The sequence below is a fragment of the Nonlabens sp. MB-3u-79 genome (assembly GCF_002831625.1).
Lineage (GTDB): Bacteria > Bacteroidota > Bacteroidia > Flavobacteriales > Flavobacteriaceae > Nonlabens.
The window spans coordinates 115,343-173,013 of record NZ_CP025116.1; the positions used below are offsets into that span (position 1 = coordinate 115,343).

A 57,671-nucleotide genomic window follows, 5' to 3' on the forward strand; every position below is an offset into this window, starting at 1 on the left:
CTCTTTTGCAGATTCTTCATCCCAGCACCAGTATTCTTTGGGCATTATAGAAAAACCGTTTTTTGGAACTTTAGTCCAGCTGGCATATGCCATATGTACCTCGGTTTGTGGGCCATGTTGAAAATCTACGCTAGTAATACCCAATTGATTTGCAGCAAACATGCAAGACCACATACTATCAAAACCATAATAACTCACTGCTATAACTTTCTTTGTCTGAGTTTTTATTAAATATTGAGTATAAAAATCAGCATATACTCTAATCTTAGTAGACCAGAGATCTATTTTATTTTCAACTAGCTGATCAGCAACTTTATAAAGACCACATTCAATAAGAAATTGTTTTAATTGATCGAGCCCTTCCACATAGTGAGCTTGTTTGTTTTGGATCCTATTAAAAAAACATAGCAGTTTATATTTTTTATAATGGAAATCTAAATACGGAGTTACTTCCTCAACGGCACTTTGATGATAACAAGGCTCCAAACTCTTTTTTATTTCAAAAGTAAAGGAGTCGTTTTCTAATTCATTTGCGGAGATCATGCTATCAAAAAACCTATTGAAATAGGCGCCCTCGTGTTGCACCTTATGCATATTCAGACTCATAAATAGTAATGCTTTAGAAGTAGTACTTTTAAAGAATCGTTTATAATTTATATAAGACTTCCATAATTGCTTCAGACCATCCAATTTGGAAATACTTGTCTTCTCAGTATGCTGCTCTAGCACAGCCTTGAAACCCTCCTTTTTTAAAGAATGAATAAGCGCGTAGTACAATTTTACTCTTATATGTGGCCAGAAATAAATATCATTATAGACCCATTGATCTACCGGATATCTTTGCTCAATATCTAGAATAAACTTCTTGATTTCCTGAAAATTTGCAACTCCTTTTACCATTTAACCCTTTATATCTCCATGAATGGACAAGAGAATCACCCCTGACTGCTGTAGGTATTCATAAGAATACGCCCTGTTTCTGTAATGCAAAATAATCAGTTCCAGCAACCTATTATTGACCTCATCCATAGATAGTATTGGTTTTGATTTTTTCTTTATCAGACCTTTGGTAGCCTCTTTAAGATTTATGGATACTTTACTGATCCTTATAAGCACCGGACGATCTAGTGTATGTTCTACTAAACTGACGAATAAGCCTTCCACTTCTTGTCTGTAATTTTTAATGTGCCAGGTCTCCAAAGAATCCTTTAAAATAGTATACTCCTTAGGATCACAAAGCAAACCCCATTGGTGATTTAAATTGGCTTTAGTAGTGTTCCGCTTTCGCGAAAGCTCATAATATTCGTGATTCACCTTCTCTAAATGGCTGTGAAAGGCTTGCTTACTTTTAGGATTTCTATAGTTTTTTTCATGCCACTGATGTAAGAGCAGTAATTCTTCTTGATAAAGAACTGTTGCTACTCCTATGCGTTCTAGGCGATCAAACATATCGGCATCTTCGGCACCCCAATTGTGATAGAACTCATCAAAACCATTCAAATCTTGTAGCTTCTGGGTATTAAAAATAGCGCTACCTGTTAATCCCCCAATAAAATCTACTTCGTAGTCCTTGAACTCTTTGGAGACTTCAGCCTCGTCTTCTTTTAAAAAACCATAAGGAAAATTGTAAACAACATCTTCCCTCGCTAATTGCATGGCTTTTTTTATAAATTGAGGATGAACGATACAATCCATATCCAATACCATAAAATAAGTAGTTGTGCTACCCTTCAACACCATATTAATGGCACGTGTTTTATGAAAAAGCTGACCTTGGGTTGGACATAAAATCAAATGTACGGAAGTAAAAGAATTGATTAAAGATCCCAGATCTGACTGATATGACTCTGAACTACCATAATCAACAACGACCAGCTTAGTGGAATCACCTAATTGTGGGACAATAGAGGATAAACTGCGTCCTACCGTTTCTAAATTACGATTGCGATTAGGAATTACAATAGTGATGCTATCAGACATAAAAAAAACGTGTGGTACTATTTATAAAGTCGTAAGATAGGAAAGCTATTTCTATCATAATGATTTGAACGCGTGTGTGTGTGATTTTATTTAAATACTCCTATTTATATCTCAATGCCCTTTTCTCAACAAAGTGCCATGACAGATAACCCATAATTATCGACAGTATGATAGAAAAAATGATGAACTCAACTAGCTCAAATTTAAAATAAAATATTAAAATTTGTTGAATAGGAAATGCATAAATATAAATCCCATAAGATGGATCTCCATATTTACCAAAGCTTGAAACACCCTTAATAGCCGTAAAACCTAATCCCAGTATTACAATTGGGAATAGCACATGTTTGACGACACTATAAAAATTAAAATATAGGGAAGCTGCAAGCAAGATCACCCCTAACCACAGTATCCATTGCTTGTTCCAGTTTTTAAAATCAAGAACTGCCAAGAGCACCCCCGCAATAAAAAAGCCGCCTAGATTAAATAAGGGTAAACCTTGCATACCCAATAGTTTGGAACCCCCAAAACGATCTAGTCCGAATTGAAAAAACACCATCCAAATAAGAAACAACAAGCTAGCTATAATGATGATCTTAACGGGCTTCTTTCTTATCAATAAGAAAAGCATAACTAATAAATAGAGGCTAAATTCATAACGAATAGTCCATAAAGAGCCATTGATAGAATGATAAGGTAAATTAGCAAATACTCCATCTACCGTACCTTGAAAACCATAAAGAGATAAATTATTGGGAAGGTAAGTCCAATAACTTAAATTCTCCCCTAAAGGTACAGACCCGTTATATAAAATGGGAATGATTAAAATAGTCAAGAACAACACCACAAACAAAGCCGGGAAAAGTCTTAAAAATCGTTTCTTCAAATAATCCCAAATGCCAGAGCTGCGTACCAAACTTTTATAAATAAAATAACCGCTGATTACAAAAAAACCAGCTAGTCCTATATCTGAAAAACTGAGTTGGCCATTGGTATAATTCACCAACCATTCCTGATCAGCTATACCTAGTAGCGCAAAAGAATGCGAGATTAAAACGAACAAGGCAAATACAAACCTTAGAAAATCGAAGTTGTTATGATGTCTTTGAATCATTAAAACTTTTTAGGCTTGTTGCTCACAAAGGATAGCACGTAAAAAAAACGTTTCCACACATAATATATATCAGAGATTAAGTTCTTAAACGCGCGGTAAAAGCCCATAATTAAACCGTTGAAAGCTGACTTATAGTAAACATCTTGATGCCATAGTTGGTAATTCCCTATAAGGTCATTTTTAAATCTAAAGAACAACTGTTGTTTAGTGCGTTTGATCTCATAATTAAAAATAGCGGGTACCAAATCAATCTCGTAGCCGTGTTCTAAGACTCGTTTGGACCATTCCTTATCCTCAAAAGTAGCTACCTCCTCATTAAAGGGATGCTTTTCCCAAACCTTTTTATTAAAGGCAGATCCTGAAAATATCAATCCTGCTCTATTAGGATCTTCTTTTGAACTTAGTTTATTGATATAATTTTTATAATCATTTGAATTATGAAGGCACCGTACTCCTGCTAGATTTTTATTCTTCTCAAACGCCATTTTTATCAATTTGAAAAAATCATGACTGACTGGATAAGAATGAGCGCTAAAGATCACTACAATATCACAAGAGGCTTTTTGAGCAGCAAAGTTCGCACTGCCACCATAGCTAAACTTTTCAATACTTTCAAAGCGAGCTTTATAACTGGCTGTCACTTCCTCACTTTTATCTGTAGACAGGTTATCAATGACTACAATTTCAGCAATATCATCAGCATAGCGTTCTCTTAAGTTTTTGAGTAAAAAACCTAATGCCTTATCCTGATTTTTATTACGTATGACTACAGAAAGCTTCATGGTATTATTTTAAACTATTTCTTAATATGGCAATTGGTTTTAAAAAGATTTTTGAAAATTTCAAAAATTTATTGTTTTTTAAACGTATTTCTGAGGCGCGATGTGTGCGTATGTTGTAAAACATAACTGATACAAAATTATCGAAATCCTTAATATAAAGTTCCTTATGTTTCTTAATAATATATTCTTTATTATCCTCAAAGTGGTTTTTTATGGTATTCACCAGCATGGACTTTTTTGCCTTGCGATAAAAGAATAAAAATTCAGGAATGATTGCATAAGAACTACCTAGTTTAGTCGTAGAGATCCAAAACTCCCAATCTTCAAATCCGTTTTTCATCGCCTCATCATAGCCCCCTACCTCAGTCCATAACGATTTTCGATATAACGATGTAGCAACTAATTGATTTTGATAGAGTAGATTTATTACGTTGTTTCCTTTGGGTTTTAATTCATCTATGACATTAGAAATATTATTGATAAAAATCGCAGTATAACAAGAAACGATTCCTATACTTTCATTAGAATCCAGTATTGGAACTAACTTAGTTAGGTAATCTTCATGCAATAAATCATCCGCATCTAATGGCAAGATGTAGGTTCCAGTTGCCGTTTTAATTCCGCTATTACGAGCACTGGATAATCCGCCATTTTCTTTAAAAACATATTTAAATCTAACATCTTTTTTACACCACTTTTGTGCTACTCTTGCCGTATCATCTGGGCTGCCGTCATTTACAATGATACATTCCCAATTCTGATAGGTTTGATCTAAAACAGACGCCAAACTTACATCAAGAAAATGTGCCTGCTTATAGCAAGGAACAATAATTGAAACCATAGATTGCTTTATATTCATCTAGTTAACTCCATAGGTTTTTCACAAATCTAAGAGGTTTTAAGAGAAATGAGCCTAGACGGTAATCTTTACTTTTCTGCATATTTACAATCGAATTTCTTAATTTATTATTTTGATTGATCATTTGTAGGTATACCTTTTCCGAATTTACAAGGTATAAGTCTTGATGCTTTCTGTAGATCGCTTTTCTTAGTTCTACATCAAACTGAGCTACTGCTACTTGATCACGAGAAGTGTTTTTAATTCTATAATAAAACAACACCTCTGGAATAATATGCATTTTCCCATTATTCTTTAAAATAGAGATCCAAAACTCCCAATCTTCATAACCATTTTTAAAATTAGTATCATAACCACCTACCTTTTTCCAGCATGACCTTCTAAACATACCAGAAGCGATGCCATTATTTTTTACTAAAAAATTAGTAACGCCACCACCCAGAGGCTCAATAACATCTTCTATGAATTTGTTACTCCTATGCTTTTGATAAAAACAACAAACCGCCGCCGTTTCTTTGTCCTTTTGAAGAATTATTAATGCTTTTTCAATAAATGTAGGTTCAAAATGATCATCTGCGTCTAAACTTAGAATATGTCTAGTTTCGGCTAACTCAATAGCATTATTTCTGGCGATCGCAACACCTTGATTATTTTGAAACACCAGTTGAATCAAAGGATTATCTAGCGACTTAAGAATGTCTTTTGTCTCTTGCTGTGATCCATCATCAACTATGATGATTTTTTCTGGTAGCACAGTTTGATGTAACACAGAGTCTATCGCTTGTGTTATATAAAGTCCATCGTTATAACAAGGTATAATAACAGTTACATCGCTTTTTAGGCTATTTGACATGATAAAACATATATTTAAGATTCACCTTGGACTCTATTAAATGATTCAACTATTCTAATCCTTTACGCACATATTTTACCAACTGATAACCTTTACCTGTTAGGTAGGAAAGTGCCATAGCCATAGGATATAAAACACCTTTAATCCCGTTGTATTTTATTAATAAAGAGGTTGCGCCCGATATATTTTCTGGCCATTGTTTTATGGTTGCTAGTTTAAAAGACAACTGTATATAACATGACAGCAACCATTTCAATAAAGACTTAGGTGCTATATCCTTCAAATATAAAGCAGTAATATAATAAAGCTCTGCGTTCATTTTGTCTACAAAAAGTGAATCTTTGCGCGCTTTCACCACAAAACCATCATCGTGAATTCTCCTATGACTTAAAATTTCATTGATTAAATAACCATTTTGAGTAAGTAAAAGTAATTTAATATTGTATTGATACTCACTTGCTTGATCTCTAATACTACCAGCAAACTCTATCTGGTCTGCAAAGATTCTCTTTACTAATAAATCATTTGTAATCCATGCTGTTTTGAACGTAGCAAATAAAGTAGCACTAAGTTTTATATTATCTCTATCGATCTCATATGGCCGTTCTAAAAGGCCGGTAGTGTCAAAATTGATACAATCCCCTACTACAAAATCGTACCCTCCCTCTTCTAGATGCTTCATGCTTGTCTCTAAATGCTGTGGCAGCATGACATCATCACTATCAAAAAACTTAATATGCGAACCTTTAGAAAGTGAATAACCAAAATTCCTGGAATGATTAGCTCCTTTGGCAATATGCGCAGGCCTTTTTACATAGATAAACCGATCATCTGCTTTCTCAAAAGCAGCTGCTATTTCCTCTGTATGATCTGTAGATCCATCGTCTACTATAATGCATTCAAAGTCTGTATAGGTTTGATTTTGGATGGACTTTAGTGTCTCTTCAATATATGTTGCTCGATTGTAGGTAGCGATAATGATGGAAATCATAGGTTCTTTTTAATTGGACTTGAATATGTTTTTCAGTCGTTCTAGGAGGGTAATAATGGAATGACTGCATTTAAAGGAAGTGCTGTTTTTAATTCTTTGATTTTCCTTCTTTAACCTATTATTTTCTTTTATAAATTCTTTAAAAAAATAGGCGCTATGTTGCTCATAATCTTCTCGATATTTATAAAATAGTTGCATGCGTAATTCAAGGTCCTTGCGCTCTGCACGATCATTTCTGGAGGCATCTGTATCTGTGTAATTAAAAAGTACTTCTCTTACGACTCCGTAGGCATAACCCAGCTTTAAGATCCGGATATTTAAATCCCAATCCTCATACCCCAACTGCATTTCTTCATCATACAGCCCAGCTTCTATGATGGCTTTCTTTTTAAATAGCAAGCATGCAATAGCGCCATTACGTATCAAACAAGATTGGAAGCTTATTGGTTCAGGAATGTAAGGCAGTACCTTTTCACCCTTAACCACTCTCGTATAGCCACACATTACAGCTCCTAGATTCTCATTTTCAGAAAATTTAATAAGTGCTTTTTCCACAAAACTAGGCTCAAAAAAATCGTCCCCATCTAAGGTGAGTATATAAGTTCCTAATGCTTTTCTAATAGCATTGTTTCTCGCCACACCAACACCTTGATTCTCTTGATTGATGATAACCATCTGGTTGTGTTGTAACTGGTAGGCATTAAGCACCTCAAGAGAAGCATCAGTAGAGCCGTCATTGATCACAATAATTTGGTCTATGACTACGGTTTGTTGTAAGAGACTATCCATTGCTCTACCTATGGTAGATTGGGCATTATAACAGGGAATAATAGCAGATACAAGCATAAAACAAAATTAGCCTTTTTAATAGGTATACTTATTATAATTGTTCCGCTTTCGCGAAACTTCTCCCAAATTCACTTCGGGAAGCGAAATAAACACCCATCTATGGATTCGATCTACTCCATTTTATAAGGAACGTTTTTTTCTTAAAATGAAGGAAAGAAGGGAAATGAATTTATTCAATATCTTGAGTAATGTTTTATTAGTAGTGATCAGACCTATTTGTGGATGCACCAAATCATAAATAGCTGCTTTACTATTGTTCTCCTTTATTAATGCATCATAGTTAGAGTCATAAAGATCATAATGATCTAATAAAACTGTTTTGATCTCTTGTTTTCTTAGCTCCGTAAAATCTGCCGAAGTAGAAATACCACCTTCATAAAAATTAGAAATGGTAAGGTCTATTTTTTGATAAGAAACATGCTCCGCACAAATCACATTTAAGAAAAATGCCCAATCAGATACTATCTTTAAATCGGTGCGGTAATGGCCGTAAACATCAAAGAGTTCTTTTTTAATAAATGTCGCTGGATGACCTAAGGAAGTGTTTTTAAAAAAATTAAAATCCAACTCACTAGGGTAACGATGTATAAAGCTAGGTCTATCTTCTCCTATGATGTATAAATCGCCGTATACTATTGCTAAGCTTGTATTTAAATAAGGTTGCACCTTACTTAAAACATCATTGCTGTATAAGGTATCCCCACTATTCAAAAAAAGCAGGTAGTCTCCTGTTGCTTTTAGAATCCCTTTATTCATAGCGTCATACACCCCATGATCCGGTTCACTGGAGTAAAAACTGAAGTTGTTTTTATAGGACTCCATAAGTTCTTTACTAGCATCAGTACTGCCGCCATCTATAAGTATATGCTCATAGTTGGTCGCCGTTTGTTCTTGGACGCTTTTAATAGTGCGCTCGAGACCTTGGACGTCGTTGTAGTTGATGGTGATGATGGATATTCTCATAAGAATAGAATTGTCTATAACATCTCTCTTACAGAGGTAATAGCTTTAGTATTATGGGCTTTGTAGGTAGGGTATTTCAATATCTTTAATAAAACAGCATCTGTAAAATAAGTGCTGTTGAATGTTTTGATCTGAAAAATTGATGTAGCTTTTAATGCAAAATATGCTTATAATAGAAATTAAGTTTATTAAATTATACAATAATCTTCTTTTTGATTTTGGCATAATATAATCCTAAAATAGTATTTCTATAAAGGTATTCTTTTTTAAATTTAAAATGAAGATGCCAAAAAGAAGATCCACCTATCTTTCTAATAATTTCATACACTTCACTGACTCCTGCTTTCTGATTAACCATAGTAGCTTGATTATCGTGTAATCGAAAGGAGATTAATTTTTCTGTAAGAAAACCAACTTTTCCTGCTTTCATGGCTCTATACCAAAATTCAATATCTAATGCTTGCTTAAGCTCTTGATCAAACAATCCTACTTTTTTGAAAACCGACTTTCTAATAAGAGTTGTCGGAGGTTCTCCTATTTTATTATGAGGTTCAGATAGTAAATTTTCATCTCCTAACAATATCTTCCCTTTTACAACAGACTGATCTTTAACGGTTACAACAGACCAATATGAAATTAAATTACCAAATGACTGTACCCAATGCAAATGAGATTCTTTGTTATCGTCGTAAATTATATTCCTGTCAGAGGTAACTAGAACGATATCATTATCCTTATTTGCTAGGGCGACCATTTTTGAAACACAAGTAGGGTGTAACAAATCATCTTGAAATAAAAACTTAATAAACGTACCTTGAGAATTTTCGACACAATTATTCCAATTTGCTCCTATACCGCTAGGTTTGTGGTTCATTATGGTAACAGGAGACTGGCATCTCTTCTTAAATGCTTTAAGAATAATTAAAGTATCGTCCTGTGAATTATCATCACTAATGATGACCTCTATGTTATTGTAGTCTTGAGTTAAGACAGAATCTAATGCCTCTTGAAGAAAGGCGGCACCATTATAGGTAGGTATGCATATGGAAACTAGTGGTTGATTCATGAATGTACTTTATTTGTTTTTAAAAATTGAAACCTTTTTGATATTAATTTTAAATCTACCATAATAGTATTTTATTAAATCGATAGTTTCAAAGTTACTTTTAAAAACAGAAATTTTTTCCTGTTGAAAAATCAAGTCATTATTTAAGCTACTAAATCCTCCATCAGCATAATTTGAAATTGTCAAATCTGTATATTGTTTAGTAATAGACTTTTTGCAGAACCAGCGTATATTATGATCATAATCAGAATGAATTTTATATTTTAAATTAAAATTACCGATTTTATCAAAAACACTTTTGTGTAGAAATATAGCCTGGTGACATATATTTTTTGACATTAGCTTTTTAATCGTAAACTCTCCATCATAAAGACCATTAAATCGAGTACTAAAAACATTGCCGTAAATAACGTCTGTTTTTTGCTTACTTATCGCTTCAGCTACATTCTTTAAAACTTTATCGTCATAAAAAACATCATCGCTACCTAAAAAAAATAAGAACTTTCCTTGGGAGATTTTAACTGCTTTATTCATAGCGTCATAGATTCCAGCATCCTTTTTTCTGAAAATTTTTATTTGTGGATTGCCCTCAGCATACGTATGAGCTAATTCAAAAGTATTATCACTTGAAAGACCATCCATAATTATCACCTCATAATCATGAAAACTTTGTTCTAAAACACTATCCAGTGCTTTAGAAAGTAGTTTTTCAGCATTGTAAGTAGGAATAATTATCGTGAAAAATGGCTTCATGGTAAGTCAAAATTGATCTTTTTGCTCAATAAGTAAGAAGTTCTATTAATTGAACGCTACTTATTTCAAATAATTAGGTTTATTAAACTTCACAATATTAACGATTCTTAAAACCTTAATAAATATTCTTTGGGAATACTTCATATTTTTTAAATGTTTATCTATCGAAAATTTTACTTCCCTTAGATACTTTTCCTTATCACTAGACTTTTGACCTGGCCTAATTCTAAAAGCTGCTAATTGTTTTTTGGTACAATAGAGCGTTTCAAATTCAAAAAACCTTAACCATAGATCAAAATCAGCTGCTACTGAAAAACTTGAATCCAGTTTACTACCTGCTTTTTCCCATAAGCTTCTTGACCAAAATGTGGACTCTTGCTGAATAAAAGAGAAGTTTTTAATGTATCTAAATAAATAAAAATAATACTTGGAATACACTGGTGCTCTTTGAAAAATTAGCTCTCCATTCTCATTAATTACCGAAGGATAACCTTGAAGCCATTGGATTTTGTTTTGAAAGGCTTTAGCTACATAGAATAAAGAGTCCTCCCACAAAACATCATCACTATTGATCCAGCACATTATATCTCCTGAAGATTTGGAAAACCCTTTATTAAGTGCATCGTACATACCAGCATCCTTTTCACTGACCCAATAAGCAAGTTCTTTTTCATGTTTTTTTATAATGGCTAACGAATTATCAGTACTACCTCCATCCATGATGATATACTCAAGATTTGGATAATTTTGATTTAATACAGACGTGATAGTCTGTTCAATATAATCACCTTGATTGTAATTTGGTGTTACTACCGTTATTTTAGGGTATTCTTTCTCGTCAACCACTTTTTATATATACTTATTATATGAAAACTCTTTACTATCAACAGGTATGAAAAACGTGTCCATTTGCCAAAACGAATTATCATATTCTCTCAACATCAAATCCACCATTTCAATGGGTGCAAACCCTAGTTTCTCCATATAAGAACACATATCCCAAAAACGAAGACTGTCATGGGTTAATTTATAATTATAGGTTTCAATAATTACTAAGCTAGCATCCTTTATAGTGTTTTTTGCACCTTCTAATATTGGTGCTTCAAAACCATGAGTATCTAATTTAAGTAAATAAGGACCTTTTAAGTTACGCCTTTCTAATTCGCTATCAATAGATACAACAGGCACCTCGATACAGTTTTGCTCCAACTTAGTTTCTGAAGCTAATCCACCAAATGGATTTTCATTATCAAAAAAGATCTTCCCATCTCTTTTTCCTGCCGCTGCAAGTACGTAATCCCCTTTTGTGAATTCTCGTTTAAAGAGATCTAATCCATCTTTATGGATTGATTGCGCCTCAACTAAAAAGTAATTAGCATCAGGTAATGATTTCATACATGCTCTGGACCATCTTCCATCAGAAGCACCTACATCAATTACTGTAGAAACCTTCACGCCTCTTTTCATACAACGTTCTAAAGCACCCTGCATATTAAAAGCCCTATTTACCTCAATAGGCATAGATGGTCGCTCTTTTTTTGGTTGCTTTTTTTTGTGCAAAGAATAACCTAAAATACTGAAGGTTTTTTTTAAAATAATTTTGATCATGGCGATTTTTAATTAAATACAATTCATTAAGGCAACAATAAGTTATTTGTTTAATTTTATTTACGATTTATTATTTGCAACAGATTGTAAATAAATTGAGTAAGAAACATCTTTCAAGTTCAGAACGTAAGTCCTAATATTTTACCTCTTCTAAGATATGAACAACCTAACTTTATTTTTTAATAATTTAAACATACAAGGTTATTAAATTTGTTTAAAGTCTTATAAAAACTTTTCTAAGTAAACTGATCATATGATTTTATTTTAAAGAAAAGTTTTTAATTTTTTGATAAGTCCTGATAATCATAAACAAATCTGGATAGAACTTAAATCTAGAACCTAAAGCTAGCTGTATATATTCTTTCCACCTTGTATCTTTTTCATAAAAATATTTCACTCCTTTTTTAAAAATCTGAAAATCCTGCAAAATAGATGAACGAATACCCTCATTTCCTTTGACATAAACTATAAAGCGATCGTATAAATTTAAAATAGGCTGCGCCTTTGAATGTCCTTCAAATAATTTCTCCAAATAAGTATCTTCAAGCCTATTAGCTGTTATAAAATGATAGAATTTCAATTCCTTTAGATACCATAATTTATAATTCATCAATAAAATCCATTTGCACATTTCACTATCTCCTCCAGAGTTCAATTGTTCACCTTTTCTATCTGAAAGTAATGATCTGTACTTTACCTTTTCTAAGTTTAACAAAATCTCTTTTCTGATAACCAACCCTGCTCCCCATAGGTAACCTCTGGTTGAAACGTCACCGCTATGAATGCTTTGCTCCCCAACTGCATAACTAGTTTTCTTCATGTCCCACCACTCAGGCGCAGCACTTTCTAAAACACCAATAGATTGCCCTCCTAAACCACCCACCTCTGGATGCTCTTGCATAAAATCATAAGCTATTGACAAGTAATCTTCTTGCAACCAATTATCATCATCACAAAAAACCACTAGATCTCCTTTACTTCTGTTTACACCTTTTTTTCTTGCATGAGATAAACCAGGCGTTGGCTCTGATATTATATTTAAATTAGTAGTGATTTCTAATTGATCCCAAAACTGTCTAGCACTTATTACAGTTTCATCAGAACAATTATTATCTACTAAAACAATTTCGTGTTCAAACCTATGATCTGTCCTCTGGTTTGCTAGATGCTTCAATGTTTCAATTATCACATTTTGGCTGTTGTAACAGCAAACTATTATTGAAATATTAATCATTCGTTAAATATTAGGTCATATAATTCCTCTCCAGCATCTACACTATATCGCTTTAAAGTATATTCAAAAGCCTCTTCACCTACCTTCTTCCAATTATCTTTATTTTTCCAAGCTCTTTCCATTGCTATATCAATATTTTTTATTGAAGGTGAAGCTGCCAACCATCCAGTAACTCCATCAATTAAAACTTCAGATATACCTCCCACGTCATTGGCAATTGCCGCTCTACCACAAAGATGAGCTTCTACTAATGACAACGGTGTTCCCTCACTTATGGATGGTGATATCATAATATGATTTTCACTCCATATCTTTTCTACTGAATCACAGTAACCTTTTAGTTTTACTTTCTTTATTAAATCATATTTTATAATAAGGTTATTCAAATAGTTTCTATCCTTACCAGTTCCATAGAGTTTGCATTCCCAGTCTCTCAACTTCCATTTATCTTGACTTAAAACCTGCAATAATAAATCTTGCCCTTTATATTTACAATCTAATCTTGCGACCACCGCAAAACTAGGGGTTTCACTGACCGGATATTTGATAACCTTTTTTTCCTTTAATTTAACAGGATTATTAACTAAGTGAAAATTTGCGCCATTTGAACTTAATAGTTTTTTCGTCAATTCTAAAGAACGTTTAGAAACAAAACAGAATTTATTAATCCTACATAAATATTCATTAGCTTGATTTTTTAAGTTTTCATTTATTGTCTCATTGTCCGATAAATGCTGACTTATTAAACAGACTGATTTATTGAAATGCATTATTTGGCGGAAAATTGGAGAATTAAATGCTGAAAAGGTATCTCCTTGATTGATCAAAACCATGTCAGAGTACGATAACTTTAAATTTTTGATTTTTTGATCAAATGAAAATGATTTTTTTTGAAATATTTTTTGAAAAAAATTAAGTTTTGGCAAGCTACTATTAGGAAGAAAAAAAATACGAGCCCCTAATTTCTTTAAATAATTAACATTCTCATGATCTTCAGGCCACTTTTTAAGAAAAACGTAAACATTAACTTCACTTTTTAATGCATACACAGCAGTTTTAAACCATAACTCCTCACTCCCTCCCCATGGTAAACCTTCCATTAGTGAAATTACTACTAGTTTTTTTTTTTCTCCCATAACTATAAATTAAACATTTAAATTGGCAATATTTCATGTTAATACAACTTAATTTAAGCGATCGATTTTACTTAAAATAGATATCATTTTAATTCTTTCAAGTCTACTTATAAAATTCAATTTGATAAATAAATCTATTAATTTAACTTTTACTGTTACATAAATCAATCTATAGAAAGACAAACTTTTAAAGTCAAAAAAAAAGCGAAATCTTATTTATTTAATATTTGAAACTATAAACCTATATAAATCTTGAACATTACCTTTTGGTAAAAAGTCTTGTATAAATGCGGTCTTTTTAGAACGTAATTCATAAATATCTTCATGTGACATTTTCAACGCTTGATTTAAACTAATCACTAGTTGTTCTGAATTGAAACCAGGTAGAGCACAACCATAATCCACAAAAGGTAAAACAGGCTTACTACTAGCAAAATGCGCATGAATACATGGTAAGTCGAAAAATAAAGCTTCTGCTCCCGCTGTACTATCTTCTGTTATCAAAACGTTAGTTTTAGCAAACAATTCATAAATAGATTCTGATGAAAATTTTACACGATCTTCAAAGGGTAAAACCAATTTCTCGTAACTCTTTACATCATCCATTGGATGTAATTTCATCGTTAGAGTTAGCTCACGGTTAACTTCCATAAAGTTTAAAATCACATTTAATATGGAAATACCTTCAATGTGATTTCTTGTTGGTGAATAACATTTTATAGGCCTGTGTGGTCTAGTCAAAAATAATATAGTGTTTTTAATTCCTGAGGTTCTATTGATAAGTGAATTATCTATAAATATATTGCCTAAAACTTCTATTTTTTTAGGTGAAAAATTAGAATATATTTCGTAATGCTCCTTCCTTTTATTTCCCCAAACTCCTACATAATCAGCATAACAATCGTCTAGATAATATTGCTCACAATCCAAACCATGCTGATAAGTGAAGGTTGGAATTTCATGCTTTTTAGCAGCTAAAACATAATTAATAAACGGAGGATGATTATCTGAGTGGACATATAAAGCAGAGGGTTTGCTGTACAACAATTCTTTTTCAGCCAATGAAGTGATTTCAATAGCACCGAAAATCTGTAATCTCAACAAATCTATGTCCTCTTCAATTAAATTGACATCTAAAACTTTTAATGCTTTTAAAACCGATTCATGTAAAGTCTGAGACCACTCTTCATTATTATGATAATCAAAGCCTTTAACCACATCTTTTATTTTAAAGTCGTTGTTAATATACTTAGAAATTACCCTTACCTTTTTCTCTTTTCTTAATTCCTTGATTAATTCTAAAGTGTGTGCAGCAGGAAAAGGAATGAAGATTACTTTTTGTTTAAAGATTCTGCTTTTCGAATATTTGCCTTGAGATATAAATGGCTCGTAATACACTGGATAACTTTTGAACTCATCTTTATAAACAAGTTCTTCACCATAGTCAATTTTATATTTTATTCTTAATGAGCGACCTATTTTATCCCACAAATAAAACCGAATAATTTGACTATAATCGATACCATTATAGACTGGACAAAAATTAATTGCTTTGTGCCAATGACATGTAATATCATATGCATGTTTATTTAAATTCATCCAACCAATTTAGATTTTTTTCATAACCATGCATTATCAATGCATTACCTGCAATTTCATTAAAAAGTATAGCATCGTCTTTAGTGAAATAGTTCTTCCAATCACCAGTAACACCTTTTCTTACATGTGCGTTTACTTTTTGCTCACCCAATTCTCTTCCTTTTGACATTATTTTAAAACTACCTGCTCTTACACTATTGTCAATTATACTTTGATTAAAACGAACATTAAGAAAAGAGAAGCATTCTTTTAAGATCAAAGAAGGATTCTCCAACATGTTCTCATATCTTATTATTTTAATGTTATGATGAAGTTTTGCTTTTTCAATTATTTCTAATGTTTGTTTCCATTCATTCGCCCATTGGACAATTTCTTTATCTTGGAAAAAACGCCTCAAATCATTAGTATTATTGTTTAAAAATATATCTCGCCTTTGTTTTTCAAAATCAGATAAATCTTCAGAAATTTTTATTTTATTAAACCAATGAAATACTCCGCTGGTAATAACATCGCGACCATCTCTCAGTAAAAAAATTATTTTTGCTTTAGGAAAAAAATTATTGATTTGATCTAAAACAATATTTGAAGTATTTAAATATGGGGTTATTTTATCAATTGTTACTTTTTTACTACGGCTTTTTTTTTCCTCCTTAATCAAACCATTTATTAAGTTTTTTGTCAAACTTTGTTTTCTACTTTGATCAAGACCGTGATGTAGGAGCATACTATTTACATACTTATCCAGAGTTACTCTTAATCTAGGATTAGAGTTCCCTTCATCTAAAATGAAATCTGCATAATCTCCAAATAATCTACGCTCAATACAATTGACATCTTGATGTACGTTGAGCATTTTATTTAACCATGTTGTTCCGGAGCGTGGCGCAGCAATAATAAAATGATTATTCTTAATACTTTTGTTGTTAAAGAACATCTATCCTAGGAGTTTATTGAGTAATACTTTTAATTTCTTCTTTACACTATTGCGTTTCTCCTCCTTTGCTGGAAGAATTCTTTCTATAAATAACTTAGCCTTTTGATCAACTATAGATGGAGTTGAATAAGTAACTTTATTATACTTATTGGCTTTTTTACAAATCACACCCATTGCTGGGGTCAAAGCTGGAAGTCCTTCAGTATAAAAATCAATAACTTCAAGTCCGCATAGATTTAACAACAATTTTAAAGTAGTAGAGTCATAAGATAAAACATGGCCTAAATGAATTGCTCCTAGACCTTTTAAATTATCGCTCATAATATTAGGTACTTCAATGTATAAAACACTGCTTTCATGCATCATGCTTTTTAAGCTTTCTACAAATTCCTTTGGACTTAAGATATGCTCTAAAACATGAGTAGTCGTAATAATGTCAAACTTAATATTTGGACTTTGTTTTACGAACTCTTGGTATCCTCCTAAAAAAACTTCTCCCCTCAGTTGACCCTTAGCATAATTACCAAATCCATTACTCGGTTCTATTCCTTGAGTTTTTATAGATGGATAACTATCTTCTATCAACTTTAATAATGTTCCTTCCGCACAACCTACATCTAAAATATTATTAGCATGGTTTAAATAATCATTTAATACTTTATATACAAAATTAGCTCTAGGGATAAACGGACCGTTAGCAATATAGTGGCTTGTAGGTACATCAATGGACTCATAAAAATTTCTATAATGATTTTTATAAAAACCAACCATTTCTTGTTCTGTTGGTCTAGGGTTTATATGTATCAAACTACAATTCTTACAAATTACAGTTTGGACACCCATTTGATATCTATCATTATCGTATAATTTTTTAAGCCTATTTGAATCACATAAAGGACAAGTTACCTTTTCTTTATGCATACCTTTATAGAATGTATTTGCAAAATCCTTTACCACAATATTAAATTTAAATGTTTATTTACTAATTATCTTAACAGCCAATTGATTGCCTGATTTTTTATTGTGTGTTCTTTGAAAAGTAAAACCAATATATTCGAATTTTACCGAATGTTTTTCTACAAACTCATTCCATGCTTTAAACTCTCCATTTTTCCAATTGGGATAATTAAAAAATTCATCAAAAACAATTACCGTACCATTTAATATTTGTTTTTCCAAGTTGTCAAATATTACTTTTGCAGAAGAATACAAATCTGAATCAATGTGCAGCAAACTTATTGGTTTTGAATGTTTCTCTACAAAATGAGGTAAAGTTTCATCAAAATAGCCTTTTATCAATTCAACATTATCTTCAAATTTTATCTCATTTTCGTTTACATCGGAAAAACCACCTTTGTCCCTGAAAATCCATGGCTCAGTTAAACCTTCAAAAGAATCAAATCCAAAGACCTTATGTGTATTACTCAAACTTTTAGCTATATGATTCACAGTCTGTCCTTTATACACACCAAACTCCAAAACTAAACCATCACTTATTTCTATTTTACTAATTGATTCTGTTAATAGTGATAGCCTATCATCAAACATCAAATTTAAAGTTACGTTATCTTGAATCCATAAACTAGTTTCTCTTTTAGCTAGTTGTTGAAGACCTTCTTTCAAATTGAAATTTCTTTCTTCCAAGACTTCCACTATAGCTCTTTTTACTATTTCCCTTATAACAGAACTGATTTTTGATTTAATTTTTTTCAAGATTATTCTATTTTAAATTAATTAAATATCCCATTTTCCATGGATTAGGCACGGTGCATGCGAATAGTATGGGTTTCCAACTACATTAATAACTTTTGCTGATCTTATTATATGTAGAATTTCCCCCTCTTTATTTCTTGCATTTAAATCATGTATAGCTACATGTACGGTATAAGCACCTTTATTTAAATGCAAATTATCTACTTTTAATTTTATAGTTGTTTTAAGGCAACAATTAATTGATACATTATCATTTGCCGAACTTATTTGAGCTACTGGCTTCTGTTCAACATCAAAAAAAGTAATTCTAACTGAAATTTTCGATATGACTGGCTGTACATCAAGTTCTATATTAAAAGATATTGGATCATTAAAATGAATATCAATTTCTTCTTTGCCATCATTATTAATGTCAAAATTTAATATTTTTGCCTTACCGCTTCCTATTTCAGTTTTATCAGTTTTCCCGACAATTTTATAATATCCCTCTATTGCAGGACCAAGATTATCTTTTTCATGAACACTGATGCTTCCGCCATTTAATAAAATTAGATCAGTACAAATTCTCGAAATTTGAGGCATCGAATGCGAAACAATAATAACCGCACATTTATTAATTAATTTTTCCAATACATTGAAGCATTTAGCTCTAAAACCAGCATCCCCAACAGCCAATACCTCGTCAATAATCAGTATATCAGGCTCCATTTGAGCCGCCACCGCAAATCCTAAGCGTACTTTCATACCAGAGCTGTAGTTGCGAACCGGCATGTCTATAAATTCTCTGATCTCAGCAAAATCAATGATCTCTTCTACTTTAGCATCAATCTCTTCTCGTGTAAAACCTAGAACGGCTCCATTGTTATAAATATTTTCTCTACCCGTCATCACTCCATTAAAACCGGCACCCAACTCAATTAACGCTCCTACTCGACCACGCATGGTGACTTTACCATGGTCGGGATTGATGAGTCCATTTAATATTTTAAGCAAAGTAGATTTACCAGCACCATTGTGCCCTATCAATCCCAGACATTCCCCTCTTCTTAACTCAAAATTGATGTCTTTTAAGGCCCAAAACTCATCAGACCTTAGATCATCACTGGTATCCTTACCACGTAAGTTGGCGACCAGGTCATACATCCCATATTTCAAGCTCTTCTTTAAGCTTTTACAAAACTTTTTAGAAAGTCCTTCTACCTTTACGAGTACTTCTTGATTTTCTTCCATATTATGCGCTAAAACGTTCTACAATCACAGGAATAGAAACTCTGTATATCAACAATGCCAATAAAAGTAGAGGGATGATAAACAGTGTAATACCTATAAAATAATTTAAAAAAGATAGTTCCAGCCCCAACAGCACATTGCGGTTGATCAATAAAAGAGGTGTTAATGGGTTCCATTCCATTAAGGTTTTTAATATACCCTCTTTAGGAATCGTATATACCACTGGAGTGACATACATCACAAAACGCAATGCCAAAGCAATAAATTTAGAAACATCATTAAACAACATCCCCAAAGGAGTGATTAATAAACCTAGGGTCATTCCAGCCATTATTAATATAAAAAAGGTGAGTGGAAAAAACAGCATGTTCCAACTCAAAGAGACACTAAAAAAAATAAAGAAAAATACGAGTAACAAAATTTTAAAAGAACTGTTGTACAAAAGCTTATAAAAACCAGAAATAATAAGGGCTTCTTTAGGGAAATTGATCTTACTCATAATACCCATAGATCCTCTAGTGATCATCATAGGCATATTAATCGCATCAGTCAGCGTCGACCACATCAAGGTGCCCGAAAACACAAATAAGGCATAAGGCACTCCTGTATCATCCAAAGCAACGGCTCCAGAATTATTGATAAAGATCCATACTAAAGCGGTACTCAAAGGAGTCACAAAGGCCCAAAAAATGCCCAAAAGAGATTCTCTATATTGAGATTTAATGTCTCTGCTAGCCAACTGCTTTGCGAGAAACCTAGACGTATAGATATCTTTTAAAGAACCTTTAAGAATCTGGGTGAGGTTTAAGGAATTACCTCTTTGGTATACCTTGGTTTCTAAAGCCATAATACTGGTGATTTTATCTTTATATAGCTGCTTTCATACATAAAAAAAGCAACAGAATTGAACTGGTGTTTATACATCATTTTTTAGGGGAACTTTGTATAAAGCTTCCTGCGACTAAATTTAAATAATAGGGTGATAATAAGCTCAAACACATAATCATAAATCTATAGTTTTAAAAGGACAGACCGCCAGTAAGTCTTTTTGCAGCTGGGCAATATGCGCCGTTTGAGGCAATGAGTTGGTATGTTTTTTAGCTATAGCAACACCTTCTTCTAAAGAAACTGAGCTATGCATTGGTTCTGGTAAATAGGTGTCTAATCCTACTGATAAAAAATAATCATGGTATTTCACTCCGTCGCCAAATATACGATCTGAAAATTGAACCTGTATAGCAGGAATAGCATAAGCATGCGCTACAATGATCCCATGTAAAGACGAGGATAAAATAGATTCACAAGAAAGGATCTCATTGGTCGTCTTTTCTACATCATTGGTATTGAAATCGATGATCTTTATATGGGAGTGGCCTTGATAGCATTCTTTGACTTGCTTTAAATCGTTGATATGCGGTATGATGCCTAAAGCATAGCTTTTCTCTATTTGTGGATGGTAGTACAGGGGCAATAAGAGTGCTGGATCTCCATAAACTTCTGGACATTCATGACCTAGTTCTAAGAGCCGCTTTCGCGAAAGCGGCCCTCTTACGGCTAGAAAGGTGGCTGCAGCTACCTGCTCCTTTTTATCATTGATGCCGCTGCCCCATACGATGCAATAGGTATTGATATGAGCGAGCACACTTCCTATGGTCACATAAAGCGGCTGGAAATAATTGAGGACATTAAATTTAGGCGCTTTTACCCATACTGCTTTTTTACCAGATAGCTGTTCTACCAGGTACTTACCCAATAAATCGCCATAGTTCTCTCGAGGTTTTTTTTGAATAAAAATCTCGCTCCACCAGTACAAACGTATTTTTTTACCCATTGAACTTATCTCTAAAAACTTTTCCAATAGGATATAATAGGTCCTATTAATTTACAATTTGATCTTATAAAGCCATTCTTGTGTATTGACCTCATCATTATTTGTAACTCGAGCATATGCCCACGCTCTACATTTAGGCAAAAGCCTATTACAATCTGTCCAGCTTCCTTCTTTAAAAGTCAAATCAGGAGCAAGGCTTTACCGCTTTGGGCCCTTATTTTAGTGATCCTATTCTTTTGATTAATTTTTTAATTTTCTTTAAAATACCGGCTTTTCGCTTCTCGTCTTCATGATAGCCATTCCCATAGGCGCCGTAGCCATAGCCGTAACCATAGCCGTAACCGTATTTACCCCGATCTTTAAAGTAGTTGAACACAAAACTCAGGTTTTTGATCTCTCCACGTTGGTATTTTTCATTCACCACATCCAGCATTCCTCTTTTGGTATAACCTTGACGTACCAAATACAGAGTCGCATCGGCGTATTTAGCTATCTCCAAAGCATCTGCTACCAGACCCAAAGGTGGAGTGTCTAGAATGATGTAATCGTAGTCTTTTTTAAACTGTTCAATCATTTTTCCAGCCCGCCTCGACATGATCAATTCGCTCGGATTGGGCGGTACCGGACCCGAAAGCACAATGTCTAAATGTTCCATACTTGTAGGAAGTACAATATCCTTAAGGCTGCAATCATTCACTAAATAATTAGAGACGCCCAGATCGTTTTTCACTTCAAAATCATCAAATATTTTGGGCTTTCTTAAATCCAGTCCGATCAACAAAGTACGTTTCCCACTTAAAGCAAAAACCGTAGCCAAGTTGATGCTGGTAAAGGTTTTCCCCTCTCCACTCACACTACTGGTCACCATAATGGTACGCGATCCATCAAGCGACTCTTGATTGTAAATAAAATGCAAACTGGAACGTATGCCTCTAAAGGATTCGGCAATAGTGGACTTGGGCTTGTCTTTTACAATAAGGTTGGTAGGATGGTTCGTTTGACCCACCACCCCTATGGTGGGTATGGGAGATAATTTTTCTATATCCTTGGGAGAGTGAATAAAATTATCCAGAATAGTCAGTACAAATGCCAGTGCGATAGGAATGGCCAAAGCTACGAGCATAGCAATTAAGTAATTGATATTGGAATCGCGTCGGGTACCACCAACACCAGTATCTTTAGCTTCATCAATCACATAAACATCAGACACGTTAGCTGCTTTTACCAATTCTGCTTCTGCCCGTTTGGACATGTACACATTATAGGCGTTGTTATCCAGGTCAAACTGCCGCTGTATCCTTAAAAACTCCTGCTCTTCTTTAGGTAATTTTTTAATTTGGGCCTCCACCTCGCTTATCTGAGTATACAATAAATTCAATTCTCTATTGAGCAGGCTTTTGGAGCTTTTGATATTTTCATAAATCACCTCCTTGATCGCGTTGATATCCCGATCAATTTCTCTAAAAACAGGGGCGTCTGCACGCATGGCAAACTCTCTTTTTTTACGTTCTTCAGAAAGAGCAATCAATCGCGCCACTGCACCCGAAATACTCCCTTCATCTATTCCTACTACCGATGGGGCTTGAATGACGGTGTAATCAGTTTTATTTTTAAGATAGGTCTTTAAATTATCGTAGTAATTTATTTTATTTTGAATGCCGCGTTCTTGGATTTCAAATTCGGTCAAGCGCTGGTTGAAATCAGAATTTTGAGTCAAAGCATCCAGCAACTGGGACTTGTCTTTAAAATCTTCCAGCTTTTGTTCTGAGTTTTTTAAGGCTTTTTCCTGTAAGACCAAGGAGCTATCGATGTACCTGATCGTACTGACGGCAAACTTGTTTTTACGCTCCAACTCCCCACGCTCTAGTATGATAGAGCTGCTATTGATGTAATCGATCAATCGTTGTTTATTTCCACCAGTCAAACTTAAAAGCAAAATAGAAGAGCCTTCTGGAGATGGTCTGATCGCAATGTTTTTATAGCGGTTGACGGTACCCCAATAATTTCCAAAATTAAACAACCACTCTCCACCGGTAGCAATAGTTGCCCCGCGTTTTTCTACCACTGCATTTAAAAAGGGCAATTGTATAGAATCTCCAAATTGAAACTGCTGTTTCCAAGTGCCTTGTGGCACCGCTAGGCTTTGGTTTCTTTTTTGTCCATAATGATAGCCAGAAGCCTTAGGACTCGGAAACTCAGTGGAAAGCTCAAAGCGTTCTTGATCCAATACTTTGATCCGCATGTACCTACCGTAAAGCTGGGCTTTACTGGAGTCTGCATATACAAAAAAAGGGGTTTGCTTATAGGCGTCTGTATTGTAATAATCACCTTCTTTAATATAATTGATATAATACTGCAACTCGTCCACTACTTGCTCTGCATGTGTCCGGGACTTGAATTGTACAATAGCCGTGGTGACTTTATCGGTAGTTCCTCCCCAATTAAAAGTCAGACTGGTATTGCTGGTAAATAAGGGATTGGAATTGTCCTTGATGCTGATTAAAGAACTGGCGCTGTACACCGTTTGTATGAACTGATTCTTATAATAGGCGTAGCCAAAGGCGATACCAATACATAAAAGGAACAACCACCAAAAATTAAGCAGTTTTAATACAAACTGTCGGATATCAAATATTCCAGCTAAGGAATTGACTTCTTTTTCTTCTTCTTCCATTTTATAAACGTGTAAAGAATAATAATGTGGTGACTAATGTGGTAAATACCGATATGACAGTCGTAAAGGAAGCCAAGCCGGTGGTCCCTGTCCCCAAAGCTTTTTGTGGCAATGGACTTACGACGATCATGTCATTGGGTTGTATGTAATAATAAGGCGAGTAAACCACGTCTATAGTGGTCAAATCCAGTTCATGGGTACGCACACCATCTGGGTACTGCCGTACTATTTTAACAGCCGTTAAATCCCCAGTAATCGGCACGCCGCCACCGTCTGCGATAGCCTCTACAATGCTTACTTGGTCTCTATAAATAGTTTTTTGTCCGGTACCCCCTACTTCTCCTACCATGGTATATCGCAGTCCATCTAGTTTTACGGTAACAAATAGGTTGGCATTTTCTTTAAAATACTCCTTGACCAGCCTTTTTTCTATCAATTCTCGCAGTTCTTCTACCGTCATTCCTAAAGCTTTTATTTTGCCTAATTGAGGTATGCGTATGTCTCCATGTTGGTCTAAGGAATATCCTGTAAAGTAGAGCCCTCCAGCTTGTCCACCACCACCTTCACCTGCTATATTAAACATCTGGACCAAGTCTGGATCTAAAGGTGCTTTTATTTGAATAGAAAGCACGTCATTGATTTGCAATCGATAAGGTGGTTGCATCTTTCTGATGGTGATTAAGGAATCATTTAAAGTAGTTTTGGACTCCTGTAAATAAGTGATTTTACGAGTAGGTACACAGGAACTAGCAAGCAACAATAAAAAAATTACGAACAGGCCTAACAGCTTTCTCATGTATTAAAAATAAAATAAGCTGCAATATAGAATTATTGCCGCAAATTACAGGCATGCTTTGAATTGAAAAGTAAAAAATTAATCAGCAAAGAAGTAGGGTTTCATTTTCCACTTCTTATAGGCATAGAGTGACCAACAAAACGAGAGGAATTTATGAAGAGGCAACCTGGGCTATGATTCCCTGTACTGAGTCTATCGAAATGCAGAATTAAAAGAAGACAACACTAGAAATCCAATTCCAAGAAAATCGAATTTTATATTCAAAAAATCACATCCTTCAAAACACAACGATTCAAAAACTCAGTAACTAAAAGCCTTACCTAAACGATCATCCCCGCAGCTACGGTTTCATGGGTTTGCTCATCGACGAGAATCACACTTCCTGTCATTCTATTTTCTCTATACGGGTCTATCATCAGCACCTTACTGGTTTTAAGAGTCACCCGTCCTATCTCATTCATTTGAAATTCCTCTGGGGTATCCATACGTTTGAGGCTTTTAATATCAATTTTATAGACCTTCTCCTTGATCATACAAACCTGTTCGTTGTTGGAGTGCATGATTTTATACTTTTTACGTGGCATGGATGGTTGATCATTTAACCAGCACATCATGATATCAAATTCTTGTGACAGCTCCGGCACATTATTAGAACGCACCAGCATGTCTCCTCTTGCTACATCAATATCGTCTGCCAAAGTGATCGCCACAGACATAGGGGCAAAAGCTTCTTCTACTTCTTGATCCCCCAAGTGAATGCTGGCTACTTTTGAAGTAAAGCCAGAAGGGAGTGCGGTGATCTGGTCCCCTTTTCTAACCACACCACTGCTCAAGCGGCCGGCATAACCTCGGTAATCTTCAAATCCTTTTAATTGTGGTCGGATCACTGTTTGTACTGGGAAGCGAAAATCCAATTTATTTAAATCACTACTAATATGTAAAGTTTCTAGCGTGTACAACAAGGGTGCTCCTTGGAACCATTTCATGTTTTCAGAGCGGTGGACCACATTATCCCCATCTAACGCACTCATAGGAATAAACGTAATATCTCTGGTCAACATTTTTGAAGCGAATTCTTCAAAATCTCTTATGATTTGGTTGTACACCTGCTCGTCATAATCTACCAAATCCATTTTATTCACACATACAATAATATGAGGGATGTTTAATAAACTAGCGATAAAAGCATGTCTTCTGGTTTGCTCGATCACTCCGTGTCGGGCATCTATAAGAATCAAGGCTACATTTGCCGTAGAAGCTCCAGTCACCATATTCCTGGTGTACTGAATATGCCCAGGAGTATCAGCTATGATAAACTTTCTTTTAGGAGTGGTAAAGTATCGGTAGGCCACATCTATAGTAATGCCTTGTTCTCTTTCGTCTCTCAGTCCATCAGTAAACATAGCGAGGTCTATAGATTCCAGCCCTTTTTGCTTGCTGCTGTTTTCTACAGCGTTGATCTGGTCTTGAAAAATAGATTTGGAATCGTACAGCAGCCTACCTATCAAGGTGCTCTTTCCATCATCTACACTTCCTGCGGTCGTAAATCTTAATAATTGGTTGTTATCTATATTCATGGTATGCGCTCTTAAAAATAACCTTGTTTCTTTCTGTCTTCCATCGCGGTCTCTGATCTTTTATCGTCACTGCGGTTCCCTCTTTCGGTTTGCTTTAAAGCAGATACTTCTAGAATAATTTTTTCAATAGTATCTGCATCAGACTCCATACCGCCGGTAATCGTGATATCCCCTAAGGTTCTAAATCTTATTTTCTTAGTCACCACTTCGCTAGAGTTTACCCCAGTTAAATATTCAGAATTTGGGATCCAAGCTTCGTTTAACCAAACCACCTCTCGCTCATGGGCCAAATACAAACTAGGAATAGCAATCTGCTCTCTTTGAATGTAATTCCAAACATCCATTTCTGTCCAGTTACTGATAGGGAAGGCTCTAAAATGTTCTCCTTGGTAATGATTTCCGTTGAGGATGTTCCAAAGTTCTGGTCGTTGGTTTTTAGGATCCCACTGACCGAAATCATCTCTATGGGAAAAGAAACGTTCTTTGGCTCTGGCCTTTTCTTCATCTCTTCTCGCACCACCTATAGCACAATCCACCCCATGAGCTTCTATAGCATCTAGTAATGTGGTGGTTTGCAACGCGTTTCTAGTGGCATTTTTTCCTTTCTCTTCTTGTACGCGACCTGCATCAATAGATTCTTGAACGCTGGCTATGATCATCTCCACATTCTTTTCTTTAGCAACCGCATCTCTAAAAGCGATGGTTTCAGGGAAATTATGACCTGTATCAACATGCATCAACTTAAAAGGAATCCGCGCTGGATAAAAAGCTTTTTGTGCCAAATGTGTCAACACAATACTGTCCTTTCCACCGCTGAATAGGATGACTGGTTTTTCAAATTGTGCCCAGACCTCTCGAATCACATAAATAGCTTCTGACTCTAATTCTTGTAAATAATCTAAGTAAAACTTATTCATATTTTTATTTTTAAACGCACTTCTTTTTCGATCATCGCAACTGCTTGATCTATACTTAATTCAGAAGTAGCGATGTGTAATAAGGGATTTTTTGGTGCTTCATAAGGAGCGTTGATTCCCGTGAAGTCTTTTATAATTCCCGCTCTTGCCTTTTGGTACAGACCTTTTACATCCCGCTCTTCACAAACGGATAAAGGGGTGTCTATAAAAATTTCAACAAAATGATCTGCTCCTACTATTTGTTTTACTTGTTCTCTTTGAGCTTGCAACGGAGATACAAATGCGGCCAAAACAACCAGTCCTGACTCCATCATTATTTTAGCTACTTCTGCCACTCGTCTTAAATTTTCTTGACGGTCTTCGGTACTAAAACCCAAACCGCTGTTCAATCCAGTTCGCAGGTTGTCCCCATCTAAGGTTGTGGTATGAAAACCACCGGCATTGAGTTGGATTTCCAAGGCTTTTGCAATGGTAGATTTACCAGACCCAGAAAGCCCCGTCAACCAAACCACCAAAGGCAAATGACCTTTTAAGCGGGTGCGCTGCTTTTGAAGCTCTTCGTAATCGTAAGCAAAAATATTATTCTCCATCTTTTAGGTTTCTATCTTTGATTCCAAAATCACTCTTATACCAAAAACGTTCGTGGAAGTAATATAGCAACATTTTAATAAATGACTCTGCAATAGCTACTCCAGAGGCCTTCGTAATAGCTTCAGGATCTTCCCTAAAGAATACATAAGCCAAAATAAAAGTGGTCACACTAGCGATAACACGCCAGGTAATGGTTTTTGCAATATGTCGTTTTTTGGATACTTCCATATTAGTTGACTATAAAAAAGGGGTTGTACAAATCTTCTTTGTTGTACTGCAAAGGTAATTGGGTCTTAGCATCTAAAACCTGCAATCCTACAGCTTCACATAGGGCTTGCCCTGCGGCCGTGTCCCACTCCATGGTCGGACCAAAACGCGGGTAGACCTCACAAACTCCCGAAGCGACCAGGCAAAACTTTAAAGAGCTGCCTACACTTTCAATGACCACTTCCCGTTCGGTTTCTTTTTTAAGATTTTCAATAAAGCCAAGCGTGGCCTCATTCATATGGGATTTACTTCCCACAACCTTAAGCTCTTCTTCGCTTTTATGCGGTAGTAACTGCTCTGATTTTTCAAGCAGTACTTCCATTTCAGGCAATTCATTTTTGTAATCGTATCTGTAAGCTGCCGTCATCGTACTATTGGTAAAATACAGCACTCCAGTAACCGGCACGTAAATAATGCCCAATTGCAACTTTGCATCAGTCAGTAGCGCGATATTTACGGTAAACTCTCCATTTCTATTGATAAATTCTTTGGTGCCGTCCAGCGGGTCAATGATCCAGCATTCTTCCCAGTTTTTACGGGCTGAATAGGCTACATTTTTAATCTCCTCACTGATGATGGGTATTCCGGTAAGCCCGAGCTGCTCCATTAAAATTGCGTTAGCCGCGAGATCTGCTTGGGTAAGTGGGGACTCATCGGCCTTTGCCATCGTCTCTATATGTTCCTGATGATAGACTTCTAAAATAGCATCTCCAGCCGTAATTGCTGCTTGTATGCTGTGATGCAATAGATCTTGATGAACCATAGTTAAAAATATTATGGACGTAAAAATACCAAAGATTTAACCGACACCTGCCAACTTCTGATCGTTTTTTGGTCGGGATGGGTTGATCTTGTTCTCGCTTTCGCGAAAGCGAAATAACTAAACAAACAAATCCGATAAAACCAGCCCCTACCCGATAAAATTGGAAAGGACTATTTGAACACCAGCATCTCAAGGAATAACCAAATTTTGTGGGATTAACATACTGATCTAACTGCTTAAGGCCGTAATATTGCAATCTCTAATTAAGTAGTATACAAATGAATTACATCACCGTAGAAAACGTTACCAGAGCCTTTGCAGATAAAGTGCTTTTTAAAGACCTTTCCATTGGAATCAATCAAGGACAAAAGATAGGTTTTGTAGCAAAAAACGGATATGGAAAATCGTCGCTGCTCAACATCATCACCCGTGCAGAACAGCCGGACAGTGGTAATGTATCGTATCGGACAGATTTAAGAATGGCCTTCTTATCTCAAGAACCTGATCTGAATCCCAACATGACTATAGAAGAAGTGATTCTTGATAGTGATGTACCTACCATGAAAATTATCGCCGATTATGAGCACTCCATGGCAAACCCAGACGATGCTGACATGATGCAAAAAGCACTGGATGCGATGGATGCGGCAAATGCTTGGGACTTTGAAACCAAATACCGACAAATCCTCTCCAAATTACGTCTAGATGACCTGACCCAAAAAGTAGGTAACCTCAGTGGTGGACAGAAGAAACGTATCGCTATGGCAATGGCATTGCTGTCAGACCCGCAGTTGTTGATCATGGATGAGCCTACCAACCACCTGGATCTAGAAATGATCGAGTGGTTAGAAGCTTATTTTAAACAAGAAGACTACACCATTCTTATGGTGACTCACGACCGTTATTTCTTAGATCGGGTGTGTAATGAAATTATAGAACTGGACCAAGGGCAACTGTACACCTACAAAGGGAATTATTCTTACTATGTAGAGAAAAAACAGGAACGCCTTGAAGTAGAACAAACCAATCAAGAAAAAGCACAACAACTCTTTAAAAAGGAGCTGACCTGGATGCGTCGCCAGCCAAAAGCTAGACGTACCAAATCCAAGTCTCGAATAGAAGATTTCAATCAAATTAAGGAAGCAGCCAGCAACAGACGTAAAGATCATCAAGTAGAACTAGAAATCAATATGGAACGCTTGGGAACTAAGGTGGTGGAACTGCATAATATCAGCAAATCCTTTGGCGATAAGCATTTGATTAAAGACTTTTCTTATAACTTCTTGCGTGGAGAACGTCTGGGAATTATCGGTAAAAATGGAACTGGAAAATCGACTTTCTTGAACATGATCACCGGTGCCTTAGAAGCAGATGCTGGTAAAGTAGTGATAGGAGAAACCGTAAAAATCGGTTACTACACGCAAGACGGAATGGAAACCAAACCTGGGCAAAAAGTCATCGATGTGGTCAAACAATACGGTGAATACATACCCTTGAACAAAGGAAAGATCATCAGTGCCAGCCAACTCTTGGAACGTTTTCTTTTTGACAACAAGAAGAAACACGACTTTGTAGAGAAACTGAGTGGTGGTGAGAAAAAGAGGTTGTATTTATGTACGGTTCTTATTCAAAATCCCAACTTCTTGATACTGGATGAACCTACTAACGACCTGGATATTCCTACCTTGAACGTACTGGAGAATTTCTTAATGGATTTCCCTGGTTGTATCATAGTAGTAAGTCACGACCGTTATTTTATGGATAAGATCGTCGATCATTTATTTGTCTTTAATCAGTCGGGGAACATTACGGACTTCCCTGGAAACTACAGTGATTTTAGAGCTTATGTAGGAAATACAGACCTGGCTTTAGACAAAGACACCGAAGAAGCAGCAGCAGTGGCTGCAGCAGCTGTTCCAAAAGCCATCGCAGCACCAAAACCTGAACCTACTTCTGGACCTACTAGAGAGCAACAAAAAATGCTTTCAAGAACGGAAAACAAGATCAAGCAACTAGAAGAGCAAAAGAAAAAGCTTCAAGACAGCTTTTTAGACCCCAGCATACATCAAGATCAAATGACTGAAAACTCCATTCAGTTAGAAAAAATCAAAGCACAGCAAGAAGAAGCTGAAATGGAATGGCTGGAATTGAGTGAGCAGATTGCTGCTAATTAGTTGACCCTTAACTTACAGCAAGCAATCGCCAAATAATTTTGCTCGCAAGCTCACAAATCTAAGTAGACAGGAATTAGGTATCAGTTGAAAACTTCTGGTTGGAAACAGCTTTTCTGAATACCATTAACATCACGTCAAACCCTTTTGGTTCTCCATTTCGGCAAAGCCGAGACTGCGAACCTGTTTTCCCTTCCTCTGAAGGGAAAGGCTGGTGTAGTGCGATTTATATGCTTACGGAAAGGCAGGATCAGGCGCGGCCCCTAGTGCGAAATAGTCAGCCGGTTTAAAAAGCATTAGTACGTCTATCAAGCCTGTATGTTACCAAAACTAAAAAGCTTTCCCCTTATAAATCTTGCATCCGACGAGCGACCAAAGGAGCGAGAGGAATGCACTATTCATTCGTGTACGAATGAAATAAGGGGTTACACATTACTGAAAGTTTTCTATATATCTAGCTGTGCTGGTAATTCCAACATCGCAACAAATTAAAAGCTTTCCCCTTATGAAATAAGGGGAACATTTCATTCGTGTACGAATGAAATAAGGGGTTTCACGGTGCTGGAAGTTTACGTTAAGAGCTTTTCTCTCTCACCACATCTCGTATCCATTCAAAAATATGTTCCAGATTCTCAAAGACCATTTTATTCTCAAATCTAAGAATCGTAAAACCAAGTTCCTCTAAATCTTGATCTCTTCGCTCATCTTGATCTCTTGCTTCTGGATGATTGTGAATTTCTCCATCCAGCTCAATAATTAAACCTATAGAAGCACAATAAAAATCGACTATATAATTACGAATAGAATGTTGTCTTTGAAAACGCAAACCGTCGAGTTGTTTTGATTTGAGGTGCGACCACAAATACTTTTCTGCTGGAGTGCTATTGCTACGCAGTTTTCTTCGATAGTATTCTAAAGACTTTTTGGTATGGATCCGTTTTTTATTCAAGGTAGGAAGATAATAAAAAGCTTTTGTACATCTATCAAGCCTGTATCTCCCCAAAAATAAAAGCTTTCCCCTTATGAAATAAGGGGTTACACAGTGCTGGACGTTTTCTATACCTCTAGACTATGCTAGCAATTCCAACGTCGCAACAAATTAAAAGCTTTCCCCTTATGAAATAAGGGGTTACACAGTGCTGGACGTTTTCTATACCTCTAGACTATGCTCGCAATTCCAACATCGCAACAAATTAAAAGCTTTCCCCTTATGAAATAAGGGGAACATTTCATTCGTGTACGAATGAAATAAGGGGTTACACAGTGCTGGACGTTTTCTATACCTCTAGACTATGCTAGCAATTCCAACATCGCAACAAATTAAAAGCTTTCCCCTTATGAAATAAGGGGAACATTTCATTCGTGTACGAATGAAATAAGGGGTTTCACGGTGCTGGAAGTTTTCTATATATCTAGATGTGCTCGCAATTCTAAAATCGCTTCAAACCCTTTTGGTTCTCCATTTCGGCAAAGCCGAGACTGCGAACCTGTTTTCCCTTCAGCTGAAGGGAAAGGCTGGTGTTGTGCGATTCACATAGGTCGGGAATTAAATCAAGAGATGCTGCATCTTATGGGAATGGTCAGGGATTTAAAAAAGCATTTGTACGTCTAACTATCTAGTAGTTGCAACAAATTAAAAGCTTTCCCCTTATAAATCTTGCATCCGACGAGGGACAGAAGTAGTGAGAGGAATGCGCATTGAAAACCTATACAGAAAACCGCGACCGAGACTGAGACTGAGAACTAAAAACTGAAACTAAAACCTACTCCTCCTCAACAGGCACTGCAAATAAATCAAAGTCCTCTGCTTCTGTAATCACTACATTCACAAAAGAACCTACAGATAAATAGTGCTTGTCTGCATCTATAAGTACTTCGTTATCTACATCTGGACTGTCAAATTCGGAACGACCTACAAAATGATTCCCTCGCTTGCGATCGATCATCACTCTGAATTCCTTTCCTATCTTCTGCTGATTCAGCTCCCAAGAGATTTGAGATTGAATTTCCATGATCTCGTTAGCGCGTTCTTGCTTAACCTCAGCTGGAACATCATCTTCTAGCTTGTAAGCATGCGTATTTTCTTCATGCGAATAAGTAAAACATCCCATACGTTCAAAACGCTGGTCACTTACCCATTGCTTTAATATTTCAAAATCTTCTTCTGTCTCACCAGGATAGCCTACGATCAATGTGGTACGTATGGCCATTTCTGGAACCAGCGTTCTGAATTTATCTAGAAGGGCATTCGTTTTTTCAAAAGTAGTCCCACGACGCATGGATTTTAATACAGGCGTAGAAATATGTTGTAGCGGTATATCAAGGTAATTACACACCTTAGGTTCGCTTTTCATGACGTCTAAAACATCTAGCGGAAAACCAGTTGGGAAGGCATAATGCATACGTATCCATTCGATTCCTTCTACTTTTGCTAGCTCTCGTAGCAATTCACCTAATCTTCTTTCTTTATACAAATCAAGACCGTAATAGGTCAGGTCTTGAGCGATTAAAATCAATTCTTTTACCCCTTTTGCCGCAAGCTTTTCAGCCTCGATAATAAGGTTTTCAATAGGGGTACTTTTGTGACCACCACGCATTAAAGGAATCGCACAAAAAGAACATGGTCGGTCACAACCTTCCGCTATTTTGAAATAGGCGTAATTTTTTGGTGTGGTGGTTACTCGTTCCCCTATCAGCTCGTGCTTGTAATCGGCACCTAGTGCTTTAAGAAGTGATGGCAATTCTGTAGTTCCAAAATACTGATCCACATCTGGAATTTCTTTTTGGAGATCTGGCTTATAACGCTCCGAAAGACAACCGGATACAAATACCTGATCTACCTCGCCTCTTTGCTTACGTTCTACAAAATCAAGAATGGTATTAACGGATTCTTCCTTAGCATTATCAATAAAACCACAGGTATTGATCACTACAATATTTCCTTCTTCTTCATGCACTACATCTTTACCGCTGGCTCTCAATTGACCCATCAGCACTTCACTATCGTACACATTCTTAGAACAACCCAAAGTAATTACGTTGATCCTGTTCTTTTTTCTTGTTTTTGTTCTCATAAGCGGCTGCAAATTTACAACTTAGGCGTGGTTTATTGGTGTTTTTAACAGGCTTTCTGTTTTCTTAAGAAAATGGAAGTTGATCGGGGAGCGGCTCCAGGCGAAAGCGGTTTTCTGCAAAAGCCTTGTCCGCAGTTTTAAAAACAAAAGCCTCCTTAAAATCAAAGCTGCTGGAAAGATTTTAAACGATACCCAAAGTTTTGCAGCTAATAAAATGACCGGTCGCAAAAGATCTAAATAAGCTAACTGACTAATTGTATTTCTAAAACTTCCTAAAACCCTCCTAGACAAAGGCTTTAACTTTTACTTTCTGGATTGATGATCGATAATTTTAACATCTCAACACTCAACCAAACATGCCAAGAAAAATACTTTGAATGTTGGTTTCTAAAACTCTTAAAACCCTCCTGGACACCAGCAGTAACTTTTACTTTTTGGATTGATGATCGATAGTTTTAACATCTCAACACTCAACCAAACATGCCAAGAAAAATACTTTGCATGTTGGTTTCTAAAACTTCCTAAAACTCCTAAAGCCCTCCTTAACACCAGCAGTAACTTTTACCTTCTGGATTGATGATCGATAATTTTAACATCTCAACACTCAACCAAACATGCCAAGAAAAATACTTTGAATGTTGGTTTCTAAAACTCTTAAAACCCTCCTGGACACCAGCAGTAACTTTTACTTTTTGGATTGATGATCGATAGTTTTAACATCTCAACACTCAACCAAACATGCCAAGAAAAATACTTTGCATGTTGGTTTCTAAAACTTCCTAAAACTCCTAAACCCTCCCTGGACACCAGCAGTAACTTTTACAGGTAAATGGTTTTCTACTGGAGGAATAGGACAAGAAAATCTCTTGCTGTAAGCGCAATAAGGATTGTAGGTATTATTAAAATTAAGTATAACCTTCTCACTTAAAGGCGATCTCAAGTCCATATAACGACCTACTTTATAAGATCCTTTTCCATTGGTCTGATCAGTAAAATAAACCGATAAATAATTGTAATATTCTGGATCGTCTTTTAAACTAGGACTGGATAAAACAAGTAGTTTGCATTTCTTGCCTTTTAAAGTAAAATGCAAATAACCGTATTTTACATAAGAGGCAATGCGCGTAGTTGAAGTTTCTAATTGCAGTTCTTCTGTATTAGCTAGTGGTTCAAATCTGGCCACCACCACAAATTCTGGATCAAAATCGTAGAAATTTAAATAGCCAAAGTTTTTCTTTTCCCTTTCTGTTAAGACCTTATTCTCTCCAGATTTGTATTCTAAAGAAAGTTCCTTTCGGTATTCTATAGATTGCTGCTCCTGATCCTGAGCAAATAGGCTAAGACTAATAGCGAGTACTAATAAAGTAAGGGTGTTTTTCATCCTATTAAGAAGTAAGACTCCATATCCATAGAGCGATGTCGTTGTAATAAAATCTAGCCATGGCAACAACAGCAACAGCGACTAGCGTAAGTGGCCAAAAGTATTTTTTATACACCACACTAGCACCTGTAACTACAAATACTACCAAGTGTACCACGGCCATAAAATACAACGGGTCATAGGCATTTTGTGGCGCCAGCGGGCTGTCTTCTAATGGATTGGTCAGCAACTGAAATACTACTGTGCACATATAAAAAGCGGCGTAAATGACCACTATCTTAGTGGTTACCTGAAGGCTTCGATCGTTGAATAATGGTGGTCGTTCTTGTTCCAATTCTTTTTTCTTAACTATTTTTAATTCAGTCGCATCACAACCTGATCCTTTCCAGAAATCCTAAAGAGATGTATACCTCTATCTCCATCTGAAAAACAGCCTCTTTAAAAAGCCTGATTAATTTTTGTAATTCTCTGGTAATACTCTGTGTTTGGTTATTTTCTCATAAGCAGCAGCCCAATTAAAAAGCAATTGATCTGCTTCATTAGGTGCGATAAAAGTAAGGCCATAAGGCTGTCCTTTATCGTCATAACCCATAGGAACAGTCATCGCAGGAAAGAAAGCCGCTGCAGCAGCTCCTGCTGTATAGTTATTGATAGAAACAAAACCATTGAGATCATGCTCCTTTATCAAATTATAAAAGTACTCTTGAGCAGTAGCCGTCATCGCCTCTTTAAATTCCCGAAAATCAGCATCAGAAATAGCAGGCTCATCGATAATTCCTTGAAAAAGACTCTGCCCATAAGGCATGGCTTTTAAAGAATCCTTTCTGTTCCATTCCATGACTTTAGCAACGTCCCATCCGCGATATGTAGCATTTGCTTGGCCCGCAAAATAAGCAGGCAGGTCCTTTTTCATATCTGCATTGAGCAGTTTTAAGAATCCGTTTAATTGTGGTCTGGTATCGTCTATTTCAATAAGTACGGCTCCGGACTTTTCTAAATCTAGTAAAGCCTGCGCATATAAAGGATTTTCTTTAAAGGAAGTCCATACGGCAAAGCGAACTCCTTTTAAACTAGCCGTTTCAAAACTATTAATACCATATTGATCGATCACATCATAAGGCGCACCTAATGCTTGTGCTAGAATGGCATTATCCATCACGTTTTTGGTCATCGGCCCAGCGGTATCTAAATAACTAGAAATAGGCACAATTCCAACACCGCTAAAAGTTCCTGTAGTAGGTTTATAACCCACCACGCTATTTTGAGAAGATGGTGATAAAATAGAACCAGAAGTCTCTGATCCTATTGCGGCTACGGCAAAATTTGCTGCGACACTAACACCACTTCCACTGCTGGACCCGCCAGTATCTAAAGATCTTCTTCCGTAAGGATTTAAGGTCTGTCCACCTACTGCGCTGTAACCACTCGGACAATCGCCACAAAAGAAATAAGCCCATTCACTTAAGTTGGCTTTTCCTAAAATAACCGCACCTTCTTGTCTTAGATTCTTGACAATTTGAGCGTTTTGAGCAGTGGTATTTTTTATCAATACAGCCGCACCAGCAGTGGTAGGCATGTCATTTGTATCTATATTATCTTTTAATAAAATAGGCATTCCTTTGATGGAATAATAAGCAAGCTCCTCCCCCTTTTTCTTTGCATAGGCCAAGTCTTGATCGGCAGCATCAGCTTGTTTTAAGGCATTGGGATTGATGGCAATCACAGCGTTCAATGATTTGGGATTCTCCCTGTCGTAGGTATAGATTCTTTTCAGGTAGAAAAGAGTCAGGTCTCGGCAGGAAAATTGCCCACTAGCAATGGCTTCTTTAATTTCTGGAATACTCTTTTCAAGAATAAGACCTTTGAGTTTATCGCTTTCGCGAAAGCTTACCACTTCATCCAACAAGTCGCCAAAAATCTGGTCCTTATCTAGATAGTTAGAATCCAGTACTTTGAATTCTCTAAAATCATTGACAGCAGGTTGTACCGACCTATCAGAAGACTTGCAGGCTAAGAATAGCAACGGCAAGAAAAGCAGCAATTTTTTCATGAAATAAGTTTGCCTAAAAATAAAACTCTTACTGGTAAAATATACTATTTAAGATAATTTTATATACTGCCAGAGTAAAAAGACACAAGACCGCTGTGCTGCTAGAATAAAGGAACAAACCGCTTCATTATTGTAGAAAAAAAATGAACTCGAGCCAAAGAAATACGTCTTTCTATTCTATACAGCAACTGAAATACATCCGTTTATGGAGAGGCTCCTCATTCTAATTGAAGAAACTGTCCACAAACTCGACTTTATTAAAAACCTGAAGATCTTCCAAGCCTTCTCCTACGCCTATATAGCGCACAGGAATCTGAAACTGATCAGAAATCCCTATCACCACACCACCTTTTGCGGTACCGTCTAATTTTGTGACGGCAAGACTGGTTACTTCGGTAGTTGCAGTAAATTGCTTTGCTTGTTCAAAGGCATTTTGACCTGTAGAACCATCGAGCACCAACATCACATCGTGAGGAGCGTTAGGAATTATTTTTTGCATCACTCGCTTTACTTTAGAAAGCTCGTTCATCAAGTTCACTTTGTTATGTAAACGGCCTGCGGTGTCGAGAAGAACGACATCTGCATTTTGTGCCACAGCGCTTTGTAAGGTGTCGTAAGCAACACTTGCAGGATCACTTCCCATAGCTTGCTTTACAATCTCTACACCTACTCGTTGTGCCCAGATATCCAATTGTTCTACCGCAGCGGCTCTAAAGGTATCCCCAGCTCCTAAAACGACCTTTTTACCCGCCTTTTTAAGTTGGTACGCCAGTTTACCTATAGTAGTAGTCTTCCCCACTCCGTTGACTCCTACAATCATGATGACATAAGGACCATCGGTTTCTGGAATGGTAAATTCTGTAGCGTCACCTTGGTTCACCTTGCTCATTAATCCAGCGATTTCCTCACGTAAGATTTGGTTCAATTCTGAAGTACCTAGGTATTTATCTTTTGCTACACGAGCTTCTATGCGATCAATGATCTTTACAGTGGTGGCTACCCCTACATCACTAGAGATCAACACATCTTCTAGATCATCGAGCAGGTCAGCATCAACGGTAGATTTACCGGCTACTGCTTTTCCTAGTTTGTCAAAAAAGCTGGATTTAGTTTGCTCCAGTCCTTTGTCTAGGGTTTCTTTTTTCTCTTTAGAAAATATGTTTTTGAAAAAACTCATGGCTTATTTAGAATGAGTACAAAAATAAGAAAGTTAACGCCAATAATGACTATAGTTGTGATGAAAGAACAGGAAGACAGGTTCCATAAAATTATGCTTAGAGGTCATACAAGGCTGTTTTCTGCGACGAGCTGACCACAAACTTACTAACAACAGCTGGAAGGACCTATGCTCTGACGTAGATCGTGCCTGACCATTAAATGTTAAGACAGTATTGAGAATAGAATAAAAAGTATGGCAGCAGCTCTGCCTTTAGGAAATTAAAAGGGTCTGATTCTTCAACGACCCAGTCTTAGAAAGACTTGGATGCTGGGATAGCTACAAAACAAAAAACCGTCCTATTTACATAGGACGGTTCTAAACATTTATTTAACCAACTTATTTCTTATTCAAGAAATCGTTTACTAAATCTGGCGCCATAATAGCACTTACAAATGTATAAGCTCCTGTTTTAGGAGACTTTACCATTTTGATTGCTTTCGTTAATCTTACATTTCCCGTTTGTAGGGATGCGATTGATTTCTTTGCCATGTCTTACTTATTTAATTTCTTTATGAAGAGTCATACGCTTCAAAACCGGATTGAACTTCTTGAGCTCAACACGATCTGGAGTGTTTTTCTTGTTCTTTGTAGTGATGTAACGAGACATCCCTGGCATACCAGATTCTTTATGTTCTGTACACTGAAGAATCACTTGTATTCTATTTCCTTTACTTTTTGCCATCTTATATAACTTTTATAAAATTACTTAGTAAGAAAACCCTTAGCTCGGGCTTCTTTAATTACTTGAGTAATTCCTTTCTTATTGATGTTTTTTATTGCTCTAGCAGATACTTTAAGTGTAACCCACTTATCTTCTTCCGGTAGATAGAATTTCTTCTTGAAAAGATTTACGTTAAATCTACGTTTAGTCTTATTCATAGCGAAGGAAACGTTATTTCCGGTCATCGCTGATTTTCCAGTAAGTTCACAAACTCGAGACATGATTATTGTTGTTTAAAATCGGAATGCAAAATAACGATATTTAATTCGATCTCACAAGTCTAAATTAGCTGCTTTTTTAATAATTCTTTTTGAAGCAATTCAAACGACTTATTAACTGTCTTTTGAATTACTCGTTCTCGATGATTTCCCATCATAAATTTCAATGCAAAACTCTCCTGCTCAGTAGCTATACCAATATAAACGATTCCTACGGCAGCATCGCTGTCTCCTTTTAACGGACCCGCATTTCCTGTAGTAGCCACAGCATAATCAGATTTAAATAGTTTCTTTACGGCTACCGCCATAGCCTCAGCCACTTCACCACTCACTACAGAGTATTGCTCAATAAGTGCTGGATCGATGCCTAATATAGCCGCTTTTGACTCTGTTTCATAGGTGATCGTACTTCCTTTAAAAAACTCAGAGGCTCCTGGGATTTCTGTAATTAAGTTGGCTATTTTTCCGCCCGTACAACTTTCTGCTGTGGCCAGTGTTTTATGTTGTTCTTTAAATAAACGACTTACTTGATCTACCAGCTGCTCTTCATTACTTTCTCCTACTATAATATCTTCTATAAGATGGTAAAGTGTTTTGATTTGCTCAGCGACCTCTTTTTCAAGAAGCGCCTTATCTGCTCCAGCAGTTGACAAACGCAGCCTAACCGTTCCTAAACTTGGCAAATAAGCCAGTTTGATATGAATAGGAAGCGCCTCTTCCCAAAGCTCAATTCGGGTTGCGATAGTGCTCTCTCCTTGCCCAGCGGTTAAAATTGTTCTGTGGTGTATATGAGGTAAATCTGGAAATTCTTGAATTCTAGGCAGCACTCCGCTGCTCATGATTTCTTTCATTTCAAAAGGCACGCCGGGCATAGAAACAAAAATCACTTTATGGTGCTCCAGCCACATTCCTGGTGCTGTTCCATAATCGTTTTTAAGGATCTCTGCTCTGGATGGAACCATAGCTTGGGCCTTATTCATGGAAACCATAGGATCCTTAATGTACTTGGCAAATAATTGGGTGACATGATCCAATACTTCTTGATTAAGTACCAACTCATCATTTAAATATTCGCAAATCGTAGATTTGGTAATATCGTCCTTTGTAGGTCCTAATCCGCCTGTAATAAGCACGATGTCTGATTGTGATTCCGCTTTCGCGAAAGCGGACAGAATATGCTGCCTATCGTCGCTTATAGAGATGATCTCGTATACATGAACTCCTATTTTATTGAGTTCTTGTGCCATCCATGCAGAATTAGTATCCACAATCTGACCTATGAGTATTTCATCACCTATAGTAATTATGGTCGCTTTCATTTAGAAATCTCTTTTAAGCTGAATCAGCGTTTTTTGTAGTTCTTTATCTAAGAACATAAAATCTTTATTGGTATCCTTTATTTCATCGCCTTTCCCCCAATTTTCTAGCACCAATGCATTCCAGTATCCTTGATGCCCGAACATTTCTAGAGAGGGCTTTATCTTATGAGCATAGCGACGCACATCGTCTCGATCTTCTTCTCTTATAGCCAGTGTTACACGATCAAGGTCAGTAGACCTTTCTTCTATAAAAACAGGGTCATTATCGAACATTTGGATCATCTGCGATAAACCGTAAGTCACTTTTTTCATTTAACCTTTATTTCAAAAAGCTCTTTACCGTGAAGCACCCCTCTTAGAACATCGTTTTCTGATACTTTAGAAACTCCCGCAGGTGTTCCTGTATAAATCAAGTCTCCTATTTTAAGGGTGAAGTATTGGGAAACATAAGCGATGATCGCGTCTATCTTCCACAACATATGTGAAGTGTTTCCGTCTTGTTGTAAAACGCCGTTTTTAAACAATTGAAAATCGAGATCGTCCAATTCTGGAAGCTCGCTTTTGTTTATAAAATCTCGGCAAATCACTGCTGCTCCGTCAAAGGCTTTTGCCTTTTCCCAAGGCAATCCTTTTTGTTTGAGTTGTTGTTGTACATCTCGAGCTGTAAAATCTATACCAAGGCCTATCTCGTCGTAATATTTATGGGCAAACTTCTCATCGATATGTTTACCGATGCGGTTGATCTTAACGACTACTTCCACTTCATGGTGTACATCGTCTGTCCATGGCGGAATAAAAAAGGGTTGCTTGTGTAAGAGTATAGCAGTATCTGGCTTTAGAAAAACTACAGGCTCCTCAGGTCGCTCGTTTGCTAGCTCCTCTATATGATCTGTGTAATTCCTGCCTATGCAAATAATTTTCATAGTTTATCTACTGTAATTAGGAGCCTCTTTAGTGATGGTCACATCATGAGGATGACTTTCCATCATTCCAGCAGCGGTAATTTTTATAAAACGACCTGTTGCTTTTAAGGTTTCAATATCCTTTGCTCCACAATATCCCATTCCAGCGCGTAAACCACCTAAGAACTGAGTCATGCTTTCTACCAAATCTCCTTTATAAGGTACGCGACCTACTATTCCTTCTGGTACTAATTTTTTTATATCGTCTTCTACATCTTGGAAATAACGGTCTTTAGAACCGTGTTGCATGGCTTCTACAGAACCCATTCCTCTATAGGATTTAAATTTACGACCGTCATATATAATGGTCTCTCCTGGAGACTCTGTCGTTCCTGCTAACATAGAACCTAGCATGACACAATCTGCTCCAGCGGCAATAGCTTTAGGTATATCCCCAGTATATCGTATTCCACCGTCTGCAATTACGGGAACTCCAGTTCCTTTTAAGGCATGAGCAGCTTCCATTATAGCGCTTAATTGTGGAAAGCCTACTCCGGCAACTACACGAGTCGTGCAGATTGATCCAGGACCTATTCCTACTTTTACTGCATCTGCTCCAGCGTCAGCCAGGTATTTTGCAGCCTCAGCAGTAGCTACATTTCCTACCACTACTTCTAGATCAGGAAAGCTTGCTTTTACTAATTTTAATACATCTACCACACCTTTTGTATGACCATGGGCGGTGTCTATCACTACAGCATCTACTCCAGCAGCAACTAACGCACGGGCTCTTTCTACTGCATCACCAGTAACCCCTATAGCGGCCGCAACGCGCAAACGACCGTATTGGTCTTTGTTAGCGTTAGGTTGTAGGGTTAACTTTGTAATATCTCTAAAGGTAATTAAACCTTCCAGCTTGCCCTCCTCGTCGACAACGAGTAGTTTTTCAATCTTGTGTTGTTGGAGAATAATCTCAGCCTCTTGTAGAGAAGTCCCTGTTTTTGCTGTTACTAAATCTTCTGAAGTCATTACTTCAGATACTAATCTTGAATCGTCTTTTTCAAAACGCAAATCGCGATTGGTAATGATTCCTTTGATATAACCATCTGCATCAATAATAGGAATACCGCCTATACTGTGCTCTCTCATACTGGCCTTAGCATCTCCTATGGTAGCCTTTTCTGTCAAGGTTACTGGGTCGATAATCATACCGCTTTCTGCACGTTTTACACGACGTACTTTTTGAGCTTGAGCCTCAATGGTCATGTTTTTATGAAGAATACCTATACCGCCTTCTTGCGCCATAGCAATAGCCATGCGACTTTCAGTAACAGTATCCATCGCTGCCGAAATTACGGGTGCGTTCAGGGTTATATTTCTAGTAAATTTAGATTTGATACTTACTTCTCTAGGAAGCACCTCGCTATAAGCAGGTACAAGAAGTACATCGTCGTAGGTTAAACCTTCGCCTAAAAACTTGGATTCGTGAGAGATCATGCAATAAAATTTTATTGCATGCAAAGATACCAATTTAATTCTTGTGCTTGATTTTATTATTCTTAATTATTTATCAATTATTTCTTTTAGAATAAACAGCCTCTATAAAGGTTTATAAAAAGATGATAATTCTCACTATTTATGATTTAAAAGCCACATTTCTAGGAAAACAACTTACTGATCCATTTTATACAACGCCCATTCCAACAGTTGGTATTTCAAATCTTTGTACGAGCATGCTACAAAAAACAAATTCCTATATTTTATAAGCATCTTACAAGAAGTAGTTTGATGAAATCAAGCATAATAGTTGTCGACTGCCGCTCGAACAGACATTAAAAAGCTCTTATTCGAGCTAGGAGCAACATTCAGTACTTAAGCTCGTACCTATGATATGAATAAAACATCTTGATTCTATATTCTTATAGCAAACGATCTTGACTTCTTTTCAAAACAATTCAAGTACACTTACCATTTATATATAATCACGTCATCACCGTCTAAAGTAGCGAGGTATCGATTCTTAGATTGGGCTATCGCACTTTGGGTCTTCCCATAAACGGGTAAGGAAGAAAGCAGGTCTCCTTTCCTATCTAGGATATACACCTTGTTTTCTCCTGTTTCAATAAGGTGAATAAAATCACCGCTGGAGAGGCGCGTTATATGAGCTGGTAAGTAGGTTCCATAAGGTAATGTTACATCATAACTATTGATACTTAGCTCATTGTTATTCTGAATCAACAGCATTTTTGAATTGGCTTGCAAGGTAGCATCAGTTCGGTAAGTACCTTTGTAATTTACCGTTCCTTTTACTGGATCTAATTCCATCAACTTCCCTTCTTCTGTTAGTGCTAAAGCTTTATTTTTATTTAAATAGAGCGCTGTATTTAGCTTTGGCTTTTCTTTGACATTGGTACGCATAGAACCTGTTCTACTCAATAATGCTATAGAATTATCCGCTTTCGCGAAAGCGATATAATCCTTTATCCCTATTCTAAAATGTTGCGGCTGGCTGGTGATGTTCTTTGCTTTTTTATAAGTGAAACCGCTCACCGTTTTCCCATCTCTGTCCAGCATGATCAACTCATTGCCCTGGGTTACTAAAAAACGATACTCGCGTCTGTTATCATAGTCAAAAACACTCAAAGGCTGTGTGATAGGATCTTTAAACTGTTGAGGATAGGCGTTCACATCTTTACCATTTCTATCGATAAAATATACGGACTTATTAGTAGCAAAGGCCATTTGCTTGCGACCGTTCTTATAGGCATCAGTCACTTCTATTTCTCCAAGAATAGGCCCGTCTAAGTTTTTACTCCACCATTTTTTTCCAAATTCAGAAAGTAAATGCAAGGTGAAGTCCTCATCTTGAAAAGCTACATCATGTCTTTTATTCAAATGATTGGGGAATAAAAAAGGCCCAGCGATGATCTTTTTAGGCGACTTATACGCTCCTATTTGACTTACTTGCATCTTATTACTTCTTCCCATTGCGTAAGGAACCACTAGGTGGTAATGCGCATATTCATCTTCATGAACATACTGACTGATCATTAATGGAAAGTCATTTTCATCAAGTTTTTGAATCAGCTTCAAATCTTCTTGATCAGTGTCTTTTGCCAACTCTTTAAACTCTTTGGCACTAGTGATTTTAAGAAGGCTACTGCTATTACTCAAGGCCTCTCTAGAGTCGTTCCACCAAGGTTGCTCTGATAAAACAGTTTTGTTTTGGTAATTAGAGATGAATTCTTCTGGTGCACTAGCACTGTTAGAACAGATAAGATGTTGATCTAAAACAGTGACAAATTTGTATTCCTTAGCTTGTACTAAAGGCCGTATAGCATGAGTCTTTATGGGATTAGCCAATTCATAAATCAGGTGATCTCGATAAGTAAACTTTGCTGTTGAAAGACTGTCTAGATTCATAAAAACAGATTCGTATGGTTTTAAAGTAAATACCAGTGCATTTGTTTTCTCTAGCTTCACCTCACTCATTTCTTGAGTGTTATCAAGAATCTCCATTAATTGGCTTCCTACTTTTATCTCATTGCTGTGGTATCTTTTCAAGTTATCTATAAGTTGGGAAGGCTTTTGATAAGTAACAGATTTTAAACTTCTAAAACTTAGAGGAAGGACGTCTTGAATATGATTTTCTGCAGCATCTAAGTTGTTGTACAAGTCGTGATCCATTTTTAGACTGTCCTGATATGTAATAACACCATCTAATTGAAAATAAGTACCTCCGGTACGAGCTTCTAGTTGATACCACTCGGCATGGTTTCCATTGTCACTGATATTATTACCTAAGAGGAATTGCTCCAACCACTTCTTTTCTGTCGCTTTTATGTAAAAGGTACTGCCACTTTTAGTTCGGTTATAAATATTTTGAAAACCGTCGTCAAAAACATAATCAGATACGTCTCTTCGAACTATACTTTCTAACACTAACAAAGAAGAACTCGCGAGGTGCACTCCTTTGTGGTTCAATGAATAATAACTCTTCTTATCAATTTCCTTTTTAATGATTTTTGCTTCATTATATATAATTTCAGAAGTAGTGTTAGTAGTGTCTATAGTCTTTTTTAGGGGTGAAGTAATAAGTGTGATGACCACTTCATTTTTACCTTCTATACTCAAAGCGATCAGGGACTCCTCCCCTTTAAGGTTGTAGTTTTTAAGAAAAGAACTGGCTTCCTTTATTTCTCTTATACGAGAAAGCTTTGAGAGTTTATTCAACAATTCATTACTGCTAAAAAACTGATCCAGATCTTCTAAATTATCTATATGAACAATGATCTTAGCATCGGTAGGAATGCGGTTGATCAAGTCGTTGTTGATCTCGCTATTTTCCTGACAAGATGTACAGGTAAATACAATGATAATAAGGGCAATAAGATTGCGCATGGAAGTCAATTTAATAAACACAAAAATAAATAGGATAATCCTTCTAAACGATATAAATACGAACAACTTATAAGTCTGATATCAACGGATCTGGAAGTAATTTAAAAGTCATGCGATGATAAGGTGTTGCACCGTGTTTTCTTATCGCTTCCCGGTGTTTCTTAGTAGGGTAACCTTGATTTTTTTCCCAACTGTACTCTGGATGTTCCTGTGCAATGCGCGACATAAAATCATCTCTATAGGTTTTTGCAAGAACCGAAGCCGCTGCGATGTGCAAATACTTTCCATCTCCTTTTATCACCGTAGTTGCTGGTGTTTCTCGATAGGAATTAAACTTATTACCATCCACAGCGATGTGCTCTGGACGTATGGTTAATCCATCTATGGCCTGATGCATGGCAAGAATACTGGCTTGCAAAATATTGATCTCATCTATTTTTTCCATCATCACATGCGACACATGGTAATCCAGCGCTTGCTCTTCGATCAAGGTCCTGAGTTCATACCTGCGCTTTCGCGAAAGCTTCTTACTATCGTCTAACAATTCAGATTTAAAATCCAGCGGTAAAATTACAGCAGCAGCAGTTACTGGTCCACAAAGACAGCCTCGACCAGCCTCGTCTGTACCGCATTCTACTATTCCTTTATGAATCTGATTCAAAAGCATTTTCAAAAGTACATAATAGCAGCAATTTAAAATCGTTTAAATCAAGATACCAATCATAAAGATCATTTGAGGCCTCTACACTTGTTTCTTTTTCGTTGTAAGTTGCTCTTTATACTTTCCATAGCCGGTTCTATGAAACGTATTCACCGCTTCGGGCATCAAAAAAGCAACTTCGTTTCTTATTCGTCCTTTTATGATTAAAATAGGTATTACTTTTGAACTCTGTATGCCGTACTGTTTATGAAACAATTTTTATTTTTATTTTTTTTGATGCCGCTGGCCCTTTTGGCGCAAAAGGAAAAACCGCCCTTGCAAAAAGGTGATAGAAACGATCAAAACAGATCTATTAGCAACAAGGAAGTAACTGTAGCTGGAGAAAAACCACCTATTACAGATTACCTGATCATCTCCCAAAAACGCGATACCACTTATCTGGACACCACACTTACCATGGCAAAGGATTTTAAATTCAACTACCTGCGTCAAGACGATTTTGAACTCATGCCCTTTCATAACGTTGGACAACCTTATAACGAGTTGGGTAAAAGTTTTGACCTAGATCTTCTTTCTCCCCGACTAGGATCTCGAGCTAGACATCAAAATTATTATGAGATCGACGATGTTTTTGACTACTACGTACCTACTCCTTTGACAGATTTATATTTTAAAACGGTAGTGAATCAAGGACAGCAATTAGAAGCATTATTTACAACTAACTTGTCGCCTCAATTCAATTTCTCTATCAGCTATAAAGGAGTGCGCAGCGCAGGTAACTACGTCAACACCTTGACCAGTTCTGGTAATTTTAAATTCACCTCCAATTACACCTCCAAAGACAAAGCCTATCGACTGAGAGTTCACAGCGTTTTTCAAGATCATTTAAATGAAGAAAACGGCGGTCTAGAAGCAGCTTCTTTACAAGGCTTTATAGATGACGAGGCCAATTTTCAAAACAGAGGAAGACTAGAGCCCAACCTCACCGATGCCCAAAGCCTTCTGGACGGGAAAAGATTTTATATAGACCACGATTATGAAATTATAGGAGAAAAAGACAGCACTTCTTATTACAGTGGTCGCATTTATAACAAAGCCTATTACGAAGATAAATATTACCAATTTTCTCAAACCAGTGCTGACGAAGACTTTCTAGGTGACGCTTATATTTCTTCTAATCTACAAGACAAAACAAATCTTGAGGAGGGAATGATAGAAGCTGGCGTTTCTTATGACCATCATTTGTTAGGGTTTTATAAAGCTGGAGTTGCTAGACATAAGTACAACTACGGCTACGATAGATTGATCAATCAAAACAGCGGGGTCATCAATAACCGACTTATAGGAGAATTGTATCAATTCAAAGCAGCCTTTGAAAAGCGCATCGGTAAATTTGATGTTACGGCAAATGGTGGTGTGAATATCGCAGGAGACCTGAATGGACAGTTCATCACTGGCCAAGCTTCCTATAAATTTAAGGATGTTGCTGTAAAAGCTGGACTAGCGATCAGTTCTCGCGCACCAGATTTTATCTTTACACTTCATCAAAGCGATTACCTCAACTACAACTGGCAAAACAGCTTTAACAACATCGAAAAACAAGAACTAAGCTTCCTCATCGATTCTGAGAAATATGTCAACGCTCAAGTGACTTTTACCACCCTACAAGATCATGTGTATTTTGCACAAAGCCTGGTTACCAATACCAATAATGAAATAACTGGCTACAACGCTTTACCACTCCAGGCCAGTGGAGATATTACCTATCTCAAAATTAAACTCAATAAAGACATTAGCTTTTTGAGGTACTTTGGACTTGATAATACGCTGATGTATCAACAAGTTACACAAACCGATGACATCATCAACGTACCCGACCTGACAGCGCGCAGTACCTTCTACTACAAAAACAGATTCTTTAAAAACGCCTTGTTACTTCAGACAGGAATCACAGCAAAGTATTTTACTGCATATCACATGGATGGATACGATCCAGTTTTGGGAGAGTTTTACAGTCAAAACACAGAGAATCTTGGTGGTTTCCCGATGATAGACCTTTTTGTAAATGCAAAAATCAGACAGACCAGAATCTTCTTTAAACTGGAACATGCCAACCAGCTTTTTGCCAGCAATACCGATTATTTTAGTGCACCGCGCAATCCCTATCGGGACTTTAGTATACGTTTTGGGATGGTCTGGAATTTCTTTTTGTAAAATTTTAGAGTTTTTTAAGACGACATCTGTTTATATTTGACCGTGGCTATACGCAAATCCATTATCGCTTCTTTTTTGTTGTTGTTATTTACAGCAGCACAAATCTCTGTCGTCCATGAATTCTCTCATGATGAAGACAGTACGGAATGTGCTATATGTATAGTTGCTCAGAATTTTCAAACACAATCTTTTGACTTATCTGCTGCAGTAGAATTTGATTCTATTGCACTTGTTAGCATAAAGGAGAATATTGTTGTTGATCTCGCTTTCGCGAAAGCGGAATCCCAATCCATTATACATACCACACGACCACCGCCATTTTCAATGGACACTATTTAAATTAAAGGTCGCCTATAATTCGTTTCTTTTTCACTCTTATTTACTTAAAAATTAAAGCACAGCTAAAGCTCCACTTTATTTTTATCAGTTATTTGGTAGAAGAACAACTCCAATTATTTATCCCTTCTTTTTAATCTACATAGTTATTGCTTCCTATAAAGTGGGCTTCTCGCCCCAACACCTAGCAATCATTTAAATTTCAAACATGCGTACTAAACAACTCGTCGCTATAGCTGTATTTCTCAGTTTTAGCTTCAGCAATGCACAAGAATGCAATCTTGTGCTCCAAGGAAAAATAATAGATTTTCACGATTCAAAACCTTTGGAATTGGCACAAATTTATGTGGTTCAATTACAAAAGACGTATATCTCAAAAGCAGATGGCTCTTATGAAATCAGCGGTCTCTGCCCGGGCACTTATGACATCAGCGTATCCCATTACGATTGTGAGACCAAGAGAACAAAATTTGAAATAGATCAAAATAGGACACTGGATATCTCTTTAGAGCATCATATCAGCGAATTAGAAACAGTAAAAGTACTTGCAGACGTTCATGATAATCATGCCAGCACACAATCGAGCACCAGAATTAATGCCGAAAAAATTCAGCAATACAGCGGTGCCTCTTTAGGTGATGCACTAGCAACAGTCCCAGGGGTAAGCTCCTTAAAAACAGGGAATAGTGTTGTAAAACCTATTATACATGGTCTTTATGGAAGCCGTGTAGCTATCGTAAATGATGGGTTGCGACAACAAGATCAAGAATGGGGAGTTGAACATGCGCCTAATATAGATATCAATACCGCTAGCAACATCCAAATCATCAAAGGAGCCAGTGCATTGAGATACGGAGGGGATGCTATAGGCGGTACTATTCTTATAGAACCTGCTCGTGTCATTTCAAAAGATACCATAAGAGGACATGCAATACTACAAGGACAGACCAATGGTCGTGGCGGTAGCGCAACAACGACCATTAATAATTATCGTGCATCTGGATGGTACCAGCAAGCAACGCTTACCTATAAAAAGCTGGGTGATTTTGAAGCACCAGACTATGTATTGAGTAATACAGGAAGTGAAACAGCTGCTGTAAATCTGGGAGTAGGGTTCAAAACATTTGAGTATGGAGCAAGTGCTAAATATTCCTTCTACAATAGCGACATAGGAATCTTAAGAGCGTCCCATATAGGAAGCGCAAGCGATTTAGTGCGCAGCATCAACTCTAGGCAACCACTCATTATCAATGACTTTACTTATGATATAGACGCCCCAAAACAACAAGTGGCTCATCATGGGTTGCAATTCAATGCTTTTAAACGATTTGCTGGATTAGGTAAATTGAGTATGGACTATTCCTTTCAGTTCAATAACCGCAAGGAATTTGACATCAGGCGTGGTGCAAATGTGGGTCTGGCTTCTCTAGACATCGACCTGCAAACTCAAAACATAAGTGTATATGCTGTAGCAGATGCTTTTGAAAAGACCACCTATGAAGCCGGAATAGATTATATGAACCAACTGAACAGACCCAATGCTGAGACCGGTGTGAGAAGATTGATTCCAGATTATGATGCAAATAAAATAGGTGCCTTTGCCAGTCTGACACACGAACCATCTGAAAAATGGGTGTTGGACGCAGGCTTGAGATACGATCGTTATGATATCAATGCGACCAAATTCTACTTGCAAAGCCGCTGGGAAGATTTGGGTTATGACGAGCAATTTGCTGCCTTTGAAATAAGCGAACAAGGAAATCAAATTATGACCAATCCAGAATTCCAATACGATTTATTTGCTTTTACCGCTGGCGCAAAATACTTGTTAGATACGCATTACGATCTAGCTATAAATTTGAGTAGTGCTAACCGAGCTCCTAATCCTAGTGAACTATTCAGCGATGGGTTGCACCATGCCCTAGCAACTATTGAGCTGGGAAGACTGGACTTGAAAAAGGAACAGTCCTATAAAGTAAATGCTACTTTTCATGGGAATGAAGGCGATCTAGATTTTGAAATCAATCCATATATCAACTTTGTAAATGACTTTATACAGCTGGTTCCTAATGGACTAGAAACAACTATACGTGGAGCGTTTCCAGTGTTTCAATACGAGCAAATTAACGCTAGATTATATGGAATAGATCTACATGCTACTTATGATTTCTGGACTAAAAAAACTGCTGAGGAGATGAAAACCAATCCTAATGAAATGATTTATAAAATGGAAAAGCTGGTTCGCTTAGAAACCAATTTCTCCTACATTCATGGAACGAATTCTTCTAACGATTTACCTCTAATAGACATGCCTCCTTTGCAATTTCAAAACCAAGTTACTTGGTTTAATGTTTTGGATTCTAACATTGATTTCCACGTTGCAAATCAAACCGTATTAATGCAAAACAGGTTTCCAGACTTTGATTACACTGTAGATATCCCTAATGATCAGGGTATGCTAGAAACTGTACTCGTTGAAATTTCTGAACCACCCGAAGCCTATAGTTTATGGAATGCTGGGGTGAGTTACGCTTTCGCGAAAGCGAATACCAAAGTCAACCTTAGCTCCAACAATTTATTTAATACCCAGTACCGCAATTACCTCAACCGACAACGTTTCTATGCTGACGAAGTAGGTCGAGACATTCAATTACAAATTATCTATAACTTTTAAAAAACAACAATGAAAACAAGAAAAACAACAATGAAAACAATGAAAACATCCATCCCTTTTTTAAGCATTATTGCTTTGCTATTTATGACCTCTTGTACAGATGACGATGCCGTTACCATTATCAATGAAGAAGAACTGATCACTACGGTAGAATTAGAACTCACCAACTCCGCTGATGCCACTAATGTGGTCTTATTGAAATCAGTCGACATAGATGGTGAAGGTCCTGACGACCCAGTGATTACTATTACAGGAACTGTAAATGCTAACAGTACTTATCTAGGCGCAGTGCGTTTCCTAAATGAATCTATAGCACCATCTGAAGACATTACTGAAGAAGTAATTGAAGAATCAAATGAACATGAGGTTTTTTACACCTCTAGCATTACCGATCTTACGATTACAAAAACAGATGTGGATGTTAATGGAAATCCGCTAGGGGTATTAACCACCTTCCAAACTGGCGCTATAGGAACGGGAACGCTAATCCTAGTATTGCGTCATGAACCTATAAAACCTAATGACAACACTTTAATTGGTGCTGGCGGCGAGACCGATGCAGAAGTGAGTTTTACTTTTGAAGTGGAGTAAGTAAGCTAGAATACTTATAATATAAGGCCTGTTAAAGTAATTATTGCTTTGACAGGCTTTATTATTCTTATTAAGTGCAAGAATAAAATGACGCCTTAAAATTACTAAACCATTTAACTACAATAGTCCAATCGTATCTTGCCTCTACAACACCAAATTTTATAAATCCATAACTTTGGTGATTGGATAAAACAAATTAAAAGTCTTCTGGAGAATCGATCACCTTTTGAGCACGTTGACGGTGTTTGTTCAATAATTCTGGATCCATCTTGCGCAGCAATGCCATCATCATGTTCATACGCTGGTTGTTCTTCAAATACGCTTCTTTTTCTGCTAGAAAATTCCAATATAAGGAGTTGAATGGACAAGCGTCTTCTTCGGCCTTCTTTTTAGTTACTTTGTACGCACAACCTTTGCAATAGTTACTCATTTTATTGATGTAACTACCGCTAGAAACATATGGTTTGGTAGCAACAATCCCTCCATCTGCCCATTGAGACATGCCTCTGGTATTGGTGATTTCTACCCATTCTATGGCGTCGATGTAAATCCCCAAATACCACTCGTCCACATAACTTGGGTCTGTCATAGTGAGTAGTGCATAATTACCGGTGACCATCAATCGCTGAATGTGATGCGCATAAGCATTGTCTAGCGAGTTGTTAATGGAATGTTTTAGACAATTCATTTTAGTGTCTCCCGTCCAGTAGAATTCTGGAAGTTTGTTTCTATTTTCTAAAGCATTTTTCATCTGGTAACCAGGCATTTCACTCCAGTAAATCCCCCGCATGAATTCGCGCCAGCCTAAAATTTGTCTTATAAATCCCTCTACTTGGGAGATATCTATTGGTGGTGTTCCGCTTTCGCGAAAGCGAGACAAAACAGCCTCTATAACTTCCATAGGAGAAAGGAGTTTGCAATTCATCGCAAAGCTCAATCTAGAATGAAACAGGTAGTCTTGATCCGTATGCATGGCGTCTTGAAAATCGCCAAAATGAATAAGCAAATGCTCACAGAAATAATTCAACACGTCTAATCCTTCTTGCCGAGTAGTGGGCCAGTTAAAATTAGAAGCATCGATTCGACCTATGGTTTTCACTCCTTCCTTTTCCAGCAAGTCCGTAATTTCAGTGACCTCTTTTCTAAATCCGTATTCAGGAGGGATAGCCGTCTTTTCATCCCATTTATTGCGGTTGCTATGATCGTAATTCCATTTACCACCTTCGGGCTCCTTATCGCCTTCTATCATGATATGGTACTTCTTACGCATATCGCGGTAGAAATATTCCATGGTCCAGCGTTTTTTACCTTCAAAAAACTTTTTTACATCATTTCTCTTAGTGAAGAAATGCTCGGTATCATAAGCTTGCCATTCTATATCCAGCGACTTACAAAATGTTTTTAATTGTTGATCCAGTCGCCATTCATCTGGAGCGAGGTATTCAAACTTTTCAATATCCTGCTCTTTGATGAGTTGCTGTAGATTCTTTACGAGATCCTGAGTGTTTTTTTTATCATCAAGATTATAATAGATACTATTACAGCCTCTCTCTTTTATCCAAGAATCAAAACCACGCATCGCCATAAAAAACGCCACTACTTTCTGTATGTGATGCGTAACGTAATCAGTCTCTTGACGCATCTCTGCCATAAAATAAGTCACATTCTCTTGATCCCCATTGAACCAGGAATGTTTATGATTGAGTTGATCGCCCAGTACTAATCTCAGTGTTTTCATATGTTGTATTTAATTTCCGCGCAGGCAGAAATCTTTTTATGGTGTTCTCCAAATGGCAACCGCACGCAGGCGGAAATCTTTTTATGGTGTCAAGCCGTTGCATAACGGCTTCGCTTAATCATTTGTCAAATGGCAGAATGAATGCTACCCCTGTGAAATTATTCTATCGCCTCACGGCAATCTTTTATGAAGCCGAATAAATTCGGCGTCTTGTCTCATTTTCGACTTCGAGTTCGAGTTCGAATTCAAGTTCAAATTCAATTTCCATTTCAGGTTCAATTTCAAAAAGGCAGAATGAATGCTACCCCTGTGAAATTATTCTATCGCCTCACGGCAATCTTTTATGAAGCCGAATAAATTCGGCGTCTTGTCTCATTTTCGACTTCGAGTTCGAGTTCGAATTCAAGTTCGAATTCAATTTCCATTTCAGGTTCAATTTCAAAAAGGCAGAATGAATGCTACCCTTGTGAAATTATTCTATCGCCTCACGGCAATCTTTTATGAAGCCGAATAAATTCAGCGTCTTGTTTCATTTTCGACTTCGACTTCGAGTTCGAATTCAATTTCCATTTCAGGTTCAATTTCAAAAAGGCAGAATGAATGCTACCCCTGTGAAATTATTCTGTCGCCTCGCGGCGTTTTTTTTATGAAGCCGAATAAATTCGGCGTCTTGTCTCATTTTCGACTTCGAGTTCGAGTTCGAATTCAAGTTCGAATTCAATTTCCATTTCAGGTTCAATTTCAAAAAGGCAGAATGAATGCTACCCCTGTGAAATTATTCTATCGCCTCACGGCAATCTTTTATGAAGCCGAATGAATTCGGCGTCTTGTTTCATTTTCGAGTTCGAGTTCGAATTCAAGTTCGAATTCAGGTTCCATTTCATCTAAAACAGCCCTTGTTGCAACCACAACTGTTGAAACTTGCCATCAGCATCATAACGGCTCGCTTGAAATTGTATGTTAAATGTTCTATTTCTTGGGTCGTTACCTACACCGCTGTTATACATCCAGTTGCCGTAATTAGAATGTACATCATAATCGATAAGAATGTGCTCAAAATAAGCAGCTCCGATACGCCAATCTTGTTCTTTGTGCATCGACCAATAGCTTGCCACATTCTGTCTGCCGCGATTGCTCATAAATCCAGTAGCAGCGAGTTCTTTCATATTTGCGTTTACAAAAGGCTCGTGCGTTTCCCCTGCTATCCATTTTTTGAGTTCGCGATCATTGGATTTCCACTCGTAATCGTTTTGTAAAATCCCTCCTATCTGAAATATTTGATCCTTGTGCTTTAAGGACACATACTTAAAAAAGTCACGCCATACCAATTCAAAAACAAGCCAGTAGGTATCTTGATTTTTCTTAATTTCTTTTTCAAATCGGGCTACTTCCCAATAAATTTGCCTCGCAGATATACAACCTATCGCAAGCCATGCACTAAACTTACTGCTGTAATCGATACCTATCAGGCCGTTTCTGGTCTGTTTATAATATTGTAGTTTCTTCGTTTGCCAGAAATAATGATCCAGACGTTCCCATACTGCTGTTTCACCACCGTCCCAAGGAAAAGCACTTCGACTGTCCTTTGCAAACTCTTCTAATCCTAATTCTGTGAGAGTTGGGATAGTGGTTTGCTCTACTACTGGTGCACCTTGCGAGTAACCGGTAATGTCTACAAGTGCTCTAACTTTAGCAAGCTTTTCGCATTTTTTACGGAATTCTGTAAAGACTTTAGGCACTTGCTTCCAAGTCTCAAAAGGAACTTCATCTGGGTGGTACAAAAACTGGTCGTAAAAACGATGCCCTTTTACTTTATCTTTTAATCCAGCGCTTTCTATCGCCTTACCCAATTCCTCTTCTTGTTTCAACTCGTCACGAGTCCATTCCTTTTGAAGAAAAATGTTGGATATATCGTGCTTCTCTATCAATTCTGGAAGTACTTCAGCTGGTGTGGCGTGAAAGACTAAAAGCGGAATACCGTGCTTTTCAAGATGGGCGCGTAAATCCTCTAAGGCTTCCCTAATAAACTGAGCGCGGTATTTGCCTGTTTTACCAAAAGGCATCTCGAACTCTAAATCAAAACTGCTTTTTTCGTAAAAATTAGGATCGAAACAGTACACCCCAATGACATCGCCCTCCATCTCACAAGCCGCTTTTAAGCTTTGATTATCTGCTACTCTTAAATCATTTCTAAACCAAACTAGGTTGTTCATATTGTTCTTTTTTGTCAAGCCGCTAAAGAACGGCTTCGCTATATGCTGTCTCGATGGTCGTTTAAAACCATCTTCAAAGGGCAGAATGAATTTTATCCCTGTAAGTTTCTTTTGTCGCCTGCAACCTTCTTTTATTACGCCGAACGAATTCGGCGTCTTGTTCCATTTTCAATTTCGATTTCAAGTTCGATTTCGATTTCAAGAAGGCAGAATGAATTCTGCCTCTGTGAAATTATTCTGACGCCCCACGGCGTTCTTTTATGACGCCGAATGAATTCGGCTTACCTGATCTTGAACCAATTTCATTTTAACTAGTTTTTAATTTCAAATCATCAAATCAATAAACGTTTTCGACTATCGCTCCAACTAGCATTATCAAATTACCACATCGTCAAATCATTTATTTGAACTGCATTTTTTGCTGCAGAAGGCAGAATGAATTCTGCCTCTTTGAATTTATTCTGACGCCTCAAGGCGTTTTTTTTTATGGCGCCGAATGAATTCGGCTTATTTATTTGAACTGCATTTCTTACTGCAGTACTTGACGGTTTCCCAATTCTTTTCCCACTTTTTGCGCCAGGTAAATTCGCGGTCACAAACTGGACAAACCTTGGCAGGTAACTGATGTTGATTCCGTGCTTTTTGTTTCATAACATTTTCCGCATTAACGCAAACCTCTTTTACTAGTCAAGCCGTTGCAAAACGGCT

General features: G+C 36.8%; 52 protein-coding genes (1 of these 52 cut by a window edge). 5 read left to right on the forward strand and 47 right to left on the reverse strand.

Translation table 11 applies throughout. From position 1 onward, the window contains the following. The 29 genes from CW736_RS00530 to cysQ form a co-directional block, all read right to left on the reverse strand. Positions 1 to 900 carry the 5' portion of a hypothetical protein gene (locus CW736_RS00530; protein ID WP_101012057.1) on the reverse strand. Its footprint begins 588 nt before the window's first position, so 900 of the gene's 1,488 nt are visible here — the first part of the coding sequence; it begins with the start codon at positions 898 to 900; its stop codon lies beyond the left edge, outside the window. Then, positions 901 to 1,980 carry a glycosyltransferase family 2 protein gene (locus CW736_RS00535; RefSeq protein ID WP_101012058.1) on the reverse strand — a complete coding sequence of 360 codons (1,080 nt, stop codon included), beginning with the start codon at positions 1,978 to 1,980 and terminating at the stop codon, positions 901 to 903. Between the two features lie 100 nt (positions 1,981 to 2,080). Beyond that, positions 2,081 to 3,094 carry an acyltransferase family protein gene (locus CW736_RS00540; protein ID WP_101012059.1) on the reverse strand — a complete coding sequence of 338 codons (1,014 nt, stop codon included), beginning with the start codon at positions 3,092 to 3,094 and terminating at the stop codon, positions 2,081 to 2,083. After that, positions 3,094 to 3,876, reverse strand: a complete 783-nt coding sequence (locus tag CW736_RS00545) for a glycosyltransferase family 2 protein (protein WP_101012060.1) — start codon at positions 3,874 to 3,876, stop codon at positions 3,094 to 3,096. The genes CW736_RS00540 and CW736_RS00545 overlap by 1 nt, the downstream gene beginning before the upstream one ends. Before the next feature lie 4 nt (positions 3,877 to 3,880). Continuing rightward, complete coding sequence (locus CW736_RS00550; protein ID WP_232735373.1) at positions 3,881 to 4,717, reverse strand: glycosyltransferase family 2 protein; 837 nt, start codon at positions 4,715 to 4,717, stop codon at positions 3,881 to 3,883. 22 nt (positions 4,718 to 4,739) lie between these two features. Then, positions 4,740 to 5,588 (reverse strand): glycosyltransferase family 2 protein, encoded by an 849-nt coding sequence (locus tag CW736_RS00555; protein WP_101012062.1) that lies wholly within the window; start codon positions 5,586 to 5,588, stop codon positions 4,740 to 4,742. A 49-nt stretch (positions 5,589 to 5,637) separates the two neighbouring features. Further along, positions 5,638 to 6,579 (reverse strand): glycosyltransferase family 2 protein, encoded by a 942-nt coding sequence (locus tag CW736_RS00560; RefSeq protein ID WP_101012063.1) that lies wholly within the window; start codon positions 6,577 to 6,579, stop codon positions 5,638 to 5,640. Between the two features lie 9 nt (positions 6,580 to 6,588). Beyond that, the gene (locus CW736_RS00565; protein WP_101012064.1) at positions 6,589 to 7,425 is read right to left on the reverse strand and encodes a glycosyltransferase family 2 protein; all 837 of its coding nucleotides are present in this window, start codon (positions 7,423 to 7,425) and stop codon (positions 6,589 to 6,591) included. Positions 7,426 to 7,548: 123 nt separating this feature from the next. After that, positions 7,549 to 8,391, reverse strand: a complete 843-nt coding sequence (locus tag CW736_RS00570; RefSeq protein ID WP_101012065.1) for a glycosyltransferase family 2 protein — start codon at positions 8,389 to 8,391, stop codon at positions 7,549 to 7,551. Positions 8,392 to 8,584: 193 nt separating this feature from the next. Beyond that, the gene (locus CW736_RS00575; protein WP_101012066.1) at positions 8,585 to 9,457 is read right to left on the reverse strand and encodes a glycosyltransferase; all 873 of its coding nucleotides are present in this window, start codon (positions 9,455 to 9,457) and stop codon (positions 8,585 to 8,587) included. A gap of 9 nt (positions 9,458 to 9,466) precedes the next feature. Beyond that, positions 9,467 to 10,210: a glycosyltransferase family 2 protein gene (locus tag CW736_RS00580; protein WP_101012067.1), complete on the reverse strand. Its 744-nt coding sequence runs from the start codon at positions 10,208 to 10,210 to the stop codon at positions 9,467 to 9,469. A 60-nt stretch (positions 10,211 to 10,270) separates the two neighbouring features. Further along, complete coding sequence (locus CW736_RS00585) at positions 10,271 to 11,056, reverse strand: glycosyltransferase family 2 protein (RefSeq protein ID WP_101012068.1); 786 nt, start codon at positions 11,054 to 11,056, stop codon at positions 10,271 to 10,273. A 3-nt stretch (positions 11,057 to 11,059) separates the two neighbouring features. Beyond that, a complete protein-coding gene (locus CW736_RS00590) occupies positions 11,060 to 11,818 on the reverse strand; it encodes an FkbM family methyltransferase (RefSeq protein WP_101012069.1) in 759 nt (252 codons plus the stop codon). A 259-nt stretch (positions 11,819 to 12,077) separates the two neighbouring features. Continuing rightward, complete coding sequence (locus CW736_RS00595) at positions 12,078 to 13,052, reverse strand: glycosyltransferase (protein ID WP_101012070.1); 975 nt, start codon at positions 13,050 to 13,052, stop codon at positions 12,078 to 12,080. Next, on the reverse strand, positions 13,049 to 14,188 hold the full coding sequence (locus CW736_RS00600) for a glycosyltransferase (RefSeq protein ID WP_101012071.1): 1,140 nt from the start codon (positions 14,186 to 14,188) through the stop codon (positions 13,049 to 13,051). The genes CW736_RS00595 and CW736_RS00600 overlap by 4 nt, the downstream gene beginning before the upstream one ends. Positions 14,189 to 14,404: 216 nt before the next feature. After that, a complete protein-coding gene (locus CW736_RS00605; protein WP_101012072.1) occupies positions 14,405 to 15,787 on the reverse strand; it encodes a hypothetical protein in 1,383 nt (460 codons plus the stop codon). Next, positions 15,774 to 16,721, reverse strand: coding sequence for a sulfotransferase domain-containing protein (locus CW736_RS00610; protein ID WP_101012073.1), 948 nt, complete (start codon positions 16,719 to 16,721; stop codon positions 15,774 to 15,776). Before CW736_RS00610 ends, CW736_RS00605 begins: the two co-directional genes overlap by 14 nt. Continuing rightward, the gene (locus CW736_RS00615; protein WP_157810847.1) at positions 16,722 to 17,678 is read right to left on the reverse strand and encodes a class I SAM-dependent methyltransferase; all 957 of its coding nucleotides are present in this window, start codon (positions 17,676 to 17,678) and stop codon (positions 16,722 to 16,724) included. Between the two features lie 18 nt (positions 17,679 to 17,696). Further along, positions 17,697 to 18,434, reverse strand: coding sequence for a class I SAM-dependent methyltransferase (locus CW736_RS00620; protein ID WP_101012075.1), 738 nt, complete (start codon positions 18,432 to 18,434; stop codon positions 17,697 to 17,699). 21 nt (positions 18,435 to 18,455) lie between these two features. Beyond that, positions 18,456 to 19,664 carry an ABC transporter ATP-binding protein gene (locus CW736_RS00625; protein WP_101012076.1) on the reverse strand — a complete coding sequence of 403 codons (1,209 nt, stop codon included), beginning with the start codon at positions 19,662 to 19,664 and terminating at the stop codon, positions 18,456 to 18,458. Between the two features lies 1 nt (position 19,665). Next, positions 19,666 to 20,511, reverse strand: coding sequence for an ABC transporter permease (locus CW736_RS00630; RefSeq protein ID WP_101012077.1), 846 nt, complete (start codon positions 20,509 to 20,511; stop codon positions 19,666 to 19,668). Between the two features lie 156 nt (positions 20,512 to 20,667). Continuing rightward, positions 20,668 to 21,495, reverse strand: coding sequence for a polysaccharide pyruvyl transferase family protein (locus tag CW736_RS00635; RefSeq protein ID WP_101012078.1), 828 nt, complete (start codon positions 21,493 to 21,495; stop codon positions 20,668 to 20,670). 214 nt (positions 21,496 to 21,709) lie between these two features. Beyond that, positions 21,710 to 24,169: an exopolysaccharide transport family protein gene (locus tag CW736_RS00640; RefSeq protein ID WP_101012079.1), complete on the reverse strand. Its 2,460-nt coding sequence runs from the start codon at positions 24,167 to 24,169 to the stop codon at positions 21,710 to 21,712. Between the two features lies 1 nt (position 24,170). After that, positions 24,171 to 24,965: a polysaccharide biosynthesis/export family protein gene (locus CW736_RS00645; protein ID WP_101012080.1), complete on the reverse strand. Its 795-nt coding sequence runs from the start codon at positions 24,963 to 24,965 to the stop codon at positions 24,171 to 24,173. A 320-nt stretch (positions 24,966 to 25,285) separates the two neighbouring features. Then, the gene (locus CW736_RS00650; RefSeq protein ID WP_101012081.1) at positions 25,286 to 26,542 is read right to left on the reverse strand and encodes a sulfate adenylyltransferase subunit 1; all 1,257 of its coding nucleotides are present in this window, start codon (positions 26,540 to 26,542) and stop codon (positions 25,286 to 25,288) included. A gap of 11 nt (positions 26,543 to 26,553) precedes the next feature. Further along, complete coding sequence (gene cysD / locus CW736_RS00655; RefSeq protein WP_101012082.1) at positions 26,554 to 27,459, reverse strand: sulfate adenylyltransferase subunit CysD; 906 nt, start codon at positions 27,457 to 27,459, stop codon at positions 26,554 to 26,556. After that, positions 27,456 to 28,049, reverse strand: a complete 594-nt coding sequence (gene cysC / locus CW736_RS00660) for an adenylyl-sulfate kinase (RefSeq protein WP_101012083.1) — start codon at positions 28,047 to 28,049, stop codon at positions 27,456 to 27,458. Before cysC ends, cysD begins: the two co-directional genes overlap by 4 nt. Beyond that, positions 28,039 to 28,278, reverse strand: a complete 240-nt coding sequence (locus CW736_RS00665) for a DUF2061 domain-containing protein (protein WP_101012084.1) — start codon at positions 28,276 to 28,278, stop codon at positions 28,039 to 28,041. Before CW736_RS00665 ends, cysC begins: the two co-directional genes overlap by 11 nt. A gap of 1 nt (position 28,279) precedes the next feature. Beyond that, entirely contained in the window at positions 28,280 to 29,080 is an 801-nt protein-coding gene (cysQ, locus tag CW736_RS00670) for a 3'(2'),5'-bisphosphate nucleotidase CysQ (RefSeq protein ID WP_101012085.1), read from the reverse strand. 278 nt (positions 29,081 to 29,358) lie between these two features. Here cysQ and CW736_RS00675 point away from each other — a divergent pair, with 278 nt between their 5' ends. Then, a complete protein-coding gene (locus CW736_RS00675) occupies positions 29,359 to 31,254 on the forward strand; it encodes an ABC-F family ATP-binding cassette domain-containing protein (RefSeq protein WP_101012086.1) in 1,896 nt (631 codons plus the stop codon). A gap of 571 nt (positions 31,255 to 31,825) precedes the next feature. Here the strand turns inward: CW736_RS00675 and CW736_RS00680 are convergent. From CW736_RS00680 to CW736_RS00750, 15 genes are all read right to left on the reverse strand, one after another. After that, positions 31,826 to 32,200: an endonuclease domain-containing protein gene (locus tag CW736_RS00680; protein WP_101014972.1), complete on the reverse strand. Its 375-nt coding sequence runs from the start codon at positions 32,198 to 32,200 to the stop codon at positions 31,826 to 31,828. A gap of 814 nt (positions 32,201 to 33,014) precedes the next feature. Continuing rightward, positions 33,015 to 34,325 (reverse strand): 30S ribosomal protein S12 methylthiotransferase RimO, encoded by a 1,311-nt coding sequence (gene rimO, locus CW736_RS00685; protein WP_101012087.1) that lies wholly within the window; start codon positions 34,323 to 34,325, stop codon positions 33,015 to 33,017. Positions 34,326 to 35,094: 769 nt separating this feature from the next. Beyond that, positions 35,095 to 35,706, reverse strand: a complete 612-nt coding sequence (locus CW736_RS00690; protein WP_101012088.1) for a DUF1684 domain-containing protein — start codon at positions 35,704 to 35,706, stop codon at positions 35,095 to 35,097. 4 nt (positions 35,707 to 35,710) lie between these two features. After that, complete coding sequence (locus CW736_RS00695) at positions 35,711 to 36,040, reverse strand: hypothetical protein (protein ID WP_157810848.1); 330 nt, start codon at positions 36,038 to 36,040, stop codon at positions 35,711 to 35,713. 117 nt (positions 36,041 to 36,157) lie between these two features. Further along, positions 36,158 to 37,756: an amidase family protein gene (locus tag CW736_RS00700; protein ID WP_101012090.1), complete on the reverse strand. Its 1,599-nt coding sequence runs from the start codon at positions 37,754 to 37,756 to the stop codon at positions 36,158 to 36,160. 223 nt (positions 37,757 to 37,979) lie between these two features. Next, positions 37,980 to 38,933 (reverse strand): signal recognition particle-docking protein FtsY, encoded by a 954-nt coding sequence (ftsY, locus tag CW736_RS00705; protein WP_101012091.1) that lies wholly within the window; start codon positions 38,931 to 38,933, stop codon positions 37,980 to 37,982. Positions 38,934 to 39,311: 378 nt separating this feature from the next. After that, complete coding sequence (locus CW736_RS00710; protein ID WP_101012092.1) at positions 39,312 to 39,464, reverse strand: DUF4295 domain-containing protein; 153 nt, start codon at positions 39,462 to 39,464, stop codon at positions 39,312 to 39,314. Between the two features lie 7 nt (positions 39,465 to 39,471). Next, the gene (rpmG, locus tag CW736_RS00715; RefSeq protein WP_101012093.1) at positions 39,472 to 39,657 is read right to left on the reverse strand and encodes a 50S ribosomal protein L33; all 186 of its coding nucleotides are present in this window, start codon (positions 39,655 to 39,657) and stop codon (positions 39,472 to 39,474) included. Positions 39,658 to 39,677: 20 nt separating this feature from the next. After that, on the reverse strand, positions 39,678 to 39,917 hold the full coding sequence (gene rpmB, locus CW736_RS00720; protein WP_101012094.1) for a 50S ribosomal protein L28: 240 nt from the start codon (positions 39,915 to 39,917) through the stop codon (positions 39,678 to 39,680). A gap of 59 nt (positions 39,918 to 39,976) precedes the next feature. Then, on the reverse strand, positions 39,977 to 41,233 hold the full coding sequence (locus CW736_RS00725) for a CinA family nicotinamide mononucleotide deamidase-related protein (protein WP_101012095.1): 1,257 nt from the start codon (positions 41,231 to 41,233) through the stop codon (positions 39,977 to 39,979). Then, positions 41,234 to 41,545 carry an Hpt domain-containing protein gene (locus CW736_RS00730; protein ID WP_101012096.1) on the reverse strand — a complete coding sequence of 104 codons (312 nt, stop codon included), beginning with the start codon at positions 41,543 to 41,545 and terminating at the stop codon, positions 41,234 to 41,236. Further along, complete coding sequence (locus tag CW736_RS00735) at positions 41,542 to 42,156, reverse strand: fumarylacetoacetate hydrolase family protein (RefSeq protein ID WP_101012097.1); 615 nt, start codon at positions 42,154 to 42,156, stop codon at positions 41,542 to 41,544. The genes CW736_RS00730 and CW736_RS00735 overlap by 4 nt, the downstream gene beginning before the upstream one ends. Before the next feature lie 3 nt (positions 42,157 to 42,159). Next, positions 42,160 to 43,632 carry an IMP dehydrogenase gene (gene guaB / locus CW736_RS00740; protein ID WP_101012098.1) on the reverse strand — a complete coding sequence of 491 codons (1,473 nt, stop codon included), beginning with the start codon at positions 43,630 to 43,632 and terminating at the stop codon, positions 42,160 to 42,162. A 468-nt stretch (positions 43,633 to 44,100) separates the two neighbouring features. Continuing rightward, entirely contained in the window at positions 44,101 to 46,536 is a 2,436-nt protein-coding gene (locus CW736_RS00745; protein WP_101012099.1) for a hypothetical protein, read from the reverse strand. A 67-nt stretch (positions 46,537 to 46,603) separates the two neighbouring features. Then, positions 46,604 to 47,203: a ribonuclease HII gene (locus CW736_RS00750; RefSeq protein WP_101012100.1), complete on the reverse strand. Its 600-nt coding sequence runs from the start codon at positions 47,201 to 47,203 to the stop codon at positions 46,604 to 46,606. A 240-nt stretch (positions 47,204 to 47,443) separates the two neighbouring features. Between CW736_RS00750 and CW736_RS00755 the strand changes: the two genes are divergently transcribed. The 4 genes from CW736_RS00755 to CW736_RS00770 all read left to right on the forward strand — a co-directional run bounded on the left by CW736_RS00755 (position 47,444) and on the right by CW736_RS00770 (position 53,012). Continuing rightward, a complete protein-coding gene (locus tag CW736_RS00755) occupies positions 47,444 to 49,411 on the forward strand; it encodes a putative porin (RefSeq protein WP_101012101.1) in 1,968 nt (655 codons plus the stop codon). 42 nt (positions 49,412 to 49,453) lie between these two features. Next, positions 49,454 to 49,750 (forward strand): hypothetical protein, encoded by a 297-nt coding sequence (locus tag CW736_RS00760; RefSeq protein ID WP_157810849.1) that lies wholly within the window; start codon positions 49,454 to 49,456, stop codon positions 49,748 to 49,750. Between the two features lie 205 nt (positions 49,751 to 49,955). Further along, complete coding sequence (locus tag CW736_RS00765) at positions 49,956 to 52,421, forward strand: TonB-dependent receptor (protein WP_101012103.1); 2,466 nt, start codon at positions 49,956 to 49,958, stop codon at positions 52,419 to 52,421. A 9-nt stretch (positions 52,422 to 52,430) separates the two neighbouring features. Beyond that, on the forward strand, positions 52,431 to 53,012 hold the full coding sequence (locus CW736_RS00770; RefSeq protein ID WP_101012104.1) for a type 1 periplasmic binding fold superfamily protein: 582 nt from the start codon (positions 52,431 to 52,433) through the stop codon (positions 53,010 to 53,012). Between the two features lie 196 nt (positions 53,013 to 53,208). Here CW736_RS00770 and CW736_RS00775 read toward each other — a convergent pair whose 3' ends face one another. From CW736_RS00775 to CW736_RS00785, 3 genes are all read right to left on the reverse strand, one after another. Further along, positions 53,209 to 54,750 (reverse strand): cryptochrome/photolyase family protein, encoded by a 1,542-nt coding sequence (locus CW736_RS00775; protein ID WP_101012105.1) that lies wholly within the window; start codon positions 54,748 to 54,750, stop codon positions 53,209 to 53,211. Between the two features lie 884 nt (positions 54,751 to 55,634). Next, positions 55,635 to 56,963 (reverse strand): DASH family cryptochrome, encoded by a 1,329-nt coding sequence (locus CW736_RS00780; protein WP_101012106.1) that lies wholly within the window; start codon positions 56,961 to 56,963, stop codon positions 55,635 to 55,637. A 507-nt stretch (positions 56,964 to 57,470) separates the two neighbouring features. Beyond that, a complete protein-coding gene (locus CW736_RS00785) occupies positions 57,471 to 57,614 on the reverse strand; it encodes a DUF2256 domain-containing protein (RefSeq protein ID WP_101012107.1) in 144 nt (47 codons plus the stop codon). Positions 57,615 to 57,671: the final 57 nt, after the last annotated feature.

Coding starts and splice junctions, on each gene's coding strand:
- CW736_RS00535 (WP_101012058.1), bottom strand. CDS start 1,980: ATGTCTGATAGCATCACTATTGTAATTCCTAATCGCAATCGTAATTTA.
- CW736_RS00540 (WP_101012059.1), bottom strand. CDS start 3,094: ATGATTCAAAGACATCATAACAACTTCGATTTTCTAAGGTTTGTATTT.
- CW736_RS00545 (WP_101012060.1), bottom strand. CDS start 3,876: ATGAAGCTTTCTGTAGTCATACGTAATAAAAATCAGGATAAGGCATTA.
- CW736_RS00550 (WP_232735373.1), bottom strand. CDS start 4,717: ATGGTTTCAATTATTGTTCCTTGCTATAAGCAGGCACATTTTCTTGAT.
- CW736_RS00555 (WP_101012062.1), bottom strand. CDS start 5,588: ATGTCAAATAGCCTAAAAAGCGATGTAACTGTTATTATACCTTGTTAT.
- CW736_RS00560 (WP_101012063.1), bottom strand. CDS start 6,579: ATGATTTCCATCATTATCGCTACCTACAATCGAGCAACATATATTGAA.
- CW736_RS00565 (WP_101012064.1), bottom strand. CDS start 7,425: ATGCTTGTATCTGCTATTATTCCCTGTTATAATGCCCAATCTACCATA.
- CW736_RS00570 (WP_101012065.1), bottom strand. CDS start 8,391: ATGAGAATATCCATCATCACCATCAACTACAACGACGTCCAAGGTCTC.
- CW736_RS00575 (WP_101012066.1), bottom strand. CDS start 9,457: ATGAATCAACCACTAGTTTCCATATGCATACCTACCTATAATGGTGCC.
- CW736_RS00580 (WP_101012067.1), bottom strand. CDS start 10,210: ATGAAGCCATTTTTCACGATAATTATTCCTACTTACAATGCTGAAAAA.
- CW736_RS00590 (WP_101012069.1), bottom strand. CDS start 11,818: ATGATCAAAATTATTTTAAAAAAAACCTTCAGTATTTTAGGTTATTCT.
- CW736_RS00595 (WP_101012070.1), bottom strand. CDS start 13,052: ATGATTAATATTTCAATAATAGTTTGCTGTTACAACAGCCAAAATGTG.
- CW736_RS00600 (WP_101012071.1), bottom strand. CDS start 14,188: ATGGGAGAAAAAAAAAAACTAGTAGTAATTTCACTAATGGAAGGTTTA.
- CW736_RS00605 (WP_101012072.1), bottom strand. CDS start 15,787: ATGAATTTAAATAAACATGCATATGATATTACATGTCATTGGCACAAA.
- CW736_RS00610 (WP_101012073.1), bottom strand. CDS start 16,721: ATGTTCTTTAACAACAAAAGTATTAAGAATAATCATTTTATTATTGCT.
- CW736_RS00625 (WP_101012076.1), bottom strand. CDS start 19,664: ATGGAAGAAAATCAAGAAGTACTCGTAAAGGTAGAAGGACTTTCTAAA.
- CW736_RS00630 (WP_101012077.1), bottom strand. CDS start 20,511: ATGGCTTTAGAAACCAAGGTATACCAAAGAGGTAATTCCTTAAACCTC.
- CW736_RS00635 (WP_101012078.1), bottom strand. CDS start 21,495: ATGGGTAAAAAAATACGTTTGTACTGGTGGAGCGAGATTTTTATTCAA.
- CW736_RS00640 (WP_101012079.1), bottom strand. CDS start 24,169: ATGGAAGAAGAAGAAAAAGAAGTCAATTCCTTAGCTGGAATATTTGAT.
- CW736_RS00645 (WP_101012080.1), bottom strand. CDS start 24,965: ATGAGAAAGCTGTTAGGCCTGTTCGTAATTTTTTTATTGTTGCTTGCT.
- CW736_RS00650 (WP_101012081.1), bottom strand. CDS start 26,542: ATGAATATAGATAACAACCAATTATTAAGATTTACGACCGCAGGAAGT.
- cysD (WP_101012082.1), bottom strand. CDS start 27,459: ATGAATAAGTTTTACTTAGATTATTTACAAGAATTAGAGTCAGAAGCT.
- cysC (WP_101012083.1), bottom strand. CDS start 28,049: ATGGAGAATAATATTTTTGCTTACGATTACGAAGAGCTTCAAAAGCAG.
- CW736_RS00665 (WP_101012084.1), bottom strand. CDS start 28,278: ATGGAAGTATCCAAAAAACGACATATTGCAAAAACCATTACCTGGCGT.
- cysQ (WP_101012085.1), bottom strand. CDS start 29,080: ATGGTTCATCAAGATCTATTGCATCACAGCATACAAGCAGCAATTACG.
- CW736_RS00675 (WP_101012086.1), top strand. CDS start 29,359: ATGAATTACATCACCGTAGAAAACGTTACCAGAGCCTTTGCAGATAAA.
- rimO (WP_101012087.1), bottom strand. CDS start 34,325: ATGAGAACAAAAACAAGAAAAAAGAACAGGATCAACGTAATTACTTTG.
- CW736_RS00690 (WP_101012088.1), bottom strand. CDS start 35,706: ATGAAAAACACCCTTACTTTATTAGTACTCGCTATTAGTCTTAGCCTA.
- CW736_RS00700 (WP_101012090.1), bottom strand. CDS start 37,756: ATGAAAAAATTGCTGCTTTTCTTGCCGTTGCTATTCTTAGCCTGCAAG.
- ftsY (WP_101012091.1), bottom strand. CDS start 38,933: ATGAGTTTTTTCAAAAACATATTTTCTAAAGAGAAAAAAGAAACCCTA.
- CW736_RS00710 (WP_101012092.1), bottom strand. CDS start 39,464: ATGGCAAAGAAATCAATCGCATCCCTACAAACGGGAAATGTAAGATTA.
- rpmG (WP_101012093.1), bottom strand. CDS start 39,657: ATGGCAAAAAGTAAAGGAAATAGAATACAAGTGATTCTTCAGTGTACA.
- rpmB (WP_101012094.1), bottom strand. CDS start 39,917: ATGTCTCGAGTTTGTGAACTTACTGGAAAATCAGCGATGACCGGAAAT.
- CW736_RS00725 (WP_101012095.1), bottom strand. CDS start 41,233: ATGAAAGCGACCATAATTACTATAGGTGATGAAATACTCATAGGTCAG.
- CW736_RS00730 (WP_101012096.1), bottom strand. CDS start 41,545: ATGAAAAAAGTGACTTACGGTTTATCGCAGATGATCCAAATGTTCGAT.
- CW736_RS00735 (WP_101012097.1), bottom strand. CDS start 42,156: ATGAAAATTATTTGCATAGGCAGGAATTACACAGATCATATAGAGGAG.
- guaB (WP_101012098.1), bottom strand. CDS start 43,632: ATGATCTCTCACGAATCCAAGTTTTTAGGCGAAGGTTTAACCTACGAC.
- CW736_RS00745 (WP_101012099.1), bottom strand. CDS start 46,536: ATGCGCAATCTTATTGCCCTTATTATCATTGTATTTACCTGTACATCT.
- CW736_RS00750 (WP_101012100.1), bottom strand. CDS start 47,203: ATGCTTTTGAATCAGATTCATAAAGGAATAGTAGAATGCGGTACAGAC.
- CW736_RS00755 (WP_101012101.1), top strand. CDS start 47,444: ATGAAACAATTTTTATTTTTATTTTTTTTGATGCCGCTGGCCCTTTTG.
- CW736_RS00765 (WP_101012103.1), top strand. CDS start 49,956: ATGCGTACTAAACAACTCGTCGCTATAGCTGTATTTCTCAGTTTTAGC.
- CW736_RS00770 (WP_101012104.1), top strand. CDS start 52,431: ATGAAAACAAGAAAAACAACAATGAAAACAATGAAAACATCCATCCCT.
- CW736_RS00775 (WP_101012105.1), bottom strand. CDS start 54,750: ATGAAAACACTGAGATTAGTACTGGGCGATCAACTCAATCATAAACAT.
- CW736_RS00780 (WP_101012106.1), bottom strand. CDS start 56,963: ATGAACAACCTAGTTTGGTTTAGAAATGATTTAAGAGTAGCAGATAAT.
- CW736_RS00785 (WP_101012107.1), bottom strand. CDS start 57,614: ATGAAACAAAAAGCACGGAATCAACATCAGTTACCTGCCAAGGTTTGT.